Origin of the sequence: Rossellomorea vietnamensis (assembly GCF_001305855.1) — a bacterium.
Lineage (GTDB): Bacteria > Bacillota > Bacilli > Bacillales > Bacillaceae_B > Rossellomorea > Rossellomorea vietnamensis_A.
The window spans coordinates 1-50,515 of the sequence record NZ_LIXZ01000023.1 but is presented as its reverse complement, the minus strand read 5'-3'; the positions used below and the strand labels follow the sequence as shown (position 1 = coordinate 50,515).

General features: G+C 42.7%; 54 protein-coding genes, 1 pseudogene, 1 riboswitch and 3 other annotated features. Of the genes and pseudogenes, 42 read left to right on the top strand and 13 right to left on the bottom strand.

Going from position 1 to position 50,515, the window contains the following annotated elements; translation table 11 throughout:
- Together AM506_RS22310 and AM506_RS19660 are read left to right on the top strand one after the other, a co-directional pair.
- Positions 1-191 (top strand): transposase (locus AM506_RS22310; RefSeq protein ID WP_160316900.1); only part of this gene is annotated, 191 nt, incomplete at its 5' end.
- A gap of 187 nt (positions 192-378) precedes the next feature.
- Complete coding sequence (locus AM506_RS19660) at positions 379-1,155, top strand: SDR family oxidoreductase (RefSeq protein WP_060674555.1); 777 nt, start codon at positions 379-381, stop codon at positions 1,153-1,155.
- A 57-nt stretch (positions 1,156-1,212) separates the two neighbouring features.
- Here AM506_RS19660 and AM506_RS19655 read toward each other — a convergent pair whose 3' ends face one another.
- The gene (locus AM506_RS19655) at positions 1,213-2,571 is read right to left on the bottom strand and encodes an MATE family efflux transporter (protein ID WP_060674553.1); all 1,359 of its coding nucleotides are present in this window, start codon (positions 2,569-2,571) and stop codon (positions 1,213-1,215) included.
- Positions 2,572-2,771: 200 nt separating this feature from the next.
- Here AM506_RS19655 and AM506_RS22860 point away from each other — a divergent pair.
- The 4 genes and pseudogenes from AM506_RS22860 to AM506_RS19640 form a co-directional block, all read left to right on the top strand.
- A pseudogene (locus AM506_RS22860) lies at positions 2,772-2,984 on the top strand (phytoene desaturase family protein); the annotation flags it as partial.
- 143 nt (positions 2,985-3,127) lie between these two features.
- A complete protein-coding gene (locus AM506_RS19645; protein ID WP_060674549.1) occupies positions 3,128-4,198 on the top strand; it encodes an undecaprenyldiphospho-muramoylpentapeptide beta-N-acetylglucosaminyltransferase in 1,071 nt (356 codons plus the stop codon).
- A gap of 6 nt (positions 4,199-4,204) precedes the next feature.
- Entirely contained in the window at positions 4,205-4,408 is a 204-nt protein-coding gene (locus AM506_RS22305; protein ID WP_327205557.1) for a YflJ family protein, read from the top strand.
- 186 nt (positions 4,409-4,594) lie between these two features.
- Positions 4,595-5,173: a hypothetical protein gene (locus AM506_RS19640; protein WP_060674547.1), complete on the top strand. Its 579-nt coding sequence runs from the start codon at positions 4,595-4,597 to the stop codon at positions 5,171-5,173.
- Positions 5,174-5,235: 62 nt separating this feature from the next.
- On the opposite strand, the gene AM506_RS19635 is transcribed toward AM506_RS19640, so the two are convergent.
- The 4 genes from AM506_RS19635 to AM506_RS19620 form a co-directional block, all read right to left on the bottom strand.
- A complete protein-coding gene (locus AM506_RS19635; RefSeq protein WP_060674545.1) occupies positions 5,236-5,793 on the bottom strand; it encodes a GNAT family N-acetyltransferase in 558 nt (185 codons plus the stop codon).
- 277 nt (positions 5,794-6,070) lie between these two features.
- Positions 6,071-7,201, bottom strand: a complete 1,131-nt coding sequence (locus AM506_RS19630; RefSeq protein ID WP_060674543.1) for an amidohydrolase — start codon at positions 7,199-7,201, stop codon at positions 6,071-6,073.
- Positions 7,202-7,264: 63 nt separating this feature from the next.
- Positions 7,265-7,864 (bottom strand): DedA family protein, encoded by a 600-nt coding sequence (locus AM506_RS19625; RefSeq protein ID WP_060674541.1) that lies wholly within the window; start codon positions 7,862-7,864, stop codon positions 7,265-7,267.
- Positions 7,865-7,874: 10 nt separating this feature from the next.
- Positions 7,875-8,654: an undecaprenyl-diphosphate phosphatase gene (locus AM506_RS19620; protein ID WP_060674566.1), complete on the bottom strand. Its 780-nt coding sequence runs from the start codon at positions 8,652-8,654 to the stop codon at positions 7,875-7,877.
- Positions 8,655-8,874: 220 nt separating this feature from the next.
- Here AM506_RS19620 and AM506_RS19615 point away from each other — a divergent pair, with 220 nt between their 5' ends.
- The 13 genes from AM506_RS19615 (at position 8,875) to AM506_RS19555 (ending at position 21,283) form a co-directional block, all read left to right on the top strand.
- A complete protein-coding gene (locus AM506_RS19615) occupies positions 8,875-9,198 on the top strand; it encodes a DUF4870 domain-containing protein (RefSeq protein ID WP_060674539.1) in 324 nt (107 codons plus the stop codon).
- A 134-nt stretch (positions 9,199-9,332) separates the two neighbouring features.
- Positions 9,333-10,328 carry a helix-turn-helix transcriptional regulator gene (locus AM506_RS19610; protein ID WP_060674538.1) on the top strand — a complete coding sequence of 332 codons (996 nt, stop codon included), beginning with the start codon at positions 9,333-9,335 and terminating at the stop codon, positions 10,326-10,328.
- Positions 10,329-10,454: 126 nt separating this feature from the next.
- Positions 10,455-10,670 carry a PLD nuclease N-terminal domain-containing protein gene (locus tag AM506_RS19605; RefSeq protein WP_060674536.1) on the top strand — a complete coding sequence of 72 codons (216 nt, stop codon included), beginning with the start codon at positions 10,455-10,457 and terminating at the stop codon, positions 10,668-10,670.
- Complete coding sequence (locus tag AM506_RS19600; protein ID WP_060674534.1) at positions 10,667-11,569, top strand: ABC transporter ATP-binding protein; 903 nt, start codon at positions 10,667-10,669, stop codon at positions 11,567-11,569. The genes AM506_RS19605 and AM506_RS19600 overlap by 4 nt, the downstream gene beginning before the upstream one ends.
- Entirely contained in the window at positions 11,566-12,342 is a 777-nt protein-coding gene (locus AM506_RS19595; RefSeq protein ID WP_060674531.1) for an ABC transporter permease, read from the top strand. The genes AM506_RS19600 and AM506_RS19595 overlap by 4 nt, the downstream gene beginning before the upstream one ends.
- A 321-nt stretch (positions 12,343-12,663) precedes the next feature.
- Complete coding sequence (locus tag AM506_RS19590; protein ID WP_060674563.1) at positions 12,664-13,536, top strand: patatin-like phospholipase family protein; 873 nt, start codon at positions 12,664-12,666, stop codon at positions 13,534-13,536.
- Between the two features lie 133 nt (positions 13,537-13,669).
- The gene (locus AM506_RS19585; protein WP_060674529.1) at positions 13,670-14,365 is read left to right on the top strand and encodes a hypothetical protein; all 696 of its coding nucleotides are present in this window, start codon (positions 13,670-13,672) and stop codon (positions 14,363-14,365) included.
- A 202-nt stretch (positions 14,366-14,567) separates the two neighbouring features.
- A riboswitch (FMN riboswitch) is annotated at positions 14,568-14,711 on the top strand.
- 175 nt (positions 14,712-14,886) lie between these two features.
- Entirely contained in the window at positions 14,887-15,981 is a 1,095-nt protein-coding gene (ribD, locus tag AM506_RS19580; protein ID WP_268788415.1) for a bifunctional diaminohydroxyphosphoribosylaminopyrimidine deaminase/5-amino-6-(5-phosphoribosylamino)uracil reductase RibD, read from the top strand.
- 13 nt (positions 15,982-15,994) lie between these two features.
- A complete protein-coding gene (gene ribE / locus AM506_RS19575) occupies positions 15,995-16,651 on the top strand; it encodes a riboflavin synthase (protein WP_060674527.1) in 657 nt (218 codons plus the stop codon).
- Positions 16,652-16,667: 16 nt separating this feature from the next.
- Positions 16,668-17,861, top strand: a complete 1,194-nt coding sequence (locus AM506_RS19570; RefSeq protein WP_060674525.1) for a bifunctional 3,4-dihydroxy-2-butanone-4-phosphate synthase/GTP cyclohydrolase II — start codon at positions 16,668-16,670, stop codon at positions 17,859-17,861.
- Between the two features lie 12 nt (positions 17,862-17,873).
- Positions 17,874-18,344, top strand: a complete 471-nt coding sequence (ribH, locus tag AM506_RS19565) for a 6,7-dimethyl-8-ribityllumazine synthase (RefSeq protein ID WP_044336602.1) — start codon at positions 17,874-17,876, stop codon at positions 18,342-18,344.
- Between the two features lie 189 nt (positions 18,345-18,533).
- A complete protein-coding gene (locus AM506_RS19560; RefSeq protein WP_060674523.1) occupies positions 18,534-19,823 on the top strand; it encodes an NCS2 family permease in 1,290 nt (429 codons plus the stop codon).
- Between the two features lie 212 nt (positions 19,824-20,035).
- Positions 20,036-21,283: an EAL and HDOD domain-containing protein gene (locus AM506_RS19555; RefSeq protein WP_060674521.1), complete on the top strand. Its 1,248-nt coding sequence runs from the start codon at positions 20,036-20,038 to the stop codon at positions 21,281-21,283.
- Between the two features lie 2 nt (positions 21,284-21,285).
- On the opposite strand, the gene AM506_RS19550 is transcribed toward AM506_RS19555, so the two are convergent.
- Positions 21,286-21,585, bottom strand: coding sequence for a hypothetical protein (locus tag AM506_RS19550; protein WP_152968636.1), 300 nt, complete (start codon positions 21,583-21,585; stop codon positions 21,286-21,288).
- Positions 21,586-21,745: 160 nt separating this feature from the next.
- Between AM506_RS19550 and dapF the strand changes: the two genes are divergently transcribed.
- Positions 21,746-22,741 carry a diaminopimelate epimerase gene (gene dapF / locus AM506_RS19545; protein ID WP_060674516.1) on the top strand — a complete coding sequence of 332 codons (996 nt, stop codon included), beginning with the start codon at positions 21,746-21,748 and terminating at the stop codon, positions 22,739-22,741.
- A gap of 60 nt (positions 22,742-22,801) precedes the next feature.
- Here dapF and AM506_RS19540 read toward each other — a convergent pair whose 3' ends face one another.
- Positions 22,802-24,634 (bottom strand): DNA ligase D, encoded by a 1,833-nt coding sequence (locus AM506_RS19540; protein WP_060674514.1) that lies wholly within the window; start codon positions 24,632-24,634, stop codon positions 22,802-22,804.
- 140 nt (positions 24,635-24,774) lie between these two features.
- On the opposite strand from AM506_RS19540, the gene ku reads away from it, so the two are divergent.
- Positions 24,775-25,605: a non-homologous end joining protein Ku gene (ku, locus tag AM506_RS19535; RefSeq protein ID WP_060674513.1), complete on the top strand. Its 831-nt coding sequence runs from the start codon at positions 24,775-24,777 to the stop codon at positions 25,603-25,605.
- Positions 25,606-25,635: 30 nt separating this feature from the next.
- Positions 25,636-26,331, top strand: coding sequence for a phosphatase PAP2 family protein (locus AM506_RS19530; RefSeq protein ID WP_060674511.1), 696 nt, complete (start codon positions 25,636-25,638; stop codon positions 26,329-26,331).
- Between the two features lie 11 nt (positions 26,332-26,342).
- Here the strand turns inward: AM506_RS19530 and AM506_RS19525 are convergent, their stop codons facing one another.
- Positions 26,343-27,893: a hypothetical protein gene (locus AM506_RS19525; RefSeq protein WP_060674509.1), complete on the bottom strand. Its 1,551-nt coding sequence runs from the start codon at positions 27,891-27,893 to the stop codon at positions 26,343-26,345.
- A 340-nt stretch (positions 27,894-28,233) separates the two neighbouring features.
- Between AM506_RS19525 and AM506_RS19520 the strand changes: the two genes are divergently transcribed.
- From AM506_RS19520 to AM506_RS23020, 12 genes are all read left to right on the top strand, one after another.
- Complete coding sequence (locus AM506_RS19520) at positions 28,234-28,509, top strand: YhdT family protein (protein WP_060674507.1); 276 nt, start codon at positions 28,234-28,236, stop codon at positions 28,507-28,509.
- Entirely contained in the window at positions 28,502-29,944 is a 1,443-nt protein-coding gene (gene panF / locus AM506_RS19515) for a sodium/pantothenate symporter (protein ID WP_060674505.1), read from the top strand. The genes AM506_RS19520 and panF overlap by 8 nt, the downstream gene beginning before the upstream one ends.
- 74 nt (positions 29,945-30,018) lie before the next feature.
- Complete coding sequence (locus AM506_RS19510; RefSeq protein WP_060674504.1) at positions 30,019-31,515, top strand: FAD-dependent oxidoreductase; 1,497 nt, start codon at positions 30,019-30,021, stop codon at positions 31,513-31,515.
- A 48-nt stretch (positions 31,516-31,563) separates the two neighbouring features.
- Complete coding sequence (locus AM506_RS19505; protein ID WP_060674501.1) at positions 31,564-32,421, top strand: GNAT family N-acetyltransferase; 858 nt, start codon at positions 31,564-31,566, stop codon at positions 32,419-32,421.
- A gap of 90 nt (positions 32,422-32,511) precedes the next feature.
- Positions 32,512-32,758, top strand: a binding site (T-box leader).
- A 47-nt stretch (positions 32,759-32,805) separates the two neighbouring features.
- Positions 32,806-33,049: a binding site (T-box leader), on the top strand.
- Between the two features lie 73 nt (positions 33,050-33,122).
- Positions 33,123-34,520 carry an anthranilate synthase component I gene (gene trpE, locus AM506_RS19500; protein ID WP_060674499.1) on the top strand — a complete coding sequence of 466 codons (1,398 nt, stop codon included), beginning with the start codon at positions 33,123-33,125 and terminating at the stop codon, positions 34,518-34,520.
- Positions 34,517-35,128, top strand: coding sequence for an anthranilate synthase component II (locus AM506_RS19495; protein WP_060674498.1), 612 nt, complete (start codon positions 34,517-34,519; stop codon positions 35,126-35,128). Before trpE ends, AM506_RS19495 begins: the two co-directional genes overlap by 4 nt.
- A complete protein-coding gene (trpD, locus tag AM506_RS19490) occupies positions 35,100-36,125 on the top strand; it encodes an anthranilate phosphoribosyltransferase (RefSeq protein WP_060674496.1) in 1,026 nt (341 codons plus the stop codon). Before AM506_RS19495 ends, trpD begins: the two co-directional genes overlap by 29 nt.
- Entirely contained in the window at positions 36,126-36,914 is a 789-nt protein-coding gene (gene trpC, locus AM506_RS19485) for an indole-3-glycerol phosphate synthase TrpC (protein WP_060674494.1), read from the top strand.
- Positions 36,911-37,522, top strand: coding sequence for a phosphoribosylanthranilate isomerase (locus AM506_RS19480; RefSeq protein WP_060674492.1), 612 nt, complete (start codon positions 36,911-36,913; stop codon positions 37,520-37,522). The genes trpC and AM506_RS19480 overlap by 4 nt, the downstream gene beginning before the upstream one ends.
- Positions 37,523-37,550: 28 nt before the next feature.
- On the top strand, positions 37,551-38,753 hold the full coding sequence (trpB, locus tag AM506_RS19475; RefSeq protein ID WP_060674490.1) for a tryptophan synthase subunit beta: 1,203 nt from the start codon (positions 37,551-37,553) through the stop codon (positions 38,751-38,753).
- On the top strand, positions 38,746-39,534 hold the full coding sequence (gene trpA / locus AM506_RS19470; RefSeq protein WP_060674488.1) for a tryptophan synthase subunit alpha: 789 nt from the start codon (positions 38,746-38,748) through the stop codon (positions 39,532-39,534). Before trpB ends, trpA begins: the two co-directional genes overlap by 8 nt.
- 146 nt (positions 39,535-39,680) lie before the next feature.
- Positions 39,681-39,836, top strand: coding sequence for a hypothetical protein (locus AM506_RS23020; protein ID WP_200908472.1), 156 nt, complete (start codon positions 39,681-39,683; stop codon positions 39,834-39,836).
- Between the two features lie 81 nt (positions 39,837-39,917).
- Here the strand turns inward: AM506_RS23020 and AM506_RS19465 are convergent, their stop codons facing one another.
- Positions 39,918-40,505 carry a class I SAM-dependent DNA methyltransferase gene (locus AM506_RS19465; protein ID WP_235576165.1) on the bottom strand — a complete coding sequence of 196 codons (588 nt, stop codon included), beginning with the start codon at positions 40,503-40,505 and terminating at the stop codon, positions 39,918-39,920.
- Positions 40,506-40,643: 138 nt separating this feature from the next.
- Positions 40,644-40,906, top strand: a binding site (T-box leader).
- A gap of 57 nt (positions 40,907-40,963) precedes the next feature.
- Between AM506_RS19465 and metG the strand changes: the two genes are divergently transcribed.
- The gene (gene metG / locus AM506_RS19460; protein ID WP_060674484.1) at positions 40,964-42,604 is read left to right on the top strand and encodes a methionine--tRNA ligase; all 1,641 of its coding nucleotides are present in this window, start codon (positions 40,964-40,966) and stop codon (positions 42,602-42,604) included.
- Between the two features lies 1 nt (position 42,605).
- The gene (locus AM506_RS19455; protein WP_060674559.1) at positions 42,606-43,094 is read left to right on the top strand and encodes a metallophosphoesterase family protein; all 489 of its coding nucleotides are present in this window, start codon (positions 42,606-42,608) and stop codon (positions 43,092-43,094) included.
- A 33-nt stretch (positions 43,095-43,127) separates the two neighbouring features.
- Here the strand turns inward: AM506_RS19455 and AM506_RS19450 are convergent, their stop codons facing one another.
- The gene (locus AM506_RS19450) at positions 43,128-43,952 is read right to left on the bottom strand and encodes a GNAT family N-acetyltransferase (protein ID WP_060674482.1); all 825 of its coding nucleotides are present in this window, start codon (positions 43,950-43,952) and stop codon (positions 43,128-43,130) included.
- 127 nt (positions 43,953-44,079) lie between these two features.
- A complete protein-coding gene (locus AM506_RS19445) occupies positions 44,080-45,141 on the bottom strand; it encodes a DUF3900 domain-containing protein (RefSeq protein ID WP_060674480.1) in 1,062 nt (353 codons plus the stop codon).
- A gap of 145 nt (positions 45,142-45,286) precedes the next feature.
- On the opposite strand from AM506_RS19445, the gene AM506_RS19440 reads away from it, so the two are divergent.
- A complete protein-coding gene (locus AM506_RS19440; protein WP_060674473.1) occupies positions 45,287-46,282 on the top strand; it encodes a cation diffusion facilitator family transporter in 996 nt (331 codons plus the stop codon).
- A gap of 35 nt (positions 46,283-46,317) precedes the next feature.
- Here the strand turns inward: AM506_RS19440 and AM506_RS19435 are convergent, their stop codons facing one another.
- Positions 46,318-46,932, bottom strand: coding sequence for a PH domain-containing protein (locus tag AM506_RS19435; protein ID WP_060674471.1), 615 nt, complete (start codon positions 46,930-46,932; stop codon positions 46,318-46,320).
- Between the two features lie 197 nt (positions 46,933-47,129).
- Here AM506_RS19435 and AM506_RS19430 point away from each other — a divergent pair, with 197 nt between their 5' ends.
- Together AM506_RS19430 and AM506_RS19425 are read left to right on the top strand one after the other, a co-directional pair.
- Complete coding sequence (locus AM506_RS19430) at positions 47,130-47,747, top strand: NUDIX hydrolase (protein ID WP_060674469.1); 618 nt, start codon at positions 47,130-47,132, stop codon at positions 47,745-47,747.
- Positions 47,748-48,202: 455 nt separating this feature from the next.
- Positions 48,203-48,652 (top strand): hypothetical protein, encoded by a 450-nt coding sequence (locus AM506_RS19425; RefSeq protein ID WP_060674467.1) that lies wholly within the window; start codon positions 48,203-48,205, stop codon positions 48,650-48,652.
- A 39-nt stretch (positions 48,653-48,691) separates the two neighbouring features.
- On the opposite strand, the gene AM506_RS19420 is transcribed toward AM506_RS19425, so the two are convergent.
- The gene (locus AM506_RS19420; protein ID WP_060674465.1) at positions 48,692-48,943 is read right to left on the bottom strand and encodes a DUF2164 domain-containing protein; all 252 of its coding nucleotides are present in this window, start codon (positions 48,941-48,943) and stop codon (positions 48,692-48,694) included.
- 166 nt (positions 48,944-49,109) lie between these two features.
- On the opposite strand from AM506_RS19420, the gene AM506_RS19415 reads away from it, so the two are divergent.
- The 3 genes from AM506_RS19415 to AM506_RS19405 form a co-directional block, all read left to right on the top strand.
- Positions 49,110-49,664 carry a DinB family protein gene (locus AM506_RS19415; RefSeq protein ID WP_440480359.1) on the top strand — a complete coding sequence of 185 codons (555 nt, stop codon included), beginning with the start codon at positions 49,110-49,112 and terminating at the stop codon, positions 49,662-49,664.
- A gap of 184 nt (positions 49,665-49,848) precedes the next feature.
- On the top strand, positions 49,849-50,046 hold the full coding sequence (gene cspD / locus AM506_RS19410; protein WP_032088076.1) for a cold-shock protein CspD: 198 nt from the start codon (positions 49,849-49,851) through the stop codon (positions 50,044-50,046).
- A gap of 172 nt (positions 50,047-50,218) precedes the next feature.
- Positions 50,219-50,515: transposase family protein (locus AM506_RS19405; protein ID WP_160316899.1), on the top strand; the 297-nt coding region annotated here is incomplete at its 3' end.

Genomic DNA, 50,515 nt, shown 5'->3' with positions numbered 1-50,515 from the left:
CACTAAAGAATTGGCAAAATGAAATATTGAATAGCTTTCGATATAACTATTCAAACGGGTTTTTAGAGGGCATAAACAACTTAACGAAAGTGATGAAACGAAACGCATTTGGCTTTAGAAGCTTTCTTCGTTTTCGAGCAAAGATTTTACTGACACATAAGTATAAAAGAATGGGCACGCATATTGGATAAGGGTGAAGCAAAACTCACTTCACCCCAACAATTGACGTTGAACCGTTTTTTTTATTCTCCCTTTATTTAATGAAATGATTATGCGATTTTCTTATACCATGTTAAACGACTATGTAAGAGCTTAGATTTGCATTTCCCGATAATCATTCATACTATTGAGATATAACGAGTACGTGGAGTGAGCTTGATGAAAGAAGATAAAGTTGTCCTCATAACAGGCGGATCAAAGGGAATCGGAAGGAAGACGGTGGAGGAATTCTCTAAACAAGGATACACGGTCATCCTGAACTATAGAAGCGATGATACTTTGGTTGAGAAATTGGTTTCTGAACTAACCCAAACCCACTCCAATTCCATCATCCCGATCAAGGGGGATATTTCCGTACCGGAAGAATGTGAACGGATGGCATCTCAAATCTGGAGTAAGGTGGAGAGTGTCGACATCCTGATTCACAATGCCGGACCCTATGTGAAAGAGAGAAAGTCATTTGCCGATTATTCCCCTGAGGAATGGAATTATATTGTGAATGGGAATTTAAATAGCGTATTTTACTTATCAAGATTAATGATTCCAAAGATGCGCGAAAAACAATGGGGAAGAATCATCACCTTTGGATATGATAGGGTTGAATCAGCGCCGGGCTGGATTTACCGTTCTGCATTCGCTGCAGCTAAAGCAGGTCTCGCTTCCTTTACAAAAACGATTTCAATTGAAGAAGCACAGAACGGCATAACCGCAAATATGGTCTGCCCGGGTGACATAGTAGGGGATTGGAAGGAAAGTGACATCAGTCATGCGAAAGAACAACATGATCCACATACCCCCATTGGCCGCCCTGGAACGGGAGAAGATTTGGCGAGGATCATTTCATTCCTATGTCAGGAAGAATCTGATTTCATTACCGGTTCCATCATTCCCGTTACGGGTGGTAAGGATGTCCTTGGAAAGGTATTTCATCAATAAAGAGCAACGGCAGTGATAGAGTCCGTTGCTCTTTGGTCACGATTTTCTTATTCCCTTTTAATGACTATATTGTTTTTTGTACTTCTTTTGTATTAATAAAAGCCTGCCTGATAATGTTATGGCGCCTGCCGTTAAGCCTGATGTAAGCCCAAGCCAGTAGCCGTAAGGCCCGAAATGGGTGTAGTTGGCCAGGAAATATCCCAATGGAAGGCCGATCACCCAATACGATACAAGCGCCATGATAAAGGTGATATTCACATCCTTATATCCTCTGAGCGCACCTTGGACAGGGGCTTGTATCGCGTCTGAAAGCTGAAAGAATACGGCATATAATAAGAAGTGAGCCGTTAACTCTAATACATACGCATCATCCGAGTAAAGATAGGCGATTTCAGAACGGAAGACGAGCAATATGACTCCATATATGACAGCCAACAGCAATCCAAAGCTGACGCCCATCCAGCTGTAAACCTTGGCATCCCGAAGCCTCTTTGCCCCGACCTCAAAGCCTATAACGATGGTCAAGGCCATGGAAATGCTCAGCGGGATCATGTAGAGGAATGATGCAAAATTGATTGCTGCCTGGTGAGCCGCGATGACCACCGTATCATACTTACTCATCAGCAACGTAACGGCTGAAAATATGCTAACTTCGAAGAAAATCGATAAACCGATCGGTACACCGATCACAAAAATTTCTTTCCATTTAGCAAGGTCAGGCTTATGGATGGTCCGGAAGATATAATATTGACTAAAAGGACCTTTCGTATGGACGACCCAGAAGGCGATGAGTGTAATCAGCCAATAGGTGATGGCAGACGCAACACCTGCACCTACTCCTCCAAGCGCCGGAAGCCCCAACTTACCGAAAATAAGAAGATAATTGAACACGACATTGATCGGCAGGGACATGAGAGTGATGAACATGGTCACCCTCGTCATCCCCAGTGCGTCGATGAATGATCTTAATACATTATAGATAAAGAGGGGAATCATTCCGAACGAGAGGGCAATGAGATACTCCTTCGCCACAATACGGACTTCCGGTTCTATATTCATCCCGTTTAATATCGGATTGAGAACGAGTCCTCCAGCCACCATGATGATAAGGGATAAAGCGATGGCAGCATATACACCTTGAAGCACAGTATGGGGGACTTCTTTCTTGTTGCCGCGTCCATTCAATTGGGCGACGATGGGCGTCACGGCCAAAAGGATCCCGCTTAATCCTGTAAAGACCGGTACCCAAAGGGAAGAGCCGATGGCGACACCTGCAAGATCAATGGGAGAATACTTCCCTGACATGATCGTGTCGAAGAAGTTCATGGCAAACATCCCAAGCTGCGTGACAAGGATGGGAATGAGTATGATGGATAGTTGTTTGATCTTACCTTTAAGTGTATGAGTTTCTCTCATTGGACGTACTCCTCCTGAATGCCTTCAGATACAGCATGGTGATTTCACTATCATACTGTACCATATTTTCATGGGGATAGAGAGTGAAATATGCTCATCAAACGAGGACTCAATATGCATGTAGGGAGATGACCTTATGGGAGGGAAAGAATGACAAAACAATGGCAGCACTGGATTTGGATCATGTTTAAAAACATAAATTCTCTGCTTATAAAGGCTCGCTCTACGGACTCGCCTCCCACCGCATGCCTGAAGCGTTTCTTCGTCCTTCAAATGTCAGCAGGGACATTGAACACCTTTTCTACACAGGTGGAACGACACACCCAGGGGGAGGATCCCCGATGGTGACGATAAGTGGAAGAAATGTAGCCAATTATATCTTGAATAGGGATAGGGGCTATACATCCAGGTAATCCTCATGAATCCCAAGAGTTCTTGAATAAGGTTCATTTTTCTTTTTGTCAAATTTTCGTGGTTCTATCCCGCCTGTATTTTTGGTAAAGTGTATAATGGTTAGAGAGAAGGAAATTAGAATTTGAGTTAGGAGTTTATACATATGAAGAAACGTATTTTATTTACGGGCGGAGGATCAGCGGGCCACGTCACGGTTAATACAGCACTGATTCCACACTTTGAAAAAGAAGGGTGGGACATAACGTATATAGGTTCGGAAGATGGAATCGAAAAGGAAATCATTACGGAACAATTTCCACATATCCCGTACAAAAGCATTTCCAGCGGGAAGCTTAGAAGATATTTTTCCTGGAAAAACTTTTCGGATCCGTTTCGAGTCATGAAGGGAGTAGTTGACGCACTATCCGTCATCAGGAAGACGAAACCGGACATCATCTTTTCCAAAGGGGGATTTGTTTCCGTCCCCGTCGTGATGGCTGCTAAGTTGGCCAAAGTTCCTGTGGCAATCCATGAGTCCGATGTCACTCCGGGACTCGCCAATAAACTGGCCGTCCCATTCGCAACAAAAATATTTACGACTTTCCCGGAAACGGTCCAATCACTTCCGAGTGATAAATCATTATGCGCAGGAGCCATCATCCGTGAAGAATTATTTACGGGTGACGCCCGCGAAGGAAAGCGGTTAACGGGTTATTATGAGGATAAGCCTGTTTTGATGATCATGGGAGGAAGTCTTGGAGCAAGAAAGATTAACGAAGCGGTAAGAGGGAATCTGGAGGAACTGCTTTCCACTTTTCAAATCATTCATATTTGCGGAAAAGGAAATGTGGATGAAAGCCTTGTTCAAAAAGGGTATCGCCAATACGAATTCATCAAGGGTGAACTGCCTCATTACCTTGCGATGACGGATTTCGTGATTTCCCGCGCCGGTTCGAATTCCATCTTTGAATTTCTGGCCTTAAAGAAACCGATGTTATTGATTCCCCTATCAAGGGAAGCAAGCCGAGGAGATCAAATCCTCAATGCCAACAGCTTCGTGAAACACGGTTATGCGATAAAGCTGGAAGAAGAAGGGCTGAACGAAAAGAGCTTCTTGGCGGGTGTCAACGAGCTTAAGAGAAATCGTGACACAATGGTCCGTAATATGGAAAAAGGTGAAAAAGCCTACACCATCCAGGACATGTATGAGGTACTTTCCTCCATGTCCCGTTAAAGAGTCATGGGACTCCCCTTCAAGCATATAGTATACAAATGGTTGGAGGGGAGAAGTGGAATGGCGTATCAATACTCAAAAGGATGGTATCTCCAAGAACTTAAAAAGATGGGAATCAATCATCACCCTTTAGAAAAAAGGAAATTGGAGAATTATAAAACATTTGTCGTCCGAAATTTGTATTTCGAGAAAATAGCTAAACAGAAATAAGAATAGGAGCTTGAGTGTATAGATGCTGATCTAAGAATTGAGGATAAGGCATCAATACCATTCAAGCTCCGCTTCTTTTAGCGGATTTTTGGTGGGAGTTTGATTATTTCATTGGATTTTCATTTAATTTTCATGTTAGAGGGTTATAGTAAACATATAATTCTTAATGATAATAGGAGAAACTAAATGGAACCCAAATCGAAAGTCGGTCACCCAACATTTTTATCAAAATTCATCCCAAATCCAAAGGAACGGAAAAATATCATCTTCTATTTGGCATTAAGCAGCTGTTTAGCAGCGGCAGGAATTCTCCTCATTACGGCTAACCAGGAAGTGCTCATGGGGATGGATGAGGAATCTTACAAGGAATTTCTCAAACAATTCGGGTCCATAGCAAGAATAATTTATTTTGTCGTCCTCAGTATCTTTCCGATTTTCTTGTTATTGAAATGGAAAGGGTTGAAAGGGATAAAGTGGAAGGATATTGAAATAAAACCTCTTGTGCAATTTGCAGGAAAGCTGTTGAGGAAATGGCACGTTCCCTTAGCGCTATTGGCAACGGCAGGTGTGGTGTTACACGCAATTCTGGCAATCATCAGAGATTTCCATTGGGACTTCACAAATATAACGGGGATATTCTCGAGTATCACGCTCTTCTTCCTAGTAATCATGGGATTTAAGCGCTTCAAAAGGAAGGACCGGACATGGCATCTGAAACTAGCCATCACCTTTACCATATTTTTCATGATCCATGCCTCCTTTTAATGTGATTAAACAAAAAGGTTATCACAATAGGTAAATACCTTTGTGATAACCTTTTTCTTTGTTTACGCTTCAAGGGCCTGCTCTTCTTCCGGGGATTGCTGAAGCTGATATAAATAGAGTGTGTACAGATCTTTCGGGATTTCATACAGATCATACACTTCTTCTTGCGCATTTAATTGATCATAAAGAGATTTCCTTGAATCATTAGCCTTTACAACATAAGGCAGTTTTTCTGCGGCCTTTTGTGAACGGGTATTCACCTTTCTGATTCTCATAAAGATGGTTTCCATGCCCAGTTCAAAAAATAACTCGGAAAAGAATGCATCCTTCGCCGGCTGGTTATAACCTTTGCCGTGGAACGGCTTACCGAGCCATGTTCCAAGGAATCCTGCATTTTCCTGGATATCAAATAAATTGATCGTGCCGATAGGGTTGCCCCACTCGTCCAAAATCGTCCGGGAAATAAGTTCTCCCCGTTCTTCTGCTTCAATGGTTTGTTTCGTCAGGAAAAGAAGTTCCTCATAGGAATCCGCCTTTTGACGCACAAAAGGGAAGACATCCGGGTGCACCATCAGGTCATAAAGTTCATGACACTCATGTAATTCACGTTTCTTGATCATAGTAGACCCTCCTTGAGGGCAGTCTACTCGCGTACGATCCCACCCTCGAAATTTTTAAATGGTAACTAAAAAATTTCGGGGTGGGAATCGAACCCACTAAGACCAGTCAAGAAACTGGTGGCGCACCTTTTGCCTTCCCTTCATTACAGTCGCTCACTATATGAATAGATCGCATCTTTGTAACCGGAAATATATTATCCATCTGTATCATATACGAAATATCTCAAAAAGGAAATAGGTAAAATGCTGATTTTTGAAGAAAATTTTTAACAAATTTCTACACGTTTTGATAAACGATTTCCCCATTGATGAATGTCAATAAGGGCTTTGCCATAAAGTGGAATGGATGGTGGCTCCAAAGGACCAAATCGGCATCCTTATTCACTTCGATACTGCCGATCCGGTCAGATACACCAAGGTTTCTGGCAGGGGCAATGGTGATCCCTTCCAATGCCTTTTGTTCATCCAGGCCTTCACGTACGGCAATCGCAGCGCACATGTTCAGATACTGGATGGGTGTGTAAGGGTGATCAGTCGTAACCGACACTTCGACACCGGCTTCCGTCAATTTCTGGTAGGTGATCCAGCTCTTGTTTTTAAGCTCGACCTTCGAGCGTCTTGTAAACGTCGGACCGACTGAAACTTTTAAATTCCTTCCTTTGAGTTCATCTGATATGAGGTGACCCTCAGTGCAATGTTCAATCCGGAGGTCGAGGTTGAATTCCTCAGCGAAACGCACTGCGGATAATATATCGTCTGCCCTGTGAGCGTGGATCCGAACTGGGATTTCCCGTTTTAAAGCAGAAACTAAAGGGGCAACTCTTAGTTCCTCTGGCTGGTCACAATATTTAGCAGAGAAAAAGGCTTCCCTGAGCATTCCCATGATCCCCATGCGTGTAATGGAATCATTGTTTCCATTGCTGTGAATTCGTTTCGGATTCTCTCCTAAAGCGATTTTCAATCCGGAAGTTTCTTTGATAAGCATGGACCTGATGTTAGAACCATGTGTTTTGATCACCGATGTGGTACCCCCGATTACATTTGCGCTTCCGGGCATGACATTCACGGTGGTGACGCCATATTTAAGGGCGTCTTTAAAGCCTGGGTCCAGTGGGTACACACCATCGAATGCCCTGATATGAGGTGTCATCGGTTCGATGGTTTCATTGGCGTCGTTACCTGCCCAGCCTGTACCTTCGTCGTAGAGACCTAAATGAGTGTGAGAGTCAATGAATCCGGGAAAAAGAAATTTCCCCTGACAATCGTAAACGGAAGCGTGATGGAACCCTTCCACGTCATGAGGGAATATTTGTTTGATTTTTCCGTCTTTTATGAGTAAAGCTCCATTATGAATAGGCTCGGAGGTAATGGGATATATGGTTACGTTTTTTAAAAGTATGGAATTCATCGTTTTTCCTTTCGTGAGGCTTGTTTCCTTCTTATTTTAAACAATTTTCAGTAAAAAAAGAAGTTAATCCATCCTTTTATTTTTCCTGTTTGAATATATCAGATAAAAAAGGGTGGAGAGAACTGCTATTAAACTGAGGGGTTTAATATAGCGCGTCCCGATGACTTCAATATGCTCCCAGTGTGTTCCGAGTTCCATCCCGATGATCATAAACAACAATGTCCAGGGGAGCATGGCTGCAAAGGTGTACAGAGTGAATGTAGAAAAGGGCATGCGGCTTATGCCAGCCGGTATACTGATGGCATGGCGGACGATCGGTATGAAACGTGCCGTGAATATGACGATCGTCCCGTGCTTCTCAAACCATCTCTCTGCAGCAAGAATGTGCTTTGAATGAATAAACAGATATTTCCCGTATTTTTCAAAAAACGGTCTGCCTCCATAATAACCAAACCAGTAAAGGAATAACTGAGCTGCGGTCCCACCGACGACACCGCTGATGAAGGCTCCTATAAACGTAAGTTTGCCGGCATTTACCATAAAACCTGCATAGCTAAGTACAAGCTCGCTCGGAATGACTTCGATCATGAGTGCGAGAGAGATTCCCGCATATCCTAAATCGGTTAATAATGTAAGGATGTGTAAAATCCATTCATGGTCCATATTTATCCTCCTACATGAATCCTGAGTATTGAAGAATGAGAATCAAGAGGCCCAAAGCCCAAACGTAATAGGAGAATATTTTCAAGGAGTGCTTTTTCAAGAAATTCACCATGGTCAGAATGGCGAAATAGCCGAATACTGCAGCGCTGATTGTTCCGATGGCTAAACTTGAAAAGGGGATCGCTTCAGCCTCACCACCGATCATTTCTTTTCCTTGAAGCACGATACCTCCAAGGATGGCAGGGGTAGAAAGGAGAAAGGAGAAATAGGCTGCTGTTTCTCTGTCCAATTTCCTGAATAATCCTGCGGCTATTGTTAAACCGGATCTTGAAAGGGCGGGGAATATGGCAGCTGCTTGGAAGCTGCCAATCACCAATGCATCCGTGTATGAGAGATCATCCAACTTTTTATATCCGTTCTTCACGCCGTCAGCAACATACATAATGCACCCTGTCACAAGAAACTCCCAACCGATGGTAGACCCTGTCTTTGATATAGCGTCAAAATAGTCTTCAAACATAAATCCTATAATCACAGCAGGGATGGTTCCGATGATGAGGATCCAGGATAATTTACTGAATGGGTGCCTCAGCATGTATGAAAGTTCCTTCTGATAAACGACAAGGACGGCAATCAACGTACCGATATGAAGCATCGTATCCAGAAATAGTCCGGCTTCTTCAAGTCCGAATGCAAACCTCCCGAGATAAAGATGCCCGGTGCTTGATATCGGAAGAAACTCTGTTAACCCTTGTATAACGCCCAATATAAAGGCCTCAATTTTGTTCACATTCACCACTGCCTTTCTTCAAGAACTCTAAGGACAAACTCCTCTTTTAAACGTATATTCCAATCCCCCACATTTCATGAGGGTTGTCATGAAGAAACAAAAAAAGCCCCCATGAAGAAAATCTCGAAAATGGGTGAAACTTTATGAATGCACGGACGTAAATATAGAGGAGGATACAATCCAAGTGTCTGCTAAAAGTGTGGTACAAGGAGGAATTGGCATGCCGACAAAAGATGAAAGAATGATGGCAGCTCTTATCTATATATCAAGCTTCTTCACCGTATTCATCGGTCCATTAATCATCTGGCTCATTAAAAAGGACGAATCGGAGTTTGTGGATTTCCATGGAAAGGAATACTTGAACTTTCTCATTTCTTACGCCGTTTACGGGTTTGTAAGCAGCATTCTCATGGTGGTGCTAATCGGATTTGTATTAGCTCCCATCGTAGGGGTGCTCGCACTGATCTTCACCATCCTGGGTGCGGTAAAGGCATACGAAGGGGACTATTACAAAATCCCGACAGTCTTTCGATTATTGAAGTAAGAAAATTGAACTCATGATCCTCATGGGTTCTTTTTCTTTCTTGAAAACAAAAAGAGGAATAAGAAGTTGACAAAAATTTCATTAACTTTATAATTTTATAAAACTATCATCTCTAAAAAGGAGAATATATCCCTATGACGAGGATTGATAATAAAGAAAGACTGCTGAAGCTTATGAGTATTTTAAAAGAAGAAACGGACGAAGACCACGAGCTGAATCTGGATGATATCATTCTTCGCTTTAAACAGGCATACGGACCTGATTTAAAACTTAACAAGAATTCCTTAAAGGATGATCTGGATCATCTCATCCGACATGGATTCGATGTGACCATCAATCAGGAAAAAGATGGACTTCCGAAGTATTACAGCCACCAATACCGGTTGTTCGAGTTATACGAACTACGGATGCTGATGGATGCAGTTGTCTCTGCCAAATTCATTTCGAAACAGGAAACGAGGCAGCTGACAGGGAAGATAAAGCAGCTGACAAGCCATCAACAAGGGAAGAAATTACATAATGAAATCCAAATTGATTCGTCCATTAAAAGTGAGAGTCCTTTTATTCGCCGCACCATCCATGATATCCATGAAGCGATTGCAGAACGGAGGATGATCACGTTTCAATACGGGCGGTATGATGTCAATAAACGGTTTAACCTGAGTCATGAGGGCCGATTGTATAAGGTGAAACCGTACGCTCTTGCATGGGCGAATGATTTTTATTACCTTATTGCTTACTATTTTGAAGCGGACGAAATACGTCACTATCGGGTCGATCGACTGCGTAATGTTGAGGTGCTTTCGGAAACCTATCCATATGAAAGCTTCGATGTATCCAAATACGTTCAGTCAACCTTTCATATGTTTGCCGGAGATGAAGAGTGGATCAAGATTAAGTTTCATAACAACCTCATCAATGTGATGATCGATAAGTTCGGGAAAAATGTCACTATTCATAGGCATGGTGAGGACCATTTTATTTTGTCGACCAAAGCCCGGGTAAGTACCGGTCTCGTAAACTGGATCTTCACATTTGGTAGTCAGGCTGAAGTGATCTCTCCTCCTTCCCTCGTGGATACCGTCAAAGCAGAAGTGAATAAAATGTATACTTTATATCAAGAGAAATAACGAGCACCGAGCCCCATAATAAGAAGGGGCTAGGTCTTTTTTTTTCAGAAAAAAATCCCATCGGAAAATGAACGATTTCTTTCTTTTCCCGTCTTATAGTTGAAGAAGCTAAGGGAGGAAGAAAAAATGAACGAAATACAACAATCGTTACAAGCAATCAATTGGGGACTCATTGCTCCTGTTATCGTTATTCAACTCATTCTAATCGTGGTGGCAATGATCGACCTAATCCGGATAAAATCCACAAATGGCCCAAAATGGCTTTGGGTGATCATCATCATTTTCATTAATATTATTGGACCGGTCATCTACTTCATCTTCGGAAGGAGACAAAATAGATGAACGTCTTGGAAGTAGTCTCTCTAGAGAAGAGATATAAAGAAAAGCTTGCGGTTGAAAATATTTCCTTTCAGTTGAAGAGCGGGGCCTGCACTGCCTTGCTCGGTCCGAATGGTGCCGGCAAAACGACGACTTTAAATATGCTTGCAGGATTAATTAAACCAACAGCGGGGAAGATCATGACTCCGGATGCCCCTGATGATATCCGTGAAATGATTGGATATCTGCCTCAATATCCCGCTTTCTTCGAGTGGATGACGGGAAAGGAGTACCTGATCTTCTCCGGTGAAATTTCAGGAATGAAGAAAGGGGACGCAGAGAGCCGAGCAGGTGAACTTATCACTTTAGTCGGTTTAGAAGAAGGGAAGAATCGGAAGGTGGGTCAGTACTCAGGAGGAATGAAACAACGGCTTGGAATCGCACAGGCTCTCATTCATAATCCTAAGCTCATCATCCTTGACGAGCCGGTATCAGCCCTTGATCCATTCGGCAGAAGGGAAGTTCTTGACTTATTAAATACGTTAAAGAAGGAAACGACCATTCTGTTTTCGACCCACATCTTAAATGATGCAGAACAAATATGTGAGGATGTCCTTTTTCTTCATGAGGGCGTTCTGATTGAACAAGGGGCGATCCAGGAAGTAAAGGCAAGGCACCATAATTCGAGATTGACATTGTATTTCAATGAAAATAGTAATAAGTTCATTCCTCACTTAATGGAAAAAGATTGGATCCATAACCTGATTGCAAATGGGAATCAGGTATCCTTTGAAGTAGGTGATCTTGAACGGGACAGAGCAAGGATCTTTACCCTCATTTCGGAAAATGGATGGGGTGTGACTAAATTTGACAGTGGTGAACAAAGTTTGGAAGAGGTCTTCATGGAGGTGATGAAAAAATGAAAGTCGGTTGGGTATTATTCAGAAAAGAAATGCTCGAGCACATTCGTAATTATAAAGTGATCTGGATGCCGATCGTTTTCATTTTATTTGGATTGACTGAGCCTTTAACAGCCTATTATCTGCCGGAAATATTACAATCAGTAGGGGATTTGCCTGAAGGAACTGTCATATCCATTCCATCCCCTTCGTCAGGGGAAGTATTATTGTCAATTCTAAGTCAATTCAGTACCTTTGGCGTTCTTGTCATCGTGTTGGGATTCATGGGAACCGTAGCAGGGGAAAGAAAAAACCGTCATGCTGTTTTGGTCCTTGTGAAACCCGTTCCTTACACTTCCTATATTTATTCCAAGTGGTCATCTGCATTACTGCTTGTATGGGTGTCTTACAGCCTAGGGCTGCTCGCGGGATTGTATTACATCAATCTATTATTTGGGGCGATTGACTTTCAAATATTCGTGCAGGGGTACCTGGTTTACGGTTTATGGCTGACCTTTATCATGACGTTGGTCATTTTCTTCAGTAGTCTTGTCCAAACGCCGGGTCTTGCTGCCTTTTATACGATCGGATCAACCATGCTGATAACCTTCCTCTCAGGATCCTTGACGAAAACGTTAAAATGGTCGCCTGGCCAGTTGACTAACTATGTAAACGACCTGATCCTGAAGGAACGATGGGCTGAAAACCTTACAGGAACAATCTTCCTGACCCTGGCCATATGCCTGACCATCCTCTTCATCACCCCGATCCTCTCCAGAAATAAAGAACTGAACTGACGTCCTGCCCTCAGCTCATTCGCCTTGAGGGACGGACCTTTTGGATGATGAGAAAAGGATTTCAGTGATTTATGTCGAATGGGGGTAGAAGGAGGAAGATGATAGAAAACCTTCAGGCAGAATAATACACATTCATATAATTTTGTGGGAAAATATAAGGGCTTATTTGGCTCAGGAAAAGGTGAAGAATACGATTTTACCAGGGATAGCGGGAAATATATCCCCTGCTGGATTCCGATAAGGAACTGTCCGGGATAAAGTTGTACCCTCTAGAAGTAAAGCAATTTCTATTACAGCAAAGGGCAGGTGTTCAAGAAGATGATGATTAACGAGACAGGACTCGTCCTCGAAGGTGGCGGAATGAGGGGGATCTACACTGCGGGTGCACTTGAATTTTTCTTGGAGAACGAAATTGAATTCCCTTATGTCATCGGGGTCTCTGCAGGTGCATGCAATGCCGCGTCTTATTTGTCCAAACAAAATGGCCGCAACAAAAAGGTGAATGTAGATTTCATCCGCGACCCTAAATATTTATCATGGCGGAACTACTGGAAAACGGGCGAATTATTCGGGATGGACTATGTCTTTGATGAAATACCGAATAAATTGGTCCCCTTCGATTACAAAGCCTTTCACTCCAACCGAACGGAATTTGTAGTCGGGACAACAGACTGTCATACAGGGAAACCAGCCTATTTCTCAAGGAAGGATTATGGAGAAGACCTTCTCACTATCATACGCGCATCAAGCTCTCTTCCATTTGTTGCCCCGATTGTTGAATTCGCTTCCCGACACCTCCTTGACGGGGGCATAAGCGATCCGGTCCCGATAGAAAAAGCCGAGCAGGACGGGTTCAAAAAAAATGTGGTCATCCTGACCCGGAATAGGGGATATTACAAAAAGCCTTCACGATTTTCATTCCTTGTGAGAAGGAAATATCCTCAATATCCAGAGTTGCACAAAACATTGATGAACCGATATTTGCGCTACAATCAAACAATTAAGGAAATTGAAGCAAAAGAAAAAAATGGAGATGTTCTGATCATCCAGCCTCAGCATCCACTTAAAGTAGGCCGGATCGAAAAAAACCCACAAAAACTGGACGAATTGTATTGGCAGGGCTATCATGACGCAGAATCAAAATGGAAGCAAATAGTCGAATGGAACCAATCAGGGAAACTGGTCCACTCATAAGAACATAAGGGATGAATAGAACCACCGTATGTGAAAAGAGTTCTGTTCATTCTCCTCGTTTTCCTGGCATTTGTTCTTTTTACAAATTTTAAACATACATATGATAGAGATTCCTTGAAAGGACGAGCATTCTATGAACCTCTATCAAATATACAAAAATGAACAATATACGTTGCTTTTCAGAAGTGTCATGTATTTTCTCATTGGTGTAGGGATGCTTGCAGTGACACAGCAATTATATTACTTTCCCCTGCTGATCTTCATCCCTGCTTTTTCAAATCTGTATCTCAGCTATAGTCTGAAAAAGGAACTTAAGAAGGCAAACCGTCTGTATTATGAAAATATGCCTGTCTCCGAGCATTCACTTGTGGGGGTTCATACGAAGGAAGGCTCTTACTATTTGAAAACCAACGGATGGTCCCACTACTTTATTCAACGCACATCCATGATCAATAATCCTAAGCATTACTTGTTTCATAGAAAGCACAAAACGCCACTGTCATTTTCAAAGTGGAGCAGGACCATTAAAATCGATCATCCTGAGAGAAGAATGGTATTTCAATTGAAATATCAAAGTGCGACCGCCATCGAGTGGCAGAATGAAGGCGGGGATACGATCCTCATCTATAAAGGAAACAAGAGATGGATCTTGAACTATCAAGAAAAAAATCATTTATCCTTACAAAAGGGGTACCTCCCCCAAAGTGTTCAACGGCTATTCGATTCCCATCATAGTTATGTTTCATTTTACGAAACATACAATGATGATTTGGACTGGCTGCTGATCTTTCTATGGTACGTAGACAGTGATTATTTTCTCACATCGTAGCTCATTCTTTTTATGGGTTTGGATACAATAATGTAGGAAGAATGAGACACATATGAAAGAAACTTGCTTCTGATCCATAGAGGCATTTTTTTATAGGGTGGTTTCTCACCCTATAATCTAAAAATTAGGACGAAAATCTTATTTTAGTTCGTCTTACATGATATTATTTATGAAACTATGATAGAATAATGATAATCGAATAGGTTTCCTTCGGGGCAGGGTGAAATTCCCTACCGGCGGTGATGAGCGAATGCTCTTAGTCCGTGACCCGGCTAATACATATTAGACGGTGGATTTGGTGAAACTCCAAGGCCGACAGTGAAAGTCTGGATGGGAGAAGGAACGGCAGCATTTAGTTGATGCAAAAAGGAGGAGTCCGGTCAGTGGACATGGATGATTTTTCCTTTCTGAAACATCAGATCAAATGCTTTATTTAGTCATGCCAACTTCCCCCAAGTAGAACGTTACTTGGGGTTTCTTTATTTCTGGATAGTATTTTTGCAAGAAGGGAGGTACAACAAGTGAATCGTACCCATTATATGAAGCTTGCCATTTCAATGGCAGAGGCAACTCTCGGCCAGACCTCGCCAAACCCTGTGGTAGGGGCTGTGGTGGTCAAAAATGGAGAGATTGTCGGAACAGGTGCACATCTGAAAGCGGGAGAAGGTCATGCAGAAGTGAATGCCATTAAAATGGCAGGAGACAAAGCGAAAGGAAGCGATATTTACGTTACCCTTGAACCTTGTTCCCACTTTGGGAAAACACCTCCCTGTTCTCAAGCGCTGATCACATGCGGGATAAAGAGAGTCCATATTGCCACCCGGGATCCCAATCCTCTAGTGGCTGGACGGGGAATTCAACAATTAAGGGATGCAGGCATTGAAGTGGTGGTGGGCGAGCTTGAAGAAGAAGCCCTGGAACTAAATAAGCATTTTTTCCACTTCATTCAAAAAGGTACCCCGTATGTCACGCTAAAAACGGCGGTTACATTAGATGGAAAAACCGCATCTGCTTCGGGAGACAGTAAGTGGATTACCTCCGAAGCTTCAAGAACCGATGTCCACTATGATCGTCACAGGCATGACGCGATATTAGTAGGAGTCAATACCGTCATTCAAGATAACCCACACCTTACCACCCGTTTGCCCCAAGGTGGAAAAAACCCCATTCGAATAATATTAGATACCTATTTGCGTACACCGGTCCATTCTCATGTAGTAGAGGATTTAGAAAGTAGAACCATCATCTTTACAGGCAGTTCGGTCAAAGATGAAAGGAAGACGCCTTATATCGATCGAGGATGTGAAATCATTTCTCTTACAGAAGATAAGATAGGCATTCACTCTGTCCTGAAAGAGCTGGGATCCCGCAAGATTGTTTCCCTATATGTAGAAGGTGGTTCTACTATACATTCCGCCTTCTTAGAGGAAAGAGCTTTTCAGGAAATGATTATGTATATGTCTCCAAAGCTTGTGGGTGGAAATACTGCCTACACGAGTTTTGGGGGAAAAGGATTTCCAACCATTGCAGAAGGATTGGAAATGGAGATCGCAAGCCTCGATCGTGTAGCACAGGATATCAAAATTGTCGCACGGCCAAAACGGGAACCTTTGTGAAAGGGGGAGAAGGATGTTTACTGGAATCATTGAAGAAATTGGATCGATCGAACACATGAAGAAATCTTCTTCTTCCATGGAACTGACGATCGCTGCGAGCCGCATTCTCGAGGATATCCATATCGGGGACAGCATCAGTGTGAACGGGGTCTGTTTAACCGTCACGTCATTCAGCTCCAGCAAGTTTCAGGTTGATGTCATGCCAGAAACGTTTGAAGGGACCACCTTAAGGACTTTAGCCCGTGGATCGAAAGTGAATCTTGAAAGAGCCATGGCGGCAAACGGCCGTTTCGGCGGTCATTTCGTCAACGGACATGTAGACGGGATCGGGACCATCGTGAGAGTAGAGAAAGTGGAAAATGCATGGTATATGGACATTTCCATTCCTGAATATCAGAGCCATCTATTCATCATGAGGGGGTCGGTCGCAATAGACGGCACCTCCCTTACTGTGTTTGGGGTGAAAAATAATACCATTACGATTTCGCTCATCCCTCAGACAAGAGGAGACACGGTTCTTGGAGGAAAGAAAGTAGGGGACCTTGTCAATATCGAATGCGATGTAATGGCGAAATATTTTCATCGTTTCTATGAAGCAAAGGAACAGTCTAAGAGTACGTCAAGCAGCATCAGCTATGATTTTTTATCTCAAAATGGTTTCGCTGACTAAGAGGAGGGGTTACCCCATGTTTAATAAGATCGAAGAAGTTCTGGAAGATTTACAGGCAGGTAAAGTCGTCATCGTTGTGGATGACGAAAATCGTGAAAATGAGGGAGACTTTATTGCCCTGGCGGAAAAAGCCACTCCTGACATCATCAATTTTATGGCTAAAGAAGGAAGAGGCTTGATCTGTTCCCCTATAACTGAGGAAATAGCAGATAAATTGAAGCTTTCGCCGATGACGATGTCAAATACTGATCCACATGGCACGGCCTTCACCATCTCCGTTGATCATAAATCGGCCAAGACAGGAATTAGTGCATTTGAAAGATCGACTACCATACAGGAATTGTTGAACGAGAACTCAATTCCGGAAGATTTTAAACGACCCGGTCATGTATTTCCCCTTATCGCCAAAAATGGAGGGGTTCTAAAACGGGCAGGGCATACAGAAGCAGCAATCGATCTGGCTGTTCTGGCAGGTGCCCATCCATCAGGCGTCATTTGTGAAATCATGAATGAAGACGGGACGATGGCGAGGGTGCCTGAGTTAATGAAGATCGCTGAAAAATGGGATTTGAAAATCATTTCCATTGAAGATTTGATCAGGTATAGAAGAAGGAAAGAAATGCTTGTGACGAGGGAAGTGGAAATTGAACTTCCGACTGAATTCGGAAACTTCAAAGCGGTTGCGTACACAGAAAACCTTACAGGAAAAGAGCATATCGCACTTGTAAAAGGGGAATGGTCAGAGGGGGAGGATGTCCTCGTGCGGGTACACTCCGAATGCCTGACAGGGGACGTTTTCGGTTCCAATCGCTGTGATTGCGGCCCGCAGCTCGCTACAGCCCTTACCCAGATTGAAGAAGAAGGAAAGGGTGTTCTGCTTTATATGAGGCAAGAAGGCCGTGGGATTGGATTAATAAACAAACTGAAGGCTTATAAGCTCCAGGAAGAAGGCTATGACACCGTGGAAGCCAATGAGAAACTGGGCTTTGGTGACGATTTAAGAGAATACGGAATCGGAGCGCAGATCCTGAGAGATTTAGGTATAACCAAGATGCGTCTATTGACCAATAATCCGAGAAAGATTGCCGGGATTAACGGATACGGTTTAGAAATCGCAGATCGGGTGCCGATCCAGATGCCTGCGAAATTCGAAAATGAGAAGTATTTAAAAACAAAGCATACAAAGCTTGGACACTTACTTAAATTTTAGGAGGAATGCACGATGAAAACCATTTATGAAGGAAATTTAGTAGGATCAGGATTAAGAGTTGCCATTGTCGTTTCACGTTTCAACGAGTTCATCACATCCAAGCTTCTGGGCGGGGCGGAAGATGCCTTGAAGAGACACGGTGTTGAAGAAGGGAATGTTTCCGTTACGTGGGTTCCGGGTGCATTTGAAATCCCCATGATTGCCAAAAAACTGGCACGTTCCGGGAAATATGATGCCGTTGTTACATTGGGAACGGTCATCCGCGGAGCAACCGCTCACTTTGAATACGTAAGCGGAGAGGTTGCTAAAGGAGTGGCCAATCTTAGCCTGCAGGAAGATGTACCCGTCATCTTTGGGGTATTGACGACGGATACCATCGAACAGGCAATCGAAAGAGCCGGCACAAAAGCCGGGAACAAAGGATGGGAAGCAGCGGTATCAGCCATCGAAATGGCAAATTTGATCCGCGAAATAGATAAATAAGGTTTTGGACGAGTCTCTTTTACTGGAGACTCGTTTTTTTTTAAGGGGACGAACGTGAATCCATCATGCCACACTAACCAAAATACATATTGGCAAACGTCTGACCTTTTGCTAGAATAGTATCTTGTGGCTCCCCTTATTACAGGAGGAGCGGGTAGGGAGAGGGCAGTTTTATAGGAAGATTATAATATGAAAGCACGTGGAGGTATTTTTAAGTTAAAGGATCACGGTACTTCGATGAAACAGGAGATGATGGCAGGTGCGATCGGTTACTTTACGATTGTCTACATCATCGCTGTAAATGCTTTAATTCTTTCTGAAGCTGGAATTCCATTTGAAGGGGCAGTCATGGCAACGATACTTGCTTCCTTCGTTGGGTGTTTGGTGATGGCCTTTTGGGCAAATGCGCCAATTCTTCTGGTTCCGGGCATGGGAATTAATGCAATGTTTACATTCACCCTGGTAAAATCGTCAGGCCTTTCGTGGCAGGAAGCATTAGCTGTCATAGTGATTTCAGGAATACTCTTTATGATCATTGCATTTACAAAGCTTTCTAAAGTATTATCGGAAGCCATACCCAAAACATTAAAAGAAGCCATTACTGTAGGATTAGGGATGTTTTTAATGTTTATCGGTCTTGAAAAAGGCGGTCTCATCCAGAGAGGTGACAGTGCCATCATCATGATCGGTGATTTTGGGGAGCTAAAGGTGTTAGCCACTGTGCTGACTTTCCTGGTTACGATTTTTCTTTTCATCCGTAATGTAAAAGGTCAATTTTTATGGAGTATCGCATTTGGTACAGTGCTGGGATTCATCTTCGGGATTGAGCCTTCCATTCAATCAAGCTCTTTCCACTTAAGTGAATACAGCCAGGTTTTCGGTCAAATATCGTTTAGTGCCATTATGGAAATTCCGTTTTGGATTGCGGTTTTCTCTGTAACGATGGTGCTGGTATTTGAAAACATCGGTCTCGTTCATGGTCATACGGATATGATCGATCAACCGCATAAATATTCTAAAGCCTTTCAAGCTAATGCTTTTTCCGCATTCACATCCGGGTTTTTCGGAACGAGTCCGACAGTCTCGACGGTGGAAAGTGCAGCAGCCATGACGGCAGGCGGCCGCACTGGATTGACAAGCTTGACTACGGGCGTATTATTTTTGGGGTCTGTGTTGTTCATACCGTATTTAAAGTGGATTCCGGATCATGCCATCGCCCCGATACTTATCATCATCGGAGGTTTGATGATTCAAAATATACGACATATGGATCTTCGTGATCTGACAGAGGCATTTCCCGCCATTTTCATCATCGCGATGATTCCGTTTACGTACAGTATCGCGGACGGAATTGCCATCGGTTTTATTCTGTATCCAGTATTAAAATTGGCTACAGGGAAGGCGCGGGAAGTTTCGATTCCTCTATATATCATCGCTGCTTTGTTTCTGATGAATTTCTTTGTTCATTCGATTCATTAAAGCGATAAAGAATTTTAAGAAGAGAGGCCCATCACACTTGGTGATGGGCCTCTCTTCTTTATGACTGCTTAATCGAGGTTTCACTTCCTTATTTTACAACTAATGTCAAATTACATGGACTTTCCACATATTTCTTGTTACTATTAAAGAAAAAATATGAATCTTTTTAACTATTTTTACAAATGTTGAACAGGAACGCAGGAGTGATTTTAATGGAAGTATTTGTAGCCCGGCAGCCAATTTTTAATCGTAATCAAGAAACGGTGGCGTATGAACTTCTATACCGAAACAATGAAATCAATATGTTTCCATCGATTGACGGGGACCAGGCAACCGCAGATGTCATCATTAACAGCTATTTAAATATCGGGCTGGAAAGCCTTTCAGCAGGCAAGCCTTGTTTTATAAATTTCACAGAGAATCTCCTAAGACTGAGAGTCCCGACATATTTTAATCCGCGGGAGGTCGTGGTGGAAATTCTCGAGAGTGTAGTTCCGGGGCCGGATGTGCTGGCCGTTTGTCAGGAATTAAAAGACTTGGGATATAAGATTGCATTGGACGATTTTATATTCAATGAATTGAATCCATATTTCAGGGAATTGATGAAACTGGCTGATTATGTGAAGGTGGATTTCATGAATACAACTTATACAGAGCGGGGAAGCATTGAGGTTCTTTCTAATTTACTGGGTTACAGGCTCCTTGCTGAAAAAGTGGAAACCGAGGACCAGTACGAAGAAGCGTTGGGGAAAGGGTATCATTTCTTTCAGGGCTATTTCTTCAGTAAGCCGAAGATCATCGCCACTCAGGATGTCCCGACTTATTTTCATTCGTATTACACCATTATTCAAAGCCTGGAAATGACGGAGCCGAACATTGAAAAGATCAGTCAATTGATCGAACAGGACCTTTCACTGTCATATAAATTATTGAAATTGATCAACTCTCCGGCTTACCGCCCGAAACATAAGATTCATTCCATCCGTCAGGCCATTGTTCTGTTAGGTCTTGTGGAAATCAAACGATGGATCTACATTTTGGCAGTCAGGGAACAGGCGGGGAAGAAGAGACAATTAGATAATGAAGTGATTACATTATGTTTGACGAGGGCGAAGATGTGTGAGCTGCTGGCAGAAAAACAGAATCGGACATCCATTAAATCAAGTTACTTCCTGACAGGTATGTTTTCGTTGATGGATGTCATCCTTTCCATGCCGATCGACCGCATCTTGATGGATTTACCTTTGAATGACGATATTTGCAATGCGTTAACGGGGTCCCGTAATGACCTTAAGAAAATATTGGAACTCGTCGTCTCCATTGAACAGACGAAGTGGACAGAGATCGAAATGAAAATGACCGAATTGAAGTTAAACAAAAGGGAAGTGATGGAGAGTTATCACCTTTCCTGTAAATGGACGGAAGAGCTTTTGAATCATGAAGTAACCGAGCTGACATAATGCTACCATACAGGTTTATAATCCCCTGGGGAAAGATATTTTCTTTGGGGTTTGATATACCTTTTCAATTCCATGAGTAGCAGCCGCTGCAATTGTTTTGAGTAAATCTGGCGGCCTACATCTGCAGGGAAAGGATAGATTCCGATCGTATTGAAACGCACCCGAAAGAGACCTTCATGTACGAGGTCTTTTTTGTCGTTATAGATACGGGCGAACACAGAGACATCCCTTGACTGATAGTCATCACCCGCTTCTTCCACCTTATGGACTTGAAAACGAAAACGGTAATCTTCCTTCATCATTATCACCATATCCATTGTCTCGAAATGATCCACATAATTCAACTGTGAATATGTCCTATTTTTGAAAATGAAGGGAAGAGGATTGCGTAATGAGCTTGTTTGTGGCAAGCTAAGACTATTATGAATAGTTTACTAGTAAATTACCGTGGAGGGATTCACGATGGACTTGAATCTAATAAAATGTCATGGCTCTGGAAATGACTTTTTACTTATTGATGAAATGACAAATGGATATGATTTTACGGAAGAAGCAAGACAAAATCTTGCCTTGGCCCTATGTGATCGTAAGTCGGCCTTCGGGGCAGACGGGATCTTATTTGTATTACCAAGCGAGAATTGCGATGCCAGAATGCGGGTCTTCAACGCAGATGGTTCAGAGGCATCAATGTGTGGAAACGGCCTGCGATGTGTCGGCCGCTATGTGTGTGAGCTGCTGGAGAAAGAGACCATCGTTGTCCAAACGATGAAAGCGGATCTTCGAGTGTCTTCACAGGAACCCATTTTCGAAAACATCCCGACATATAATGTGGAAATTTCACCTGTCCTCTTTCAACTGGATCAGCTGCCGATGAACATCGATCGTGAGACGATGGTGAATGAAAGCATCCCTGAAATATCAGATCATTTAACATTTTCTGCCCTGGCAGTGCCGAACCCCCATTTGATCAGTGTCGTCGGTACAGAGCATATCCTCTCGAATGAGCAGAAATCCATTGCTGAAACAGTAAATGGCCCGAGTAATCTGTTTCCAGATGGAGTCAATGTAAGTTTTGTTCATCCACTGGAAAAGGGATCCATCTATGTCCGTACGTATGAACGAGGCGTGGGCTTCACAAATGCGTGTGGGACAGCCATGTCTGCTTCCAGCCTTGTAACATGCTTACTTCAGCAAAACGAATTCGGTCAGGAAATCGATGTATACAATAACGGGGGAAAAGTCCGTGTCGTCGTGAACCAATTGGGAGAAGGACGATATAACATGGAGTTGATTGGAAATGCAACGTATCTTTATCAATCCCAATTAGAATTGTCACTTTCTAATCCCGAGCAGTATCATGAAGTGTCAAGACAGGAATTCTCTGAAGAGGGCATGTATGAGCATTTACAGAACCATGCCAAGTCAATCGTCGAAAGCAAAGTGTTCATGAGCGCATAGATAACCAAAGGATAGCCAAGGAGGGTGCCCCTATAATTTCGGGGTGCCCTCTTTATTTGTTTAGAGCTGATTTTTCAAAAAATCAATCACTTGGTCAAATGGCTGAAATTCCTTCACCCGATCAAAGCCGGTAAAGGGACATCCTTTCTCCTGAAATCTTCTTAAGACTACGTCAATGGTAAACCGTTCGGGGTCGAGATCTTCATTCACTTCATCCCACCATAGGGGAGTGGCGACCAAAGCATCTTCATTCCCTCTCAATGAATAGGGGGCAATGATCGTTTTGCCTTCTCCGTGTTGAATATAATCCACGTACAGTCTGCCTTTTCGGTTCTTCTTTAACCGCTCGGTCGTGAAATCCCCCGGGTTATTGTTTACAAGGTAGTGAGCAATGAATTCTGTAAATAAGCCCGTGTCTTTCCACGTGTATCCGGGAGGGAGGGGGATATACACTTGAAGCCCCTTATTTCCCGATGTTTTGACAAAGCTCTGCAGATTCAACCCGTCAAATAACCCTTTCATGATTGTGGCTGCTTTAACGGCCAGTGAAAAATGATCCCGGCTTGGTGGATCTAAGTCAAAGACTACCTCATTGACGTATTCTTCCCCTGCTTTTTGAAAGGGGACATGAAATTCAAGTGCCAACTGATTTCCAAGCCATATCAACGTTTCAAGATTATTGCAAAGGGTGTAATGGATTCGATCCTCCTGGTATGTTTCGACAAAGGCAGGAGAATAATCAGGAGTATTCTTTTGGTAAAAGGATTCTCCGAAAACCCCGTGGGGGAATCGAATGCAGGTCAAGGGCCTGTTCTTTAAGAATGGCAAAATCACCACGGACATCTTTCGAAGGAATCGGATATAATCCAGTTTCGTCATGGGAAGCTCCCGAAACAAATTCTTTTCAGGGTGAGTGATATCTACCTTTCTTGGAAGAGAGGCTTCGTCCATCATAAATTGGTCAAGTGTACATGCTTCCGGTGGAGTGGAAAAAAGGAATTGTTTAAAATGGGGTTCCCGAAGCTTTCCTTCATGCCATTGCAGATAGATTATTTCTACGGTGATGGCCGGATCTATATAGTAAAGAGAATGGTTCTTTCCTGTACTGTTTTGCTTAATTGTCGTTTTCACCGTTCTTTTTTCCTCAGCTGATAAACCGAAATGAAATAAGCCGATCGGCAAGACTTGTCCGTTATCGTATACACCGATGTGGAAATAATCATTCGCATCATCCAGTGCGGTGATAAAGCATTGGCAATGTTTCCAATTCTTACATTTGATCCAGTTAGTACTTCGTTTACCCGCGTCCCATTTACTCTGATCCCTCTTCGCGACAACCCCTTCCCCTTCCTCATTTTCAACGAGCTCCCACACTTTCTCAAGGTTTTTGTCATATGGAACCATTTGCAAAGTCGAAGGGTGGGAAGGAGCAGGTTCCAGCGGTAATTGCAGGGAGGTGAACACCTCTTTCAGTTTTTCTTTTCTTGTAATATAGGGTTCCTGGATAAATGATTTCTTCTCAAGCTGAAGTAAATCAAATACTAAGAATGTAACAGGTCTACTGCCAGCGGCTTGCTGGATTTTTTGATCATTCCGCATCCTCCCCCTAACCTGAAGTTCCTGGAACTCCGTGCTGAAGGAGGAGCGTAATAATGCAACCTCACCATCCAATACGAAAGGGAGGGGAAATGCGCGTTCATCCAGTAATTGTTGAATTTGCTTCTTAATCTCAGGGAAATGAATTAGAAGTTCTTTCCCATTCCGGCTTTGAAGGGTGATTTGATCAGAGGATTGAACGGATAAAATGCCGCGGAAGCCATCATATTTCACTTCATAAAGCCAGTCTTTACCTGGAGGAAGTTCATGACGTAATGTAGGGAGCATCGGTTTCATTTCATTTCACCTTTTTTTAAGTAGTAGTGTGTCCGTGTGGGACCCGGATTATTTCCAGATGTTTAAAGGGATGAAGAAAGTAGGGGAACTAAATGATATGGATAAGGGATTAGTTTAAGTAAAGGAGGGTATTGAAAGATATGCATACTATTTGGAAAGGGTCCATCAGCTTTGGACTGGTGAACATCCCCATTAAACTTCATTCTGCTACAGAAGATCGGGATATCAAGCTCCGTTCACTTCATAAAGAATGTCATACACCCATTAAATACGAGAAAGTATGTCCCGCTTGTGAAAAGGAACTCGATCCAGCCGATATTGTGAAGGGCTATGAAGTGACGAAAGGTAAATTCGTCGTCCTTGAAGATGAGGAATTGAAAGAGCTGAAGGAAGCCAGCGGAGATAAGGCAGTAGAGATTGTCGATTTTATCAAGATGGAGGAAATCGATCCGATTTTCTTTGATCGAAGTTATTTCGTTTCACCGAACGACGGTGGGAAGAAAGCCTATTCCCTTTTGAGAAAAGCGCTACAGGAGTCAGGGAAGGTAGGAATTGCCAAAATCACGATGAGGTCGAAGGAACAGCTTTCCATCGTTCGTGTATATGAGCATACACTCGTCATGGAAACCATTCACTATCCGGATGAGGTAAGAGGAGCCGGCGATGTCCCGAATGTGCCTGAAGGAGACGAGATTACCGAAAAGGAATTGCAGACCGCTACCATGCTCATCGATCAACTGACGACTGAATTCCAGCCGGAGAACTATAAGGATCAGTATCGTGAACGATTAAGTCAATTGATCGAATCGAAACAAACAGGGGAAAAAATGGTCACATCCAAAGAAAGAGAACCGAAAGAAAATGTAACGGATCTAATGGCAGCCCTGCAGGCATCCATCGATTCGTCCAAACCTAAAAAGGCAAAGAAACCAACTAAAAAGAAAACGACTTCTAAGAAAAAAGCTCAGTAGAAGGCGTGAGTCAGGAGAGAGGGAGAAGTCTTGAAGAAGAAACACATTGAACAAGGCGTCTTTGTCGCTGTATCCCTATTGTGTTTGATCGTCTTCACCTGGGGATTTGTATCGATCGTGGAAGAATGGAAAGAAAATGAGATCGCACAATTCGATAATGGTGTATTCGAAATCGTCAGAGGGACGATTTCACATAAATTGACGGAGATCATGACGTTCATCACTTTCTTAGGGGGAATAAAAGGTATCTCCATATTCACGGGGTGTGCAGTGATCATCCTTCTGTTTATGAAGAAATATCCACTTGCTCTGTTTGTATCGATTACCATCCTGACAGGTGCGGGGTTCAATGGGCTTCTAAAATGGATATTCAAACGGGACCGCCCCGATATTGAAGCATTGATCCAACAGGGTGGCTACAGTTTTCCAAGTGGGCATTCGATGAGCTCATTCATATTCTATGGTTCACTGGCATTCATCCTTTTCCGAGCCCTGGATCGGAAACGATATAAATGGGGGAGCGTGATACTGGTCGCCATGCTTGTCCTGCTGATTGGAATGAGCAGGATTTACCTTGGGGTCCATTATCCTAGTGACATCCTTGGCGGTTTCACAGCAGGCGGTGCCTGGCTGACCCTTTGCATCACGATCTATATGTATTTCTACAAACGCAAGCATTGGAGAGAAGATGAAGATATGCATGCAAAAAACGCTCAGGAGACCTGAGCGTTTTTGTATTAAAATAAATTAAAGATATACGGACCGATTGAAGTGACGTATAGAAGAATATAAATTCCCATGAAATAAAATACTCCTCCGAATGTACCCCAGTCAGGATCTCTACCAACTTTCCAAAGCAGTGCACTAAGAATGCTGATGATCACTAATAATACATATTCGCTTCCCGAAAATGTGAGATAACCGGGAGCGGCAAAATAGAAATAATCTCCCATCGCTTTACTGATGAAAGTCAGTGGCATAAGGATGAATAGAATGATCGAGGCATATTCCACCCAGTTGATTTCTTCTTTTTCAAACATATTCGGTTTGAACATATAAAGAAGGATCAAGACAAACAGGGAAGGAAGTATCCAATAAAACGAAACCAAAATAGTGACCAGGCTGCTGAAAAGCATGAGAACCGAGTTATTCAAGGCCTCTTTTACGCTTCGTTTCGACCATGTTGTACTTTTGGCGATGGCCTGTTTATCTTGAGAGGCCCCAAATAATTCATAGTAGTCACCCCCATAGTCAAGCCAGGCAATACTTTTGTCCGATAACTGAATGGGTGAATATGTAAAATGCTTGCTTGTGCTGACCGGTTTGGCCATAAGCTGATTGGAATCGCTGAAAGGTGCAATGTACAGACTGATGGTATTTTGTCCACCTACCTGGTGACTCTCGGAAGTGAAAAGGATGGACGGGTTTCCATCGATGTCTCCAAACTGTACGGACCTCGGACTTTCCAATTTGAATCCTGATTGTTCATTCGTAAATTCAATCTTCGCAGGCTTTAGTATCGACGTTCCTAAATCGTCAATGGATGTTTCCAATTTCAATATCTTATAGGACAATGTACCTTGAGCGCGCATTTCTTCATTGTACAAAAGAGTCAACTGATTGTTTTCGTTTGTGAAAGACAGCCCGTTAATATGCTGATTCGTAGCTGTATTGACTATGGCAAATGGGTTCTTCACCACTTGTAACCCTTCATCCATGTAGTAAAGGTGGGAATGAGTATCATCCTGCCTTACTTGTAATACGGTGCTTCCGTCGTTTCCTGCATAGGCTTCAAGGACTTCATCAGTGAATCGGTAAATTTCTTTGCTTGATAAATCATCTGGAGAAAGAGAATACAGAACCTCTTGTTTCCAGTAATAGATAGTATTTGCTGAAGTGCCCATTCCCGTTACTTCATCATCGATGGCTTTGACACCGGTAGCATCGGATGAAATAATCTGGCCATCCTTCACTTGTATAACCTTATCTCCGTCTGTCCAAAAAGGTTGGCCTCTGGTAACGCTTGTTTTAAGTGTACCTTCTTTCGTTGGGTTCAGTGAATCATCGAAAGAATATTGATCGACCTTTCCGTTACTTGCTAAAAATAGCCCTTCCTGGTTATAGAAGACAAGCGGACGTTCATCAGTGGAGTAGCCCAATGGAATCGATCTGCTCCATTCGGGATCCGGCTGTTGTTTGACGTTCAGAAGTTGATGGAAGAAAAGTGCACCAATCAATAAAAGAATTATTGCAATCGGTATTCCAAATGTTTTTAATTTTGCTCTCACAGTCATTCCCCCTCATTCTATCTCTTTTAATTGTGAGTACATTTTAGAATTTTACCACAATTCATATTATACTTCACCAGAATTTTCCTTTATCTGACCAAACTTTTTGGGGTTGACTTTTTATTTGGGAGAGATTACAATGATATTGAAAATCATTCTCAATGAAACAAAAGAGTTCCCCCTCTTTCAAATAGAGAGAATGATTCATGATTCCCCCCCTTTTATTAGAGTGTAAAGACAGGCCCGAAGCGGATGCTTCGGGCCTGTCTTTTTCTTGCATTTCCCATCATCATGTCGTAAATTGTTAAAGGATGTTTATTTAGGGGGAGGGTAAAAGGAAGTGAATCATAAAGATGATAGACGGTTTCGAATTGCCAACCACGAAGCATTAATTGGAGTTGCTCTCGTTCTTATAAATTTTTTATGGTGGTATGGATTTGCATTTGGACTCGGTGGACAGCCTGTATCAGATTACGATTGGATATTAGGGATGCCCGCATGGTTCTTCTATAGTTGTATCATGGGATTTCTACTTATGGTGTTTTTAGTGATTGTTGTCGTGAAATATCTTCTGACTGATATTCCTTTTGGCGACGAGGAGGATGATCATGAATAGCATGGCATTGATTCCCTTATTTGCATTTTTGGTTTTGATTTTTATGGTGGGGATTTATACGGCTAGAACTGTAAGTAAATCAGATTCCTTTATACAGGAATATTTCCTCGGGAGCCGGCAACTCGGAGGGTTTATCCTCGCCATGACGATGATCGCTACATACGGCAGTGCGAGCAGCTTCATCGGTGGTCCCGGTGCTGCGTATACATATGGGTTATCATGGGTGCTTCTTGCCATGAGCCAGGTTGTGACAGGATATTTTGTTCTACTAATACTTGGTAAAAAGTTTGCCATCATGTCAAGGAAGTATAAAGCCGTTACATTGATCGATTATTTACAGGGGCGATACGGAAGCAATAAGATAACGGTCCTATCGGCCATCAGTATCATCTTGTTTTTATTTTCTGCGATGATTGCCCAGTGGGTAGGAGGGGCACGCCTAATTGAATCTTTAACGGGATTAAGCTACGAAGCGGCTCTGTTCATTTTTGCTATATCTGTCCTGGTTTATGTGATAATCGGCGGTTTCCGTGCGGTTGCCATCACAGATGCGATCCAGGGAGTCGTCATGCTTGTAGGGACCGTCATCCTGCTCGTCGCCACCATCATGGCAGGTGGCGGCATGGAAAAAATCATGATGGAATTGCAGGCTGAAAATCCCAATTTACTAAGTCCTCATGGGCCGAACGGTGAACTGAGCGCAAGGTATATTTCGTCTTTCTGGATCCTGGTGGGTGTAGGGGTCGTAGGACTTCCCCAAGTTGCCGTAAGGGCCATGAGCTATAAGAATTCCCGTTCCCTTCACAGGGCTCTGATTATCGGTACGATCGTCGTAGGTTCGATCATGCTTGGCATGCATCTCATCGGCGTTCTGGCAAGAGTGGTCCTCCCGGGAATCGAAGTGGCGGACAAAGTCATGCCGCTCCTTGCGCTTGAGGTGCTCCCCCCGTGGCTTGCGGGAATTGTTCTGGCAGCTCCTATGGCAGCCATCATGTCGACGGTGGATTCGTTGCTGTTGATTGTATCATCAGCCATCGTTAAAGATGTTTATATGAATTTCATCAATAAGGACGCAAAAGAGAAACAAATCAAGACGATCAGCTTCTGGGTGACGAGTATAACAGGTGGACTTGTTTTCCTGCTGGCATTAAGCCCGCCTGAATTGATTATCTGGCTTAATTTATTTTCATTCGGGGGACTTGAAGCGGTCTTTATCTGGCCAATCGTTCTTGGACTGTACTGGAAAAAGGGGAATGGTGCTGGTGCATTAGCTTCAATGGTGGCGGGACTGCTGACCTATATTTTATTCCATAGCTTTGCACCGAACTATCTGGATATGAATACGGTCATCTTTCCGATTATCATCTCCTTCTTCATGTATGTATTGGTTTCCTTGGCTACTCAGTCGAAACACAGGATGGATGGGTTTAATTAACCCATCCATTTTTGTCTTTTCAGGTGCAAAAGAGTAGATTGAATAGTAATAAATGACGGATTGGGTGAAGGGATATGGAACATTCTGTAATCGTGATAGGGGGCGGTATCGGTGGGCTTACTGCTGCTGCCCTTCTTGGAAGTGCGGGTTATCATGTACAGGTGCTTGAAGCTTCAAGGGAATGGGGAGGCTGCGCCGGGAAGTTCCAGAGGGGAGAAGCTTTATTTCCAGTAGGTGCGACTCTTGGGATGGGTTTCGAACATGGGGGTATTCATCAGCGTATCTTCCAATACCTCGGCATCGAATCGCCTTCGAATCAACTCCTTGACAGGGTAATGGACGTTCATCTTCCGGGCGTCAACTTAACCTTTCACCGGAATCGGGAAACACATGTGAATGGGTTAATGAGAGCATTTCCTGATATTGCATATAAAATAGATTGTTATTACAGGGATTTGTACAGGATGGCAAAGAAAATCCGGACCCTCGTAGATTCACTGCCCATCCTTCCTCCTAAAACGGTAAGAGAGTGGAAGGAGCTCATTATGAGCCTGAATTTTAGTTCACTGACCCTTCTACCTGCCTTTCAGAAGACCATGCTTGATTTGTTGAAGAAATACGACCTGCATGTCAACCCATCCTTCAAGCACTTTATTGATGGACAGCTGATAGACAGCATGCAGGTGGAGAGCGACCAATGTTCATTGTTGCTTGGATGCCTGGCACTGGATATGTATCATGAAGGGGCCTTCTACCTTGAAGGCGGCTTATATCGCATAGCCGAATGTCTGGTCGATGCATCGATATCTGCCGGGGTTAAAGCCACCTTGGGGAGGAGAGTTGTAGGCATCACCCGTGATGAACGTAATCAGGAGTGGATTGTCTCAGATCATAGGGGTAATGAATACCGTACCACTCATGTCATATGCAATGTTCCGGTTCTGTCTCTTAAGGATCTGTTCCCTGCCAAATATGCTCCATTGATTAATAACTATTTGAAGGAAAAAGAAAGAGCGGAATTGTGGGGAACCATGTCCCTTTATATGTTACTGAAAGAAGAATCCCTGCCGGAAAGCCTTCCTTTGTTTTCGCAAATCTGCACAAGCCCTGATGGCAATATGACAGAAGGGGACCATCTGTTCTTATCATTATCCCATCAAGATGACCGACAGCGTGCCCCGGAAGGATTCCGTACTGTGACGGTATCAACTCATACAAGATTAGAAAATTGGGATACAAAAGAAAAATATGATACGTACAAGAGTACGCTTGAAGAGAAAATGCTGGATTCAATAGAGATGGTGATACCCTCTATTAGAAGTGATCTTATACAATTCTATCCGGGTGCTCCAAAGGCTTGGGAACGGTATACAGGTCGGCCCGGGGGGATTGTTGGGGGATTCCCCCAAACCAATGATCATGCTCTCTTCAACAGTCTTTCCCACAGGACTCCGCTCAAGAATATCTGGGCATGTGGGGATTCTGTCTTCCCCGGTGCAGGGACCATCGGGGTGTCTGTCAGTGGTTATCATGTCTTTCACTCTATCACAGGGAAAAAGCTTCCTAAATAAAGCAGGAATCCTAGTCTGATATGTAGAATGTTGTGATGGGGTGATAATATGTATAAGCTGACGCAGTATGAGGACCCAATAGCCTTCCATGAAAAGGTTCATTCTCTCCTTATGGAAGATGAGGCAGCGAATAATCTGCCTTTGGGGTTATTGAATACCATGAAAACGAGTGACAAATATATAGATCCACTTCTGCTTTTAGTGGAAAATGAGGAAGACAAAGTAGTGGGATCATTCATCATGACTCCCCCTCATTATCTTGTCGTTACATTGAAAGTAGGGAAGGAAGAGATCCAGGCGATAGCTGAACAGCTCAATTCGTTTTGTGAAGACTCCGGGATTACGATTACCGGCTTTGTTGCTGAGAAAGAAACAGCACTTCAACTGACTCATGCATGGTGTCACGTTACGGGGAAGGGCTTCACCATCCGTATGAACCAACGTGTGTATCAATTGAATAAAGTGAACGATATCCAGTTAAGTGAAGGGGGAATGGTTCCAGTACGTGCAGGTCAAGAGGTGCTGTTGGCTAAATGGATCAGTGAATTTGTCTCAGATACGGAAGTCATATCCATATCGGATGACGAAGCACTTAAAAGGGCGAAAGATATGATTGAAAATGAACCATATGTGTACTTTTGGGAAGTGGCGGGACGCCCTGTTTCCATGGCAAGGGGAGCACGAAGAACGGAAAATGGGATTACCGTGAATTTTGTCTATACCCCGCCTGAATTCAGGAAGAAGGGATATGCCTCTTCTGTTGTAGCGGAACTGAGCCGTCTTTTACTGCATGAACACTCCTTTTGTTCCCTCTACACAGACCTGGATAATCCCACATCGAACAAAATCTATATGGAAATCGGATATATACCCGTCTGCGATTCCATGATGATAACCATTGTTTGAACCAATTGGCAAAGAATGAAATATAATATTAATAAATGGTTGACATCGTGGAAAAAAGCGATTAGTATAATAAACAATTAATTAAATGAGCGAAGAGCTTTGACGAAGAGGAGTACCTATGATTGACACTTCAGAGAGCTGGTGGTTGGTGTGAACCAGTGTGATCGGTCTTAGGGAATGGACTTCCGAGCTTCCAAACCGAAACCTTAGGGAAGTAGGCTTTGGCGAATGTCTTATCGTTACAAAAGACGCGTATTAGAGCATTCTGCTCCGATACGATTGAGTGGACTGCATGAGCAGTCAACAAAGGTGGCACCACGGGTATCCCGTCCTTTCTTTTTATAAGAAATGGATCGGGATGCCTTTTTTTTATAATTTCATAATGTTAAATCGTTGAATAAGAGGAGTACATTCAAGTGATGCATAACAGGGAGTTAAGGACAGTGAGACCTTAGCATGATAGCTTGTCTGGAATGGACTTATGAGAGATGATCCGAATGAAGTAGGGTCGTACGGATTTCCACCGTTAAAAGGATAGAGTATCGGGTGTTACACCCCGTACTTGAATCAAGAGGGGATATAGGTATATCCCAATAGAGGTGGCACCGCGGTCAGCATCGTCCTCTATGAACAGTTTTTCTGTTCATAGGGGACTTTTTTTATGGGCTTTTTAAAAGGTGAAAGCGAATTGGAGGATTTTAATGATGAAGCATCAGGATTTGAACTATGTTGTGAAAGAATTGAATGGAGATATGTACACACCGATATCACTCTTTCAATCCTTGAAGGGAAAAAAGAAATTTTTATTGGAGAGTTCGCTGAAACACGAACAATCCGGTCGCTATTCATTTGTGGGAAGCGATCCGTTTTTGGAATGTAAGGTTTATGGAAATACCGTACAGATGATAAAAGCCTCTACTGATCAAGTAGAGGAGCGGATAGGGGACCCCATTGAAATAATTCAAACCCTTATTCCCCACTATCTTCTAGAAGAAGCACCCTTTCCATTCACAGGGGGAGGGATTGGATATTTAGGATATGATGTGATCAGACAATACGAGGAAATCGGAATCACGCCAGATGACGAATTGGAGATGCCAGACATTCATCTCATGTTCTATGAAAAGGTCATCGTCTTCGATCATCTTGAGCATAAAGTATACATCGTTGTCATGAATGAATGGACAGAAGAAATGGAAGGGGATCTTCAGGAGAAAGTGAAAGAAGTCGAAGCCGAGCTGACAAACGTGTATTTGGACACACACAAAGAAAAACTGGATCGTCTTTCCTTTCATGCTCGAACGTCAAAGGATGAATTCATGGAGAAAGTGGAAAGAGCGAAGCAGTCGATACAGGAAGGAGAAATCTTTCAAGTGGTGATTTCCCAAAGACTGCAGGCTTCCTTTACCGGTGATCCTTTTACATTTTATAGAGGCTTGAGGCAGTCAAACCCGTCACCCTATATGTTTTTTATCGATTTCGAAGAATACGTCGTATTGGGTGCATCACCTGAAAGCATGCTGAAGGTACAGGGCAGCCAGATCACTACGAATCCAATTGCAGGTACAAGACAGAGAGGGAATACAGCTGAAGAAGATGTAAAGCTTGAGAGGGAGCTATTATCCGATGAAAAGGAAATGGCAGAGCATCGAATGCTCGTCGATTTAGGCAGGAATGACCTGGGAAGGATTTGTGAAATCGGATCCATCGATTTAACCAAGTACTTAACCATTGAGAGGTATAAATACGTGATGCACATCGTTTCAGAGGTGAAGGGGAAATTGAAGGATGATGTGACCCCGCTTGAAGCATTAACATGCTGTTTGCCTGCAGGAACGGTGAGCGGGGCACCGAAGATCAGGGCGATGCAGATCATCAATGAACTCGAAACGACGAAACGTGGAGTATACTCAGGTGCTGTCGGATATATAGGGGTGAACGGGAATCTGGATTTCGCCCTGGCGATCCGCACAATGGTCGTGAAAGATGGCATTGCCAATGTTCAAGCAGGGGCAGGAATCGTGTATGATTCAGATCCTGAATGTGAATATGAAGAAACGCTGAATAAAGCGAAATCATTATTGGAGGTAACGGGATGATTTTACTCATTGATAACTATGATTCGTTTACGTATAACCTGTATCAATATATTGAAGAACTTGGAGAAAGGGTAGTGGTCAGACGGAATGATGCAATTTCCTTGGAAGAAATTAAAAAATTGAATCCTTCGGGGATCATCCTTTCCCCTGGACCCGGAAAGCCTGATAATGCGGGTATTTGCATCTCCATTATACAGAATCTTCACGCTAGTGTGCCGATTCTCGGTGTCTGTCTCGGTCATCAGGCAATCGGGGCAGCATTTGGGGCAACCATTGAAGTAGCCGGGAAGGTCATGCATGGAAAGACCTCACTTATTAAACATAGTGGTGAAGGGGTATTCGAATACTTGACGCAACCGGTGGAAGTGATGAGATACCATTCGCTTGTCATTAAAAATGGGACTCTTCCAGAACCAATGGAGACGGTGGCCATTTCAATGGATGATGGAGAGATCATGGCCATCAAGCATATGAGATATCCTTTGTTTGGAGTTCAATTTCATCCAGAATCCATCGGAACGAAAACAGGAAAGAAAATCATTCAAAATTTTATAGACGAGATGAGGAAGGAGAATAGCCGTGAAAAACTATCTTCAAGCGTTATCTGACGGTCATTCATTAGAGAGAGATGAGATGAGGGGAGCGGTTAAGGAATTGCTTCTTGACGAAACATCAGAAAGTCAGATTGCCGGATTCCTGACCCTGTTAAAAATGAAGGGGGAAACAGTGGATGAAATCACTGCTCTTGTAGAAGTGTTGAGGGAAAATGCAATGCCGATAGAAAGTACGCTGAAAGGAGTAATGGATAATTGCGGAACAGGGGGAGACGGCTCCCATAGTTTTAATATCAGTACGACTTGTGCATTTGTCCTTGCAGGTGCAGGTGTAAAAGTCGCTAAGCATGGAAACAGAAGTATTTCCAGCAAAACGGGAAGTGCCGATGTGCTTGAAAATCTCGGCGTCTGTCTCGATTTCCAGGCACATGACGTGGAAAGTCTGTTGAATGAAACCAATATCGCCTTTCTTTATGCGCCACATATCCATACAGGACTTAAAAAAATTATGAAAGTTCGGAAGGAATTGAAGATCCCCACTATATTTAATCTCATTGGTCCATTGACAAATCCGGTTCAATTGGAAACCCAGCTTGTCGGGGTTTACCGTAGGGATAAATTAGAAATGATGGCGAATGTTCTACATGAATTAGGAAGAAAACGGGCAATCGTACTGAACGGTGCAGATTACATGGACGAAGCTTCATTGGCAGGTGAAAATCATCTCGTCCTTTTAGAGAACGGGATAACGACTCCTTTCACGATTTCGGGAGAGGAGGTTGGCCTTCCTGCTTACTCACTTGAAGAAATTAGAGGCGGTGATGCAAGGGACAATGCCCGCATTTTACGGGATGTCCTGGAAGGGAAGGAGGGTGCCTGCACAGATACGGTCCTATTCAATTCAGGGATCGCATTGTTCGCCCATGGGAAAGCCCCAACCATTGCAGAAGGGGTAAAGCTTGCAAGAGAAAGTATCAAAAGCGGGAGGGCAAACGAGAAGCTCCAAGCCCTGGTGCATTACAGTCAACAACGTCGAAAGCAGGTGATTTAATTGTCTACCATTCTTGACACCATACTCGAAAAGAAGAAAGAAGAAGTGAAGGAGTTAAAACGGAATGGTTATACATCCTATCAAACTGGAAATATTCAGGTTCCATCACTGTATCAATCATTAAAATCTGCACAGACACTGCAAGTGATAGCAGAGATTAAGCGGGCATCCCCTTCAAAAGGAGATATAAGGACCGGAGTGGATCCGGTGAAGCAAGCTGTCGCATATGAAGAGGCAGGAGCTTGTGCCATATCTGTTTTGACCGATACACCTTTTTTTAAAGGGCGAATGGAGGATCTTGCAAATGTTCGTCGTGCAGTATCAATTCCGATTCTTTGCAAAGACTTCATCATTGATGAAATACAGATCGATCGTGCGAAAGATGCAGGGGCGGATGTCATTCTATTAATCGTGGCAGCCCTGAAGCCCCCCAGACTGAAAGAATTATATTCTTATGCATCAAACCTTGAGTTGGAGGTTCTCGTAGAAGTTCACAATGAGGAAGAAATGGTGAAGGCATTAGAGGTCGGTGCTACCATCATCGGCGTAAATAATCGTAACCTGAAAACCTTTGAAGTAGACCTTCTCATCACTGAATCACTGGCCTCTATGGTAAAGGACAGGGAAGTGGTACTCATAAGTGAAAGCGGAATAAAGGATGAACAAGATTCAGGGAGAGTGAAAGACGCTGGAGCACAAGGGATCCTCGTCGGGGAAACATTAATGAAGAGTAATGATCCTGCAGCTACCCTCTCCGCTCTTCAGGTTAAAAAAGGTGAGATGATATGACGAAAGTCAAAGTGTGCGGCATCAGAAGACAGGTAGAAGCCGAGTGGGCATTAGAAGCGGGAGCTGATGCCATAGGGTTCGTGTTTGCCGATAGTAAAAGGAAAGTTAATGTAGAAAAAGCGGCGGAGATCAGCAAATCCATTTCTTCAGATTTATTGAAAATCGGTGTATTTGTAAATGAATCAAAAGAAAGAATGGAAGAAATCTTTCATCTCGTGCAGCTCGATTATGTGCAGCTGCACGGGGATGAATCAGTGGAATTCTGTGAAACTCTCAATCTTCCTTTTATCAAGGCGATTTCCGTGAAGGAAAGAAAAGATATAGACGGGATTGAAAAATTTCCTGGTGAGATGATTTTGTTGGATAGCGGAAAGGGCCCGCATCGTGGAGGCAATGGCACCACCTTCAATTGGGATTATGCACATTCGATCAACATTCCCCACCATCTGATTCTTGCAGGAGGATTAAATCCGGACAATGTCAGGGAAGCCATCATCAAGGTCCGTCCCTCTATGGTGGATGTCTCGAGTGGGGTTGAGACGGATGGGGAGAAGGACAGGTTAAAGATAGAAGCATTCATCAGGGAAGCAAAATCGGTACTTGTATAAAATGAAGACAATGAATGGAGGAAGAAGAATGTTATATGCACAACCAGATCAAAAAGGTCTATTCGGTCAATTCGGTGGGAGATTCGTTCCCGAATCATTGATGAAAGCTGTTCAGGAACTTGAGTCTGCTTACGATGAAGCAGTCAAGGACGAACATTTTCAAGAAAAGTTGCAAAGCTACTTAAAAGATTATGTAGGAAGGGAAAATCCTCTCTACTTTGCAGAAAATCTTAGTAGGCAGGTAGGAGGAGCCAAAATTTATCTGAAGCGGGAAGATCTTAATCACACCGGTGCACATAAAATCAACAACACCATCGGTCAGGCCCTGCTTGCTGAACGGATGGGGAAAAGAAAAGTGGTAGCGGAAACAGGAGCCGGCCAACATGGGGTCGCAACTGCCACCGTATGTGCTTTATTAAACCTTGATTGTGTCATTTTCATGGGTGCGGAAGATATTCGCAGGCAGAAGCTGAATGTATTCAGAATGGAGTTGCTCGGTGCAAAGGTAATCAGCGTCCCCCAGGGAAGTGCCACACTGAAGGATGCCGTCAATGAAGCGCTTCGTTACTGGGTCGCCAATGTAGAGGACACTCACTATATCATGGGTTCCGTTTTAGGTCCACATCCCTTTCCGAAGATGGTCCGGGACTTCCAAAGTGTCATTGGGAAAGAAACGAAGAAACAATTCTTTGAAAAAGAAAAATGTCTCCCAAATGCCATTGTGGCGTGTGTCGGAGGAGGAAGCAATGCCATTGGAATGTTCCACCCGTTTATTGAGGACCAAGAGGTGGAGTTATATGGCGTTGAGGCAGCCGGAAGCGGTATTGAAACAGAGAAGCATGCTGCCACCTTAACGAAAGGATCTGTCGGGATCCTTCATGGAAGCATGATGTATCTCCTTCAAAATGAAGAAGGGCAGGTACAGGAAGCCCATTCCATTTCAGCTGGACTTGACTACCCTGGTGTGGGACCAGAGCACAGCTACTTGAAAGAGATTGACAGAGTCCGTTATGCATCCATTACTGACGGTGAAGCGTTGGAAGCATTTAGACAATTATCACAGACTGAAGGAATCATTCCTGCACTCGAAAGCTCCCATGCCGTTGCCCATGCGGTGAAAATGGCTGAAGGCATGACGAAGGACCAATCAATCGTCATATGTTTATCTGGGAGAGGGGATAAAGACGTTGAACAAGTAAAAGACATATTGGGAGGTAGTCAGCATGGGTAAGGTATTTCTGGAAAGCAGCCTTGAAGCCGAATTAAAACGGGGGAATAAGCTGTTCATTCCCTATATAATGGCGGGAGACGGAGGCATAGACACATTGATAACAACTTTAAAGAAACTTGAAGAAGGTGGAGCGACGGCCATTGAAGTCGGTATTCCGTTCTCTGATCCCGTTGCCGATGGCCCGACGATTCAAGAAGCGGGTAAAAGAGCGCTGGAGAAGGGAACCACACTTCGTAAAGTGTTCGATGAATTGAATGAAAGAAGAGAAGAGATTGGGATTCCCCTGATATTTATGACCTATATCAATCCGATTTACAAATATGGAGTAGAACGCTTCTTCGAAGATTGTAAAAAGGCTGGTGTGGACGGGGTGATCATTCCCGATCTTCCTCTGGAGCATTACGATCTGGTTAAGCTGCCTTCAAAGGAAAAAGAAATAGCCATTATCCAATTGGCAACCCTCACCAGTCCATTGGAAAGAGTGAAGGAATTAGCCACTGTGACAGAAGGGTTCCTCTATGCCGTCACGATTAATGGGATTACAGGCACAAGAGAGGGGTTTGCCGAGAATATATCCCGTCATTTAAACAAGCTTAAGAGCAACAGTCCGGTTCCGGTTCTGGCAGGATTCGGGATATCCAGCCCCGAACATGTTCGCAGCATGAGTGAAAGCTGTGATGGGGTAGTGGTTGGAAGTAAGATCATAGACCTTATCCAACAAGGCTCATTTGATGAAATCAAGAAATTAATCGGGGCATCGAAAGGGATTCTTCACTCGTGAAATCATCCATTTTGTAAAAAAATGAAGAAGTAGATGAACAGAATCTAAATGAATGTTAAATAAAGGTAAATAGCCTTCTCATACTCTGAAAAAACAGTATGATAGAGATGTAGTTGAACAACGCATCATAACAGGAGGCTATTAAAATGAAAAACATGAAAAAGTGGTTATTAATGTTCATGACAGCTCTATCAGTAGTAACATTTGCAGCCGGATGCAGCAGCGACTCAGAAGATGACACAGGTACGGAAGAGAACATGGATGAAGAAAGTAACACAGATGAAAGTAGCACTGAAGAATAAAAAAAGTACAGCCGGTCTTTAAAAGGCCGGCTGTTTCTTTGAAGATCAGGGGAGATAGTCAAGTCATTCGGTGGTTTGTTTTTACTTCACGCACTTCACACAAACAGTCAAAGCCGGTTTAACATTTTTATATGAAAGTGTAATGTCTTTAAAGCCCGCATCCTGTAAAGCTTGAGAAATCTCTTCACCATAGCGGCGGGCCCTGCCATCGGTTTCTTCTTCTCCGCGGGGCTGGACGGTAATGAGAAGGGTTCCGCCCTCTTTTAACATACTGTATAAATGATGAAGTGATTTCATTTGGTCCTTCCAAAGTGGATAATTATTGACGGAAAAAATTCGATCGTATTGGACTTTGCCCAATTCGAATTGACTGATATCCTGAACAAACAGACGAACCCTGCCTTTCTCTACAGCTTGCTGATTCTTACTTTGTGCTGTATCTTTCATTGTTTCGGAAAGATCGACCCCGTCGACAAAGGTATCAGGGAATCGATCAGTCATTCGCTTGATACAATATCCTGGACCGTATCCCACTTCAAGGATTCGTTCGCCATTTTTGATGGAGAGCTTTTTGATGGACCAGTTGTTGATCTTTCGATTATCAAACTCCATTACTTTCCCTACAAACCAGCCAAGGATTCCTTTCGGACGCTTAAATTGTTTCTGCATCGTAAACAATGGGCCATCACCTCTTTTTCTATTCTTTCAAATAAATGTTCTATCTTTCACTCTTCCACGAAACCGGGGAAATAAAACCTGTACAAAGTGTTGCGGTTTTTTGAAAGAGTGGCATAATATAATAAAATCTAATTTGCGTTGATGAGTTGAGTACGTAGTGAAAGCCCCTTATCAGAGAGCTTCGGAAGCTGAAAAGAAGCAGGGAGTTTCCTATGGAAAATGGTCTCGGAGCATTCTATTCGAACCTTCCTGGTGTAGGATAGAACGGGGATGGGCGTCCGTTATCACTGCCACGGTATAAGGGCTTTTCCTGCCCCGTACTTGTTGAGGTAGTTTGTGTGAGCAAGCTATAAATTAAGGTGGTACCACGAGCTTAACCCCTCGTCCTTAGATGTCTTATGATGTCTATGGGACGAGGGGTTTTTATTTATTTAGAGGAGGAAAACATAATGACTGTTTTTATAGGAGGGGCTTGGCCATATGCCAACGGTTCCTTGCATTTGGGGCATATTGCAGCTTTGTTGCCGGGGGATATCATTGCACGTTATTACCGGTTGAAAGGAGAGAGGGTTCTCTATGTGTCAGGAAGCGATTGTAATGGGACACCGATCGGAATCCGGGCGGGGCAGGAAGGAATCAGTGTAGAAGAGGTAGCGGACCGCTATCATGAGGAATTTGGCCATTCCTTTCAATCCCTTGGATTCAGCTATGACGAGTACACGAGAACCGATCATCCACATCATCATGAAGAGGTGCAAAGGATCTTTACCAGGCTTTATGATAGAGGATGGTTATATGAAAAGGAAGTGGAGCAAGTTTATTGTGTGAATGATCATCGATTCCTGCCTGATCGATTTGTGGTGGGAACCTGCCCCGTTTGTGCTTCGAAGGCAAGGGGAGATCAATGTGATAACTGCTCGACTGTGCTGGATCCGTCGGAATTATTGGATAAAATCTGTACACTCTGCGGGCATGAGCCGGCTCTTAGAAAGACTCGTCACTTGTACTTTGCTCTTTCCAATCTTCAAAGGCCGCTGGAGGAGTTCCTGAACGAACAGAAAGGAAGGTGGAGGGATAATGCGATCCAGCTTACCAGCAGATATCTGAAAGAAGGACTTCAGGATCGACCCGTCACAAGGGATTTAGAAAATGGGGTGGAAGTCCCGGTCGAAGGTTTCCTTGACAAGAAAATCTACGTTTGGATCGAAGCGGTGAGTGGTTATCTGACTGCATCAAAGAAATGGGCAGCAGACCACCGGGAGGACTGGACTGATTACTGGCAACCAGATACGAGGTCATACTATGTACATGGAAAAGATAATATTCCGTTTCACACGATCATATGGCCAGCGGTTCTGATGGGGATTGGAGAATCGAATTTACCCGATTACATCGTGTCAAATGAATATTTGACCTTAGAGAAAAGAAAGATCTCAACCAGTGGTAATTGGGCTGTCTGGGTGAAGGACCTCCTGACTGACTACCATCCCGATACAATTCGCTATTTTCTCACCATCAATGCTCCTGAAAAAAGGGATGCGGATTTTTCCTGGAGAGAATTCATTTACAGCCATAATAGTGAACTGCTGGGGGCCTTAGGGAATCTCGTACAGCGCACGGTGAAATTCTACGAGAAGCAATTTGGTGGGGATCTTGTTTTATCCACGACAGATGCCTTTGTCGAAAGGAAAGTGGAAGAGGTATACACGTCAGTTGGTCATTGGATTGAAGCAGGAAGCACTCGTCAGGGCCTTGAAGAGATATTTGAATTCATACGATGGTCGAATAAACGATTTGATGAACAGAGGCCATGGGTATTGGTAAAAGAAGATCGAGAAGAAGGCAAGAAGGTATTGGAAGAGTTCATGTATATAATATGCAATCTGCGAAATATCCTTGAGCCCTTCTTACCTTTCACTGCAACCAGATTAACGGAACAGCTGGGTCTCTCCGTACAAACAGCGTGGGAGAAGATATCCCTGCCTTTGAAACTTAGTATGAAAAACCCTTCCCCGCTTTTTAACCGTATCGAACTTGAAACCATTGAGATAGAGCGGGAGAAATTGAATGATAAATCAAAAGGAGGATGAAATGAAGATTGTGATTGTATCCGACACCCATATGCCAAGGAAAGAGAGGGGACTGCCTGAGCCTCTTCGAAATGACTTGATGGATAGTGACCTCATCATTCATGGGGGAGATTTTCAGACCTTTGATGTTTATGAGGAATTCAAGAAATACGGGGAGCTGATTGCTGTTGTGGGGAATGTTGATCGTGTTGAACTTAAATCCATGCTTCCAAAAAGAAGGATCATTGAGAAGAAAGGCTTGAAGATCGGCATTGTTCACGGGGACGGAAAGGGTAAGACAACTGAAAAAAGGGCTCTTGAAGCCTTTGAAGATGAAGATGTGGATATAATCATTTTCGGGCACTCCCATATCCCCTTTTCCCGCTTTATGAAAGGCATCCTATTGTTCAATCCAGGGTCACCCACAGACAAACGAAAGTTGCCATACTATTCCCATGGTATATTGACAATCAAAAAAACCTGGAAAATCGAACACATTTTTTATCAGTAAATAGCACAGTGGGGGCCACTGTGCTTTCTTTCTTTATTTAATGGGATATTCATAATATTCCTGACTATAAAATGTTTGAAAACCGCTTGATTCATAAAGTTTCAGTGCCTTGCAATTCGTGGCGGCCACATCGAGGTATATATCATCGGTCCACTTCGATTCCTGCATCACAACCTGGGATAATGCTTTTCTTCCGATTCCCTTTCCCTGAAAAGAAGGGAAGACGGCAAAGCCATAGATGAAGCTCTTCTTATTCGCCCGTTGAACCCTTATCTTTCCAACAACTTTTTCATCAAAGACAATCATGAGATTTCCTGCCGGGGACTCATCGAATAGTCTTTTGGTGTAAGATTCAGCATCACTTCTCACAACCCCGAAACATGTTTCATCAAGGTCGATGATGGTCTCGATATCATGTTCATCCGCTGTTTTTATACCGACAGAGTGGTCGATGACTAACTCTTTCTTATTCCATTTCATTTCACATTCCGTGAAATCATACGCAGCATCCGTATGTGATATAAACCCTTTTCCAGACGTCGATGTTCCCGGAATATTGAGTAAGAGCTTATTGACCGTCCGGGATTTTAAAGATTGGAGTGCTCTGTGAATCAGTTCTTGAAACAAGTGCTGACGACGGAAATCAGGATGGATCATACCACATATTTCGTACGAATCCCCAAATCCGTATATTCCTAAAAATCCGATCAAATGGTTCTCCTTGTATAGAAGAAAATCATCCTGATCATTCTGTCTCTTTTTTAGCATTTCCCAGTTCAATTTTAAGTGTATATCTTCAAAATTCTCGCAAACATTCTGAAGATCCTTTATATCTTGAAGTTGTTTAGAAGTAAGCATCTGTCATCCCCCTTTTCCCGAAAAGAGAAAGAATTTTCTTATTTGATTTTATTTTATGATCATTATTAATACAAGAGGATTTTGCTTTTACATAGGAAAAAGCCATGTAGGTACACATGGCTCCAGCTCATTCCTTATCCTGTATCCGCTGAATCACCTCATGGAGTTCATCGGGCTTCAGAAATTCAAGTGGGGAAAATCCTTTTTCAAACATAACGGACTCGCTTTCAATCATCAGGACATATCGACCGTTCACTTTCGCCAAATGAATGCTGTCTCCGAAATCTGAAAGAAGGGCTTTTACAGAAACATGGTCAAGTTTCACCTTCAGCTCCACTTCAGGGGATTGCTCGACAATTTGTGAAGTGGCTTCCACCACCTGTTCCGTCGTGAACCGTTCCTGGAGTTCACGCTTCGGGCTTATGGCCCATTCTTCCACAGCTTCTTCAAATTCGACCCGTTCGTCACTTTCTTCCGCATACGTCTCTGAAATATGTTCTTTTACCATTCCGTACACTTGGGACTTCACGATTTCTGGCATGGACTTTTCATACTCCACCCATTTAAGGAAATCTTCAAAGTACCTGGCGTGTGATGCTTGATGGATTTTGATCTCCGCAGAATCCATCATCCCTTCTTCAGGCATGTAGGGATATTGGATCGATTTCATGTTTTTCGTCGTGATCGCCATTTCCACATTATGAATCAGGGTTGCTTCATCCGTAATGGTGGCAACCTTTGGTTCAAAATCACATTTCATTATGAATAAAAAGGGATCATCAAAAAATTTGGTGAGCTTTGCGGTGGCTACTAGAAATGCCCCACCTCGAATAGCGCTTGCTTCTATGTACATTTGAACAATCTGATCACATGCTTCACGAAAATCTTCTTTACTTTCAGCATAACGGGTTCGATGTAATAAATTATAGTTTGGATTTGATGTAAGCTCATGACCTGGTTCTACAACAAAGCGGCCAATTTTAGTGGGAGTGGACTCTGACTTGGAGTGCCGGTCCACCTTTCGCTTGACGATCTTTGTCAGTTCACCGTCAAGAAAGCTTTTGAGGGGGCTTTCCTCATACTCACCCCCGGTCAATGTTTGAAAGTGCTTATGTCGTTTATCTGCTTCTTCGCCTTTACCTTCTACCTGGATTAAATAAAAGGAAAGATGCTGTATGGTAAAATCCATGATTTGTTCTCCTGACCTGATTAGATTCGATTTCTTATGATTTCACATTCATTGTTACAGTATAGAAAAGCATAAAAGGTTCGTCAATTGACTTATGAAAGGTGAGTATTGAGAGATACTATCTCTTAGCTGGATAAAACGTAAGGTGGTGAGCTTGGTGAGTAATGAAACATTTTTTACTTTAGTGAAAAAAGGAAATAAATCTTCGTTCTTTGCAATGGTGGGAAATGGCATCCTTGCAATCGCTAAGGGGGCGGCATTCTTAATCAGTGGGAGTGGGGCAATGTTTGCCTCTGCCATGCACTCGTTAGCCGATGCTGTCAATCAAGGGTTTGTGTTTATTGGCAGTGTTCTTTCAGAGAAGAAGCCAACCGAAAAGTTCCCGACAGGTTTTGGGCGTGTCATCAATCTATTTTGTATGATTGCGGTCATCGTTGTTTCGGTCATGGCTTATGAAACGGTTCGTGAGGGATTTCATCTACTCAAACATCCCGCTGAAGTAAAAGGGATATGGATAAATGTATCCGTGTTACTCTTGAACATCCTCATTGATGGAACGATCCTCTTTAAAGTGATGAAGGAGATCAGTCAGGAAGCCCGCGTGGAAAGCAGGGGTGCTGGGATTGTGACAGGAGCGTTCATGCATGTAAAGCGTGCAGCGCCCCCAACAAGGCTTGTGTTTTATGAAGACCTGGTGGCTGTATCAGGTGCCCTTCTTGCTTTGATAGCGGTCCTTGTTTCTTATTTCACCACGTTTCAACTATTGGATGGGATTGTGACCATCATGATCGGATTCCTGATGGTGGGGGTTGCCTTCAGGGTCGGATATGACAATATGGTTGGTCTGATAGGAGTTGCAGCGCCAAAGGAAGTGGAGGACCGAATTGCTTCTGCCATCTTTGAACATGAAGCGGTCATCGATATCTTTAAGATGAGGATCACGCAGGAAGGGCGTTATTACCATGTTGAATCATATCTTGAATTGAAAAAGGGGCTGCCCCTATCAGAAGCGGATGATATTAAGTTTGCCATACAGGATCAATTAATAGCAGATCCGGATATAGCTGATGTTACATTAGGGATCATAGAGGACAATGGTATTCAGGAGTGGAGAGGGACTGATATATCCGAAATTCCGTAATGATCATCCGGCTGTTGATTTCAGCCGGATGCAGATTAATTTTGAATGAATTTTTCAAACACAAACCCAAAATCTTTGAGGGTTAATTCTTTTTTCTTGTCCGACAGCCAATTGAAGGCATATTGATTGACCTCTTTAAACTGCTCAACAACATTTACACCATCTGTCTTTACTTGTCCCAATGTTGAGGATGCAAGTTGTAGACTTTCATTGGCAAAGCCAGAATAAATGCTATTATCAGTAGTGATTTCACCAATTTTTATAAGAGACTTATATAAATCTTTCACTTCTGCTAAATGTTTTTTATGAACATCGATGGAGTAGATTTCCGAACCGATCTTAAACTTGATTTCAACATCCAGATCTACTGTTCCTGCGGTTTCAAGAAGGACATCTGAAAGGTGATACCTGTAATAATCCAAGCGGCGGAGTACCCGCTTCTTGCTTGCTGCACTTGTCCCATCAAGGTGGATGAGGGCTTTGTTTGTAAAGCAATATTCATCGGACTTGGATTTGATCAGGAAGTAAATCTTCTCTCCATCTTCATGCATAATGTAATCATCCGAATCGGCTTTGTCGTAATCCTGCGGCTTGATGACTGTACCAATATCACTCAAACCTAATACGTCTGAAGCAACTTTTCCAAACATGGTTTCAAATCCTTTCGATTCTGATTGTTTTCTTTTCTTACCATGAGATAAGACTTCATTAGTATATCATAGATTCATAGAAGGCAAGGGAATTCCTGGAAGAGTCTAATTTGAACGCTTATGGTTTGGGTGTTTCATTCCGTTCATACTATAATAAAGAAAATCATAGAATAGATTAACGTAAAGGGGGGAATAGAATGGATGTGACCGATCTGCTGATGCGTTTCAAAGATAGAACGCCTAAAGTGTTAGGGAGTGAAACATTTTCTGAATATGCTATTCTACTTCCTTTAATCGAAGTGAAAGGGGATATTCATGTTCTCTTTGAAGTCCGTTCATTGAATATGCGGAGACAACCGGGGGAAATCTGCTTTCCTGGTGGAAGAATCGACAGGAGTGACTCTGATGAGAGGGCAGCTGCTTTAAGGGAGACGTCAGAGGAATTGGGAATAAAAGAGGAATCCATCTCGGACATTTATCCTCTCGATTATATCGTATCCCCATTCGGGACGATCATCTATCCTTTTGTAGGGAAACTGAATATTTCATTAGAAGAGTTGCGCCCAAATGCTGCCGAGGTGGAAGAGATTTTCACAACCCCGCTCTCTTACATGTGTGAAAAAGAACCGGAATTGTATAATATCAAATTTAAAATGGAACCGGAAGAGAGCTTCCCATATAAACAAATACCAGGTGGGGAAAACTACGACTGGCAGGCAAGGAACATGAAAGAACATTTCTACTACTACGAAGACAAAGTCATCTGGGGCCTCACCGCCCGCGTCCTCCATCACTTTATAAAACTTATTCCATAGTCTTTTTTAGTTGTTTTTAAAAAAAGATCAAAAGAAATTCTACATTTACCTGTACGGATTGACATACGTTTCGTTTTCATACTTTTTTCGATAGAACAATCTGTCGGAGAAAGTATTTTTGTATGTCAATATGTAGCAAATTGAATGGTTTGTAAATGGTTAAGAGGAGGTAAAGAGAAGTAACAGAAAGAAAATGGAAAAAGGAGAGGGGAATTATTATGATCATTCGTGCTAAATGCTGGAGGATGTTAAGCGTACAGGAAAAATTGTTTATCCTGAAGGCAGTATGCAATAAGCATCTCAAAAAGTAGTCTCCGGATACCGAATCATTCTATCCTTTCATTTGACCCATTTTTGAAATATATCTTACCAAAAGACCAATAAAATGTTTCTGGCATATTTTATTGGTCTTTTGGTAAGATAGATGGTGCACATACATATAAGGGGGACAACGAGTGAAAGCATCGAAAACAGTTATGATGGCTGGTCTTTTTTTAGCTATCCTTTTAAGCGGATGCAATCGGAATGCAGCAGATATGGTTGTTAAAGGGAGTATAACGGTAAATCAAGAAGCTGAAACACTTACCTTTTCCGGAGTATTAACGGACGAAGCTTTGGATCCCGACACGCCTTTCCGTGCCCGTTTTTTTCTGCAGGGAAAAACGATCAAAAATGCATTGGGAACCGACTTGATCTATACAGATGAAGAACTGAAGAGCCGTAAAGAGGGAGAGGCTCCCAAGGAGTATAGAGTAGAAAAAACAGTAGAAATAAAAAAGAGTGAAGAGATCGATAAGATCATAAGCGAAATTGAAAACGAAGATAAAGAATCTGTCACCATCGAAATCGTAAATGACAATGGCCGCATTGATGACAAGGTTCTTCATGACATTAAAAAGGAGTAGGGTGCTATCAAGCCCTGCTCCTTTTCTATGTATGACGGCTTATTTAGGATTTACTGGTCTTTTTAATGCATAAAGATCGTCTTCAAGTAGAAGCATTTTATCCATTAATACGTCTTTGGAATCCATCACTCCCTTATTATATAAGAAGGGACCGATTTCTTTCATAAAGAAGTCAAACCAATTTTCAGCGCCTAAATCCCCGATTTCATCCCCTGTTTGTTCATAGTGAAAACTCTGAATCCTCCCGATCATTTCATCTCTTTGTTCTTTAGGTATTTTTGTGAACATCATGAGTACCCCTCCAGTTTTGTTTCTTCCATCGTAACATAAGAAGTCCTAAGAGAGAGAGGTGTAAAGAAATTCATCGTTCAAAGAGTTGTGGATTTTCCTCTGAAAATAAAGGGGATTTCCATTCGGTATCCAATATAATAATAGAAGACTATGAGGGGGACTTAAAATGGAAATGAACTCAATTTACTTAATCAAAGAAAAAAACGGAATGAAAAAGGACTTTTCACTGCTTCTTTCCATGATGGATTACGCCAGATTCACTTCTATTATGGAAGTGGAAAATCTGCCGGTTAAAGTGCTTGATTACCGTTGTCATGATGAAGCGAATTCCATTGGGATGCTGCTTGCTCATTTTGATGCAGTAGAAAAAATTTATCAGGCACTGACATTTGAACAATGGACTGATGATGAAATAGAAGCATATGCTGAGGAATTAGAGCCGGCATTAAGTTTAGGAAGCAAGGCCGCCGAAAAAATAAAAGGGAATTCTGTGGAGTACTACCTGGAAAACCTTCAACGCACAAGAAAGAGTACAATCGAGCAGTTTAAAAAGTTGGACGAAGCATGGCTATATGACGAAACAGATTGGTGGTATGGTGAAAAAGGGAATAACTTCTTTAAATGGTTCCATGTTTTTGAAGACGAAATCAATCATAGGGGTCAAATAAGGATGATCAAAAAGTTATATGCAAAAGAAAATCAACCTACGATAGCAGAGTAGGTTAGACTATATTTTTACAATTAGACCCATTCCCGCCTTGAGTTTTGAAGGGGAATCTGTTATAGTAAAGATAATTATTTTTGTTCGATTAATATACATGATTGAAAAACATTCGTCTTGAATTTTAATCAGAGCAGGAATATAAATATTTTTATGTGCAACTGCACTAGGAGGTACATGTTTTATGTTACAAGGTAAAGTTAAATGGTTTAACGCTGAAAAAGGTTTCGGTTTCATCGAAGTTGAAGGTCAAGACGATGTTTTTGTTCACTTCTCCGCAATCCAAGGTGAAGGATACAAATCATTAGAAGAAGGTCAAGACGTTACATTTGAAATCGTTGAAGGCGCTCGTGGACCACAAGCGGCAAACGTTCAAAAGTAATCCAAATGTATAATTTCAAGCAGGGTACGTCAGCTGACGTACCCTGCTTTTTTGGGTTCTATAATATTTGTTGGGGTTCTTACACAATTTGAACATAAAAAATGCACGTAATCATCCAGTCTTTTATACTTGAGTTGTCGAGAAACAAGTATAGATTGGAGATACGTGCATATTGAATTCTAACATAATTTTACCGGGTTTTGAAGATGCATTGGTTACGAAAATGGAGGAAGTGGAAGAGAGACTTTGTGTTTATGTAGAAATGCCAGTTACAGCTCACAAATGTCCGGTTTGTGCTACTTTCACCTATAAGATTCACGATTATCGTATACAAAAAATTAAGCATTTAAAGCTGTTTGAAAGACACACACTCATCTTTTACAAAAGAAGAAGATATGCTTGCCCTTGCGGGAAGAAGTTTGCGGAAAAGAATCCCTTTGTGAAACGATACCAACGAACGATACCAACG

Excerpts from the sequence above, each read along its gene's own strand:
- AM506_RS19660 (WP_060674555.1), top strand. The coding sequence starts at position 379 with ATGAAAGAAGATAAAGTTGTCCTCATAACAGGCGGATCAAAGGGAATC.
- AM506_RS19655 (WP_060674553.1), bottom strand. The coding sequence starts at position 2,571 with ATGAGAGAAACTCATACACTTAAAGGTAAGATCAAACAACTATCCATC.
- AM506_RS19645 (WP_060674549.1), top strand. The coding sequence starts at position 3,128 with ATGAAGAAACGTATTTTATTTACGGGCGGAGGATCAGCGGGCCACGTC.
- AM506_RS22305 (WP_327205557.1), top strand. The coding sequence starts at position 4,205 with ATGGGACTCCCCTTCAAGCATATAGTATACAAATGGTTGGAGGGGAGA.
- AM506_RS19640 (WP_060674547.1), top strand. The coding sequence starts at position 4,595 with ATGGAACCCAAATCGAAAGTCGGTCACCCAACATTTTTATCAAAATTC.
- AM506_RS19635 (WP_060674545.1), bottom strand. The coding sequence starts at position 5,793 with ATGATCAAGAAACGTGAATTACATGAGTGTCATGAACTTTATGACCTG.
- AM506_RS19630 (WP_060674543.1), bottom strand. The coding sequence starts at position 7,201 with ATGAATTCCATACTTTTAAAAAACGTAACCATATATCCCATTACCTCC.
- AM506_RS19625 (WP_060674541.1), bottom strand. The coding sequence starts at position 7,864 with ATGGACCATGAATGGATTTTACACATCCTTACATTATTAACCGATTTA.
- AM506_RS19615 (WP_060674539.1), top strand. The coding sequence starts at position 8,875 with ATGCCGACAAAAGATGAAAGAATGATGGCAGCTCTTATCTATATATCA.
- AM506_RS19610 (WP_060674538.1), top strand. The coding sequence starts at position 9,333 with ATGACGAGGATTGATAATAAAGAAAGACTGCTGAAGCTTATGAGTATT.
- AM506_RS19605 (WP_060674536.1), top strand. The coding sequence starts at position 10,455 with ATGAACGAAATACAACAATCGTTACAAGCAATCAATTGGGGACTCATT.
- AM506_RS19600 (WP_060674534.1), top strand. The coding sequence starts at position 10,667 with ATGAACGTCTTGGAAGTAGTCTCTCTAGAGAAGAGATATAAAGAAAAG.
- AM506_RS19595 (WP_060674531.1), top strand. The coding sequence starts at position 11,566 with ATGAAAGTCGGTTGGGTATTATTCAGAAAAGAAATGCTCGAGCACATT.
- AM506_RS19590 (WP_060674563.1), top strand. The coding sequence starts at position 12,664 with ATGATTAACGAGACAGGACTCGTCCTCGAAGGTGGCGGAATGAGGGGG.
- AM506_RS19585 (WP_060674529.1), top strand. The coding sequence starts at position 13,670 with ATGAACCTCTATCAAATATACAAAAATGAACAATATACGTTGCTTTTC.
- ribE (WP_060674527.1), top strand. The coding sequence starts at position 15,995 with ATGTTTACTGGAATCATTGAAGAAATTGGATCGATCGAACACATGAAG.
- AM506_RS19570 (WP_060674525.1), top strand. The coding sequence starts at position 16,668 with ATGTTTAATAAGATCGAAGAAGTTCTGGAAGATTTACAGGCAGGTAAA.
- ribH (WP_044336602.1), top strand. The coding sequence starts at position 17,874 with ATGAAAACCATTTATGAAGGAAATTTAGTAGGATCAGGATTAAGAGTT.
- AM506_RS19560 (WP_060674523.1), top strand. The coding sequence starts at position 18,534 with ATGAAAGCACGTGGAGGTATTTTTAAGTTAAAGGATCACGGTACTTCG.
- AM506_RS19555 (WP_060674521.1), top strand. The coding sequence starts at position 20,036 with ATGGAAGTATTTGTAGCCCGGCAGCCAATTTTTAATCGTAATCAAGAA.
- AM506_RS19550 (WP_152968636.1), bottom strand. The coding sequence starts at position 21,585 with ATGATGAAGGAAGATTACCGTTTTCGTTTTCAAGTCCATAAGGTGGAA.
- dapF (WP_060674516.1), top strand. The coding sequence starts at position 21,746 with ATGGACTTGAATCTAATAAAATGTCATGGCTCTGGAAATGACTTTTTA.
- AM506_RS19540 (WP_060674514.1), bottom strand. The coding sequence starts at position 24,634 with ATGAAACCGATGCTCCCTACATTACGTCATGAACTTCCTCCAGGTAAA.
- ku (WP_060674513.1), top strand. The coding sequence starts at position 24,775 with ATGCATACTATTTGGAAAGGGTCCATCAGCTTTGGACTGGTGAACATC.
- panF (WP_060674505.1), top strand. The coding sequence starts at position 28,502 with ATGAATAGCATGGCATTGATTCCCTTATTTGCATTTTTGGTTTTGATT.
- AM506_RS19510 (WP_060674504.1), top strand. The coding sequence starts at position 30,019 with ATGGAACATTCTGTAATCGTGATAGGGGGCGGTATCGGTGGGCTTACT.
- AM506_RS19505 (WP_060674501.1), top strand. The coding sequence starts at position 31,564 with ATGTATAAGCTGACGCAGTATGAGGACCCAATAGCCTTCCATGAAAAG.
- trpE (WP_060674499.1), top strand. The coding sequence starts at position 33,123 with ATGATGAAGCATCAGGATTTGAACTATGTTGTGAAAGAATTGAATGGA.
- AM506_RS19495 (WP_060674498.1), top strand. The coding sequence starts at position 34,517 with ATGATTTTACTCATTGATAACTATGATTCGTTTACGTATAACCTGTAT.
- AM506_RS19480 (WP_060674492.1), top strand. The coding sequence starts at position 36,911 with ATGACGAAAGTCAAAGTGTGCGGCATCAGAAGACAGGTAGAAGCCGAG.
- trpB (WP_060674490.1), top strand. The coding sequence starts at position 37,551 with ATGTTATATGCACAACCAGATCAAAAAGGTCTATTCGGTCAATTCGGT.
- trpA (WP_060674488.1), top strand. The coding sequence starts at position 38,746 with ATGGGTAAGGTATTTCTGGAAAGCAGCCTTGAAGCCGAATTAAAACGG.
- AM506_RS23020 (WP_200908472.1), top strand. The coding sequence starts at position 39,681 with ATGAAAAACATGAAAAAGTGGTTATTAATGTTCATGACAGCTCTATCA.
- AM506_RS19465 (WP_235576165.1), bottom strand. The coding sequence starts at position 40,505 with ATGCAGAAACAATTTAAGCGTCCGAAAGGAATCCTTGGCTGGTTTGTA.
- metG (WP_060674484.1), top strand. The coding sequence starts at position 40,964 with ATGACTGTTTTTATAGGAGGGGCTTGGCCATATGCCAACGGTTCCTTG.
- AM506_RS19455 (WP_060674559.1), top strand. The coding sequence starts at position 42,606 with ATGAAGATTGTGATTGTATCCGACACCCATATGCCAAGGAAAGAGAGG.
- AM506_RS19450 (WP_060674482.1), bottom strand. The coding sequence starts at position 43,952 with ATGCTTACTTCTAAACAACTTCAAGATATAAAGGATCTTCAGAATGTT.
- AM506_RS19445 (WP_060674480.1), bottom strand. The coding sequence starts at position 45,141 with ATGGATTTTACCATACAGCATCTTTCCTTTTATTTAATCCAGGTAGAA.
- AM506_RS19435 (WP_060674471.1), bottom strand. The coding sequence starts at position 46,932 with ATGTTTGGAAAAGTTGCTTCAGACGTATTAGGTTTGAGTGATATTGGT.
- AM506_RS19430 (WP_060674469.1), top strand. The coding sequence starts at position 47,130 with ATGGATGTGACCGATCTGCTGATGCGTTTCAAAGATAGAACGCCTAAA.
- AM506_RS19420 (WP_060674465.1), bottom strand. The coding sequence starts at position 48,943 with ATGATGTTCACAAAAATACCTAAAGAACAAAGAGATGAAATGATCGGG.
- AM506_RS19415 (WP_440480359.1), top strand. The coding sequence starts at position 49,110 with ATGGAAATGAACTCAATTTACTTAATCAAAGAAAAAAACGGAATGAAA.
- cspD (WP_032088076.1), top strand. The coding sequence starts at position 49,849 with ATGTTACAAGGTAAAGTTAAATGGTTTAACGCTGAAAAAGGTTTCGGT.